Annotated in this window: 52 protein-coding genes (2 of these 52 cut by a window edge); 9 read left to right on the top strand and 43 right to left on the bottom strand. The window is 50.3% G+C overall.

Features of this window, described 5'->3' with window-relative positions:
* Positions 1-839, bottom strand: partial view of a SusC/RagA family TonB-linked outer membrane protein gene (locus DEV76_RS13580; RefSeq protein ID WP_109698454.1) — the 5' portion only. The gene continues 2,518 nt to the left of window position 1, outside the view; the window shows 839 of its 3,357 coding nt (coding positions 1-839); the start codon lies at positions 837-839; the stop codon falls past the left edge of the window.
* Positions 840-1,567: 728 nt separating this feature from the next.
* Complete coding sequence (locus DEV76_RS13575) at positions 1,568-2,605, bottom strand: LacI family DNA-binding transcriptional regulator (RefSeq protein ID WP_109698453.1); 1,038 nt, start codon at positions 2,603-2,605, stop codon at positions 1,568-1,570.
* 198 nt (positions 2,606-2,803) lie between these two features.
* On the opposite strand from DEV76_RS13575, the gene DEV76_RS13570 reads away from it, so the two are divergent.
* Complete coding sequence (locus DEV76_RS13570; RefSeq protein ID WP_109698452.1) at positions 2,804-3,682, top strand: AraC family transcriptional regulator; 879 nt, start codon at positions 2,804-2,806, stop codon at positions 3,680-3,682.
* Between the two features lie 173 nt (positions 3,683-3,855).
* On the opposite strand, the gene DEV76_RS13565 is transcribed toward DEV76_RS13570, so the two are convergent.
* The 4 genes from DEV76_RS13565 to DEV76_RS13550 all read right to left on the bottom strand — a co-directional run bounded on the left by DEV76_RS13565 (position 3,856) and on the right by DEV76_RS13550 (position 10,673).
* Positions 3,856-5,490, bottom strand: coding sequence for a SusD/RagB family nutrient-binding outer membrane lipoprotein (locus DEV76_RS13565; protein WP_109698451.1), 1,635 nt, complete (start codon positions 5,488-5,490; stop codon positions 3,856-3,858).
* Positions 5,491-5,517: 27 nt separating this feature from the next.
* Positions 5,518-8,976, bottom strand: a complete 3,459-nt coding sequence (locus DEV76_RS13560; RefSeq protein WP_109698450.1) for a SusC/RagA family TonB-linked outer membrane protein — start codon at positions 8,974-8,976, stop codon at positions 5,518-5,520.
* A gap of 4 nt (positions 8,977-8,980) precedes the next feature.
* A complete protein-coding gene (locus DEV76_RS13555) occupies positions 8,981-10,012 on the bottom strand; it encodes a FecR family protein (RefSeq protein WP_109698449.1) in 1,032 nt (343 codons plus the stop codon).
* A 76-nt stretch (positions 10,013-10,088) separates the two neighbouring features.
* Positions 10,089-10,673: an RNA polymerase sigma factor gene (locus tag DEV76_RS13550; RefSeq protein WP_109698448.1), complete on the bottom strand. Its 585-nt coding sequence runs from the start codon at positions 10,671-10,673 to the stop codon at positions 10,089-10,091.
* A gap of 247 nt (positions 10,674-10,920) precedes the next feature.
* Between DEV76_RS13550 and DEV76_RS13545 the strand changes: the two genes are divergently transcribed.
* From DEV76_RS13545 to DEV76_RS13535, 3 genes are all read left to right on the top strand, one after another.
* The gene (locus DEV76_RS13545) at positions 10,921-11,790 is read left to right on the top strand and encodes an SPFH domain-containing protein (RefSeq protein WP_109698447.1); all 870 of its coding nucleotides are present in this window, start codon (positions 10,921-10,923) and stop codon (positions 11,788-11,790) included.
* 3 nt (positions 11,791-11,793) lie between these two features.
* Positions 11,794-11,985, top strand: coding sequence for a DNA-binding protein (locus DEV76_RS13540; protein WP_109698446.1), 192 nt, complete (start codon positions 11,794-11,796; stop codon positions 11,983-11,985).
* Positions 11,986-12,557: 572 nt separating this feature from the next.
* Complete coding sequence (locus DEV76_RS13535; protein WP_109698445.1) at positions 12,558-13,118, top strand: hypothetical protein; 561 nt, start codon at positions 12,558-12,560, stop codon at positions 13,116-13,118.
* 320 nt (positions 13,119-13,438) lie between these two features.
* On the opposite strand, the gene DEV76_RS13530 is transcribed toward DEV76_RS13535, so the two are convergent.
* Complete coding sequence (locus DEV76_RS13530) at positions 13,439-15,760, bottom strand: M1 family metallopeptidase (protein WP_109698444.1); 2,322 nt, start codon at positions 15,758-15,760, stop codon at positions 13,439-13,441.
* Between the two features lie 6 nt (positions 15,761-15,766).
* The gene (locus DEV76_RS13525) at positions 15,767-16,357 is read right to left on the bottom strand and encodes a HupE/UreJ family protein (protein ID WP_109698443.1); all 591 of its coding nucleotides are present in this window, start codon (positions 16,355-16,357) and stop codon (positions 15,767-15,769) included.
* A gap of 69 nt (positions 16,358-16,426) precedes the next feature.
* Between DEV76_RS13525 and DEV76_RS13520 the strand changes: the two genes are divergently transcribed.
* Positions 16,427-16,915: a DUF6702 family protein gene (locus DEV76_RS13520; RefSeq protein WP_109698442.1), complete on the top strand. Its 489-nt coding sequence runs from the start codon at positions 16,427-16,429 to the stop codon at positions 16,913-16,915.
* 1 nt (position 16,916) lies between these two features.
* Here the strand turns inward: DEV76_RS13520 and DEV76_RS13515 are convergent, their stop codons facing one another.
* From DEV76_RS13515 to DEV76_RS13370, 30 genes are all read right to left on the bottom strand, one after another.
* Positions 16,917-18,209: a phenylacetate--CoA ligase family protein gene (locus tag DEV76_RS13515; RefSeq protein WP_109698441.1), complete on the bottom strand. Its 1,293-nt coding sequence runs from the start codon at positions 18,207-18,209 to the stop codon at positions 16,917-16,919.
* Positions 18,210-18,220: 11 nt separating this feature from the next.
* The gene (gene acpS / locus DEV76_RS13510) at positions 18,221-18,583 is read right to left on the bottom strand and encodes a holo-ACP synthase (RefSeq protein ID WP_109698440.1); all 363 of its coding nucleotides are present in this window, start codon (positions 18,581-18,583) and stop codon (positions 18,221-18,223) included.
* On the bottom strand, positions 18,580-20,256 hold the full coding sequence (locus tag DEV76_RS13505) for a C45 family autoproteolytic acyltransferase/hydolase (protein WP_109698439.1): 1,677 nt from the start codon (positions 20,254-20,256) through the stop codon (positions 18,580-18,582). The genes acpS and DEV76_RS13505 overlap by 4 nt, the downstream gene beginning before the upstream one ends.
* A 3-nt stretch (positions 20,257-20,259) precedes the next feature.
* Positions 20,260-21,768, bottom strand: a complete 1,509-nt coding sequence (locus DEV76_RS13500) for a phytoene desaturase family protein (RefSeq protein WP_109698438.1) — start codon at positions 21,766-21,768, stop codon at positions 20,260-20,262.
* On the bottom strand, positions 21,761-25,630 hold the full coding sequence (locus DEV76_RS13495; protein ID WP_109698437.1) for a trifunctional MMPL family transporter/lysophospholipid acyltransferase/class I SAM-dependent methyltransferase: 3,870 nt from the start codon (positions 25,628-25,630) through the stop codon (positions 21,761-21,763). The genes DEV76_RS13500 and DEV76_RS13495 overlap by 8 nt, the downstream gene beginning before the upstream one ends.
* A gap of 9 nt (positions 25,631-25,639) precedes the next feature.
* Entirely contained in the window at positions 25,640-26,839 is a 1,200-nt protein-coding gene (locus DEV76_RS13490) for a DUF2062 domain-containing protein (RefSeq protein WP_109698436.1), read from the bottom strand.
* Between the two features lie 2 nt (positions 26,840-26,841).
* Positions 26,842-27,204, bottom strand: coding sequence for a hotdog family protein (locus tag DEV76_RS13485; protein WP_109698435.1), 363 nt, complete (start codon positions 27,202-27,204; stop codon positions 26,842-26,844).
* Positions 27,204-27,818 carry a hypothetical protein gene (locus tag DEV76_RS13480; protein ID WP_157962880.1) on the bottom strand — a complete coding sequence of 205 codons (615 nt, stop codon included), beginning with the start codon at positions 27,816-27,818 and terminating at the stop codon, positions 27,204-27,206. The genes DEV76_RS13485 and DEV76_RS13480 overlap by 1 nt, the downstream gene beginning before the upstream one ends.
* Positions 27,805-28,437, bottom strand: a complete 633-nt coding sequence (locus DEV76_RS13475; RefSeq protein WP_109698433.1) for a LolA family protein — start codon at positions 28,435-28,437, stop codon at positions 27,805-27,807. Before DEV76_RS13475 ends, DEV76_RS13480 begins: the two co-directional genes overlap by 14 nt.
* Positions 28,430-29,203 carry a polysaccharide deacetylase family protein gene (locus DEV76_RS13470; protein ID WP_109698432.1) on the bottom strand — a complete coding sequence of 258 codons (774 nt, stop codon included), beginning with the start codon at positions 29,201-29,203 and terminating at the stop codon, positions 28,430-28,432. The genes DEV76_RS13475 and DEV76_RS13470 overlap by 8 nt, the downstream gene beginning before the upstream one ends.
* The gene (locus tag DEV76_RS13465) at positions 29,197-30,246 is read right to left on the bottom strand and encodes a beta-ketoacyl synthase chain length factor (RefSeq protein ID WP_109698431.1); all 1,050 of its coding nucleotides are present in this window, start codon (positions 30,244-30,246) and stop codon (positions 29,197-29,199) included. Before DEV76_RS13465 ends, DEV76_RS13470 begins: the two co-directional genes overlap by 7 nt.
* A gap of 62 nt (positions 30,247-30,308) precedes the next feature.
* Positions 30,309-31,505, bottom strand: coding sequence for a beta-ketoacyl-[acyl-carrier-protein] synthase family protein (locus DEV76_RS13460; protein ID WP_232826942.1), 1,197 nt, complete (start codon positions 31,503-31,505; stop codon positions 30,309-30,311).
* Complete coding sequence (locus tag DEV76_RS13455) at positions 31,502-31,765, bottom strand: phosphopantetheine-binding protein (protein ID WP_109698429.1); 264 nt, start codon at positions 31,763-31,765, stop codon at positions 31,502-31,504. Before DEV76_RS13455 ends, DEV76_RS13460 begins: the two co-directional genes overlap by 4 nt.
* 1 nt (position 31,766) lies before the next feature.
* On the bottom strand, positions 31,767-32,387 hold the full coding sequence (locus tag DEV76_RS13450; RefSeq protein WP_109698428.1) for a beta-ketoacyl synthase N-terminal-like domain-containing protein: 621 nt from the start codon (positions 32,385-32,387) through the stop codon (positions 31,767-31,769).
* Positions 32,387-33,640: an NAD(P)/FAD-dependent oxidoreductase gene (locus DEV76_RS13445; protein ID WP_109698427.1), complete on the bottom strand. Its 1,254-nt coding sequence runs from the start codon at positions 33,638-33,640 to the stop codon at positions 32,387-32,389. The genes DEV76_RS13450 and DEV76_RS13445 overlap by 1 nt, the downstream gene beginning before the upstream one ends.
* A gap of 20 nt (positions 33,641-33,660) precedes the next feature.
* Positions 33,661-34,728 carry a class I SAM-dependent methyltransferase gene (locus DEV76_RS13440; protein ID WP_109698426.1) on the bottom strand — a complete coding sequence of 356 codons (1,068 nt, stop codon included), beginning with the start codon at positions 34,726-34,728 and terminating at the stop codon, positions 33,661-33,663.
* Between the two features lie 25 nt (positions 34,729-34,753).
* The gene (locus DEV76_RS13435; protein ID WP_109698425.1) at positions 34,754-35,890 is read right to left on the bottom strand and encodes a beta-ketoacyl-[acyl-carrier-protein] synthase family protein; all 1,137 of its coding nucleotides are present in this window, start codon (positions 35,888-35,890) and stop codon (positions 34,754-34,756) included.
* Complete coding sequence (locus DEV76_RS13430; protein WP_109698424.1) at positions 35,887-36,312, bottom strand: acyl-CoA thioesterase; 426 nt, start codon at positions 36,310-36,312, stop codon at positions 35,887-35,889. Before DEV76_RS13430 ends, DEV76_RS13435 begins: the two co-directional genes overlap by 4 nt.
* Before the next feature lie 27 nt (positions 36,313-36,339).
* Positions 36,340-36,993 carry a hypothetical protein gene (locus tag DEV76_RS13425; protein ID WP_109698423.1) on the bottom strand — a complete coding sequence of 218 codons (654 nt, stop codon included), beginning with the start codon at positions 36,991-36,993 and terminating at the stop codon, positions 36,340-36,342.
* 16 nt (positions 36,994-37,009) lie between these two features.
* Entirely contained in the window at positions 37,010-37,426 is a 417-nt protein-coding gene (locus DEV76_RS13420) for a 3-hydroxyacyl-ACP dehydratase (protein WP_198652057.1), read from the bottom strand.
* Between the two features lie 10 nt (positions 37,427-37,436).
* Positions 37,437-38,318 (bottom strand): LpxL/LpxP family acyltransferase, encoded by an 882-nt coding sequence (locus tag DEV76_RS13415; RefSeq protein ID WP_109698422.1) that lies wholly within the window; start codon positions 38,316-38,318, stop codon positions 37,437-37,439.
* Positions 38,318-38,575 (bottom strand): acyl carrier protein, encoded by a 258-nt coding sequence (locus tag DEV76_RS13410; RefSeq protein ID WP_109698421.1) that lies wholly within the window; start codon positions 38,573-38,575, stop codon positions 38,318-38,320. Before DEV76_RS13410 ends, DEV76_RS13415 begins: the two co-directional genes overlap by 1 nt.
* Before the next feature lie 115 nt (positions 38,576-38,690).
* A complete protein-coding gene (locus DEV76_RS13405) occupies positions 38,691-39,911 on the bottom strand; it encodes a beta-ketoacyl-[acyl-carrier-protein] synthase family protein (protein ID WP_109698420.1) in 1,221 nt (406 codons plus the stop codon).
* Between the two features lie 81 nt (positions 39,912-39,992).
* Positions 39,993-40,721, bottom strand: a complete 729-nt coding sequence (gene fabG / locus DEV76_RS13400) for a 3-oxoacyl-ACP reductase FabG (protein ID WP_109698419.1) — start codon at positions 40,719-40,721, stop codon at positions 39,993-39,995.
* A gap of 37 nt (positions 40,722-40,758) precedes the next feature.
* Positions 40,759-42,333 (bottom strand): HAL/PAL/TAL family ammonia-lyase, encoded by a 1,575-nt coding sequence (locus tag DEV76_RS13395; protein WP_109698418.1) that lies wholly within the window; start codon positions 42,331-42,333, stop codon positions 40,759-40,761.
* A gap of 239 nt (positions 42,334-42,572) precedes the next feature.
* The gene (locus DEV76_RS13390; protein WP_109698417.1) at positions 42,573-43,859 is read right to left on the bottom strand and encodes a hemolysin family protein; all 1,287 of its coding nucleotides are present in this window, start codon (positions 43,857-43,859) and stop codon (positions 42,573-42,575) included.
* Positions 43,860-43,885: 26 nt separating this feature from the next.
* Positions 43,886-44,620: a ZIP family metal transporter gene (locus tag DEV76_RS13385; RefSeq protein ID WP_109698416.1), complete on the bottom strand. Its 735-nt coding sequence runs from the start codon at positions 44,618-44,620 to the stop codon at positions 43,886-43,888.
* Positions 44,617-45,198, bottom strand: coding sequence for a phosphatase PAP2 family protein (locus DEV76_RS13380; RefSeq protein ID WP_109698415.1), 582 nt, complete (start codon positions 45,196-45,198; stop codon positions 44,617-44,619). Before DEV76_RS13380 ends, DEV76_RS13385 begins: the two co-directional genes overlap by 4 nt.
* Positions 45,198-45,947 (bottom strand): class I SAM-dependent methyltransferase, encoded by a 750-nt coding sequence (locus tag DEV76_RS13375; RefSeq protein ID WP_109698414.1) that lies wholly within the window; start codon positions 45,945-45,947, stop codon positions 45,198-45,200. The genes DEV76_RS13380 and DEV76_RS13375 overlap by 1 nt, the downstream gene beginning before the upstream one ends.
* Positions 45,948-45,962: 15 nt before the next feature.
* Positions 45,963-47,984 (bottom strand): LTA synthase family protein, encoded by a 2,022-nt coding sequence (locus DEV76_RS13370; protein WP_109698413.1) that lies wholly within the window; start codon positions 47,982-47,984, stop codon positions 45,963-45,965.
* A 169-nt stretch (positions 47,985-48,153) separates the two neighbouring features.
* Between DEV76_RS13370 and glmM the strand changes: the two genes are divergently transcribed.
* Both glmM and DEV76_RS13360 read left to right on the top strand, forming a co-directional pair.
* Positions 48,154-49,536, top strand: coding sequence for a phosphoglucosamine mutase (glmM, locus tag DEV76_RS13365; protein WP_109698641.1), 1,383 nt, complete (start codon positions 48,154-48,156; stop codon positions 49,534-49,536).
* 122 nt (positions 49,537-49,658) lie between these two features.
* The gene (locus tag DEV76_RS13360; protein WP_109698412.1) at positions 49,659-50,786 is read left to right on the top strand and encodes a cysteine desulfurase family protein; all 1,128 of its coding nucleotides are present in this window, start codon (positions 49,659-49,661) and stop codon (positions 50,784-50,786) included.
* 99 nt (positions 50,787-50,885) lie between these two features.
* On the opposite strand, the gene DEV76_RS13355 is transcribed toward DEV76_RS13360, so the two are convergent.
* The 4 genes from DEV76_RS13355 to DEV76_RS13340 form a co-directional block, all read right to left on the bottom strand.
* Positions 50,886-51,578, bottom strand: a complete 693-nt coding sequence (locus DEV76_RS13355) for a LytR/AlgR family response regulator transcription factor (RefSeq protein ID WP_109698411.1) — start codon at positions 51,576-51,578, stop codon at positions 50,886-50,888.
* Positions 51,553-52,695, bottom strand: a complete 1,143-nt coding sequence (locus DEV76_RS13350; protein ID WP_157962879.1) for a sensor histidine kinase — start codon at positions 52,693-52,695, stop codon at positions 51,553-51,555. Before DEV76_RS13350 ends, DEV76_RS13355 begins: the two co-directional genes overlap by 26 nt.
* Positions 52,696-52,874: 179 nt before the next feature.
* On the bottom strand, positions 52,875-53,177 hold the full coding sequence (locus tag DEV76_RS13345) for a DUF4907 domain-containing protein (RefSeq protein WP_157962878.1): 303 nt from the start codon (positions 53,175-53,177) through the stop codon (positions 52,875-52,877).
* On the bottom strand, positions 53,170-54,192 hold the full coding sequence (locus tag DEV76_RS13340; RefSeq protein WP_109698408.1) for a Kelch repeat-containing protein: 1,023 nt from the start codon (positions 54,190-54,192) through the stop codon (positions 53,170-53,172). The genes DEV76_RS13345 and DEV76_RS13340 overlap by 8 nt, the downstream gene beginning before the upstream one ends.
* A gap of 259 nt (positions 54,193-54,451) precedes the next feature.
* On the opposite strand from DEV76_RS13340, the gene DEV76_RS13335 reads away from it, so the two are divergent.
* Together DEV76_RS13335 and DEV76_RS13330 are read left to right on the top strand one after the other, a co-directional pair.
* Positions 54,452-55,750 carry a DUF4270 family protein gene (locus DEV76_RS13335; RefSeq protein WP_109698407.1) on the top strand — a complete coding sequence of 433 codons (1,299 nt, stop codon included), beginning with the start codon at positions 54,452-54,454 and terminating at the stop codon, positions 55,748-55,750.
* Positions 55,747-56,973, top strand: a complete 1,227-nt coding sequence (locus tag DEV76_RS13330; protein ID WP_109698406.1) for a hypothetical protein — start codon at positions 55,747-55,749, stop codon at positions 56,971-56,973. The genes DEV76_RS13335 and DEV76_RS13330 overlap by 4 nt, the downstream gene beginning before the upstream one ends.
* Before the next feature lie 69 nt (positions 56,974-57,042).
* On the opposite strand, the gene DEV76_RS13325 is transcribed toward DEV76_RS13330, so the two are convergent.
* Positions 57,043-57,671, bottom strand: partial view of a GH1 family beta-glucosidase gene (locus DEV76_RS13325; RefSeq protein ID WP_109698405.1) — the end only. The gene runs 736 nt beyond the window's last position; the window shows 629 of its 1,365 coding nt (coding positions 737-1,365); its start codon lies off the right edge, out of view — the gene reads right to left on this strand; it ends in the stop codon at positions 57,043-57,045.

Raw genomic sequence — 57,671 nt, 5'->3', positions numbered from 1 at the left:
ATACCAGCGCCGAATTCATTCTGTGTAGCAACAGTTTTATAAACTTTATCAAAGCTTTCGGTGTGGCTGGCTCTTACACCAAGGCCTTTCTGTGCGCGGCCTTTCTTGGTGGTGATGAGCAGCACACCGTTCTGAGCCTGAGATCCGTAGAGGGCACTGGCAGCAGAACCTTTCAGGATGGTTACGCTCTCATAGTCTTCGGGGTTCAGGTTTTTGTACTGGTTACCGAAATCCTGAGAATTACCCCAGCTGTCGCCACCGGTGATACCGGGTTCCATGATCACACCGTCGATAACTACGAGCGGCTGCGCGTTGGCAGACAGTGTGGCGTTACCGCGGATACGGATGGTGGAAGAAGACATCGGGCCGGAGTTCCCCATATTCACGAATACGCCGGAAACCTTCCCGGACAAAGCATTCAAAAGATTGGAGTTGTTTGCGCGAACAAGTTCTTCGCCTTTCACTTCCGCAATGGAATAGGAGATTTTGCGGGTGGATTTCTTCTGACCGAAACCAGTAACCACAACTTCACTGAGGGCTTTGTTATCCTCTTCGAGTGAAACAGTAACGGTTGTACGGGAAGAAACATCTACTTCTTTTTTTGAATACCCCACAAAAGAGAACACCAGGGTGGCGTTGGGGTCTACTTTAATGTTGAAGTTCCCGTTCATGTCGGTAACTCCGCCATTTTTTGTTCCTTTTTCACTGACGGTCACGCCCGGGAGATAACCGCCCTTCGCGTCGTTTACCGTACCAGTGACAGTCTTCTTGGCTTGCGCATTTACTTGTTGGCACGCAACAGCCAAAAGAACTGCAATCAGTAGCAGCGATCTTTTCATTGTTCATTTTTTTGGTTAGTGTGAGTTGCTGTATAAGGTGTTACACGCTATGCAGGGGCATAAGAAGGCTTCCTGTCAATTGTTCACTGCCGGAAATAAAGTTATACTTGCATCCATGCGGGATGCGCCTGCAAAGTCAATGTCTGATTCTGGTTGTTACCTCATTAAATAAATTGAAAATAAATTTGATTCTGTTGATTTTGATTGTTCACTATTAACTGTTCACTGTATAGATTCTGTTCACAGAATACATTAATAATAACCCGATTTGTTCGTTGTTTAATTCTGTTCACTATCTGTTAAATAATGCCCGATCTGTTCTTTGTCTAGATTCTGTTCACTGAATAATTAATATTATACTCGACTGATTCGGATTTCTTACGCTCTCTCTGTCATAACGCACACAAAAATGGATGGGATTATACTATAGATCCTGGTTGAATCTGTCTCAAATGTACGCTTTTTTACATTTTCTCACTAAAACGTTTTAGCGATACATTTTTAAAAAAAGAACCTTTACGTGGGTTCTTCATGAAAGTCCAAAATGTCTGTTAGATTAATGTTGTACTATCTGTTACTGCTCAATGTCTCTTTCGACTTCACTGTTACAACTCAAACTTATATCTTTTTTCCAGAAAAACCAACAAAGACACACCAACTTTTTATGAGCTGTTAAAACTGGATAAGATCCCGATTCGCTCCAATTGGTGTGTAATTGTTACACTATCCTACTCTGCCAATACCTTTGAACGCTTTCGGCAGCTTTCCCGGCGGATAAGGGTGGCGGGTAAGACAACCTGGTTGATCTGGTTCTGTTGCTGATTTAATTCATTCATTAATACCTGCACCAGGTTATGCGCGATGTCGTGTATAGGTTGTGCCACACAGGTAATACCGGGTGTATGCAGGCGGAAAAGATCGTGATCATCGAAGCTGATCAGCGCCAGGTCTTCCCCGATTTTTAGCCCCAGATCTTTGATAGATTCGATTCCATAAACGCCCAGGTAGTTGGTGGCAAAGAAGATGGCATCCAACCCGGAAGCCCCTTTGATGAATTCCATGATCTGCTCTACTGCTTCTTCTTTAGTAGCGGAGAAAGGTATCTTTTTGATCATTTTCCGGGGAAAAGCCGCGCGGTGCGCTTTCATAGCCGCCGTAAACCCGTTAATCCGCTCCTTCATCTGTATCTGTTCGGAAGTGGTGGATACATATGCAATCTTGCGGTACCCCAGGTTCAGCAGGTACTCAGCCGCATCGTAAGCGCCCTGGAAGTTGTTCACCATTACGTAATTGGTCGGTATCTGGGGGAGATAGCGGTCCATCAGTACCATGGGCTTCCGGCTATTTTTAAGGATCTCAATTTCCTTATCAAGGTTCGGAGTCGGAGTAATGATATAGCCGTCTACCTGCCGGTATTCCAGCACTTCCAGCAGCCCGCGGGCTTTGGTGAGGTTATCTTCAGTGCTGCCATACAGCACCTTATATCCGAATTTATCTGCTTCTTCCTCCACTATTTTAGCAACGTTGGCGAAAAAATGGTTAGCGATATCTTCTACAATAAGTCCTATGGTCTTAGTTTTGCCGGTACGGAGGCCGCGTGCGAGCTGGTTGGGCTTGTACTTGAGTTTAGCAGCCAGCTTCAGGATTTTCTTACTTACCTGCTCGCTGATCCTCTTTTCCCGGGCTTTGCCGTTCAGCACGAACGACACCGTAGTTGGCGATACGCCAGCCTGTTTGGCAATATCTTTAATGGAGATCCCCTTCATATTTGGTTGTTGCGAATGCGCTCAAACGATTTAGCAATGACAAATTACACAAATTCCGTCAAAACAAAAAAGTTCAGTGAAATTGAACTAGACTAGTATTTTTTTAACCTAAATTTCATAATTTGCCAGAATAGAAATTAAAATGGCAAAAAACCTTGCCTGCTTTTTCACAGGACTTAATCATATAAGGAAGCAAATATGAAACCCATTCTCATTAAAGTGGGGGCCTTTGCCGACAATCAGATCACCATCATCGAGCGGTGCGATCCCTATTTCAACACACCATTCCATTTCCACCCGGAATGCGAGCTGGTTTATGTAACTGAAAGCCAGGGGAAGCGCATCGTGGGAGACAGCATCGAAAGCTTCGACGTAGGCGATATGGTATTCCTCGGTCCGAACATACCACACGTTTGGTACAACGACGAGGCATACCACCGCAACGACGAGTCGCTCAAAGCCCGTTCCGTCGTGATCTATTTTCCCAAAGACATCTTTGGCGACAAATTCTATGGCCTTCCGGAAACCAAAGCGCTTACCGATCTCTTCCACCGCGCCCAACGTGGTATGAAAATCATCGGCAGTACACAGGAGAAGCTGAAAGACGAGATTCTTGCCCTTCCCCGCAAAGAAGGTCTCGAACGGATCATTTCCCTGCTTGAAATCCTTAAAACACTTTCCGAGACGAAAGACTACTATTACCTTGCCTCCACCGGTTATTCGCATGCTTACAATGTGAAAGACAACCACAAGATCGACGAGGTATTCAAGTATGTCATGAACAATTTCTCGAAAGAAATTTCCCTGCAGGACGTTGCCAGCATCACCAACCTATCCCCTCAGTCGTTTTGCCGCTTCTTTAAGAACCGTACCAAAAAATCGTTTGTGCAGTTCCTGAACGAGGTACGCATCGGCCATGCCTGTAAAAGGCTTACTGAGGAAGACTGGTCTATCGCCGAAATCGCCTACAGCTGCGGGTTTAAGAACCTTTCCAATTTCAACCGCTTTTTCAAGGAAATCGTAGGAAAAACTCCGAAAGAGTACAAGAACGAACTACGTCTGAAAGAAGCACTCTGATCGCATTCTCTTTATTTACTATCCTTCCCTTACCTCCCTTCATATCCGCCCTGCCGGCGCGGCAGGCAGCTTATTGCCCGGTATAAATCTCCCAGCTAAACGTTTTAGTAAAAGAAAGGCCGGCCCAAATGGGCCGGCCGGTCATTCTTAAGATGAGCTATGTCTATTTATTGCTATGGCTTGTCCCACCAGAGGCGGGTGCCGCCGTTATCGGGGCCACCTAGTAAGGTTATTGCTTTCTGAACTCCTTTCGGGTTCGTTTCATACTCCGTATTCACGAAGTTTACGCGGCGGATGAACTCCGTTGTGGAGATTTTTCCTCCGCTGTTGTTAATCATTACCGGGAAAAGCTTCGGGTATCCGGTGCGGCGGAATTCCGTCCAGGCCTCCTGCCCTTCCGGGAACAGCGCAATCCATTTCTGGGTGATGATGCGCTCCAGGTTCTTTTCATCTGTAGCCACATCGTCCCATTTGATAGTGATTTTGCTCAGCCATGGGTTACCTGCAGGAATGTTGTTGGCAGCGTTTTTCGGATCCACATAAGGCGCAGCCGTGCTGGTATTATCCTGAATGTAATCTGCATACTTACCAGATACACCATGCTGTGCAAATGAGGTTTCCACACCTTTCTCATAGTTGGTCCTTGCATTGCCGGCGCCCGCCCATTTATTAAGGGCAGCCTCAGCTTTGAGGAACCATGCTTCTGCAGCCGTCATGAACTGGATCCTGCGGTTAGAAAGCAGGTCGGGGTTCAGTGCGGAGAAGTTTTCATATATCTCCTTTCCTGCCATGGCTACGCCCTGCCGGATGCCTTTATACTCGCCCGGGAATTCGGTGGAGGTAGCGAAGAATTTCGCGAGGCGGGGATCAGCATACCCTTTCAGGATCGATTCCATGGGAGCCGCCATCCGCGTATCTTTCCAGCCTGCGGAAATACTGAAAAGCGGGTGGTCCACCGGGGTTACGTTAATGTTGAAATCATCTTCAGTGGCGCTAAGCAGGCCAATCGGATGTGCCAGCGCAGCTTCGCCTTCCGTTTTCGCCTTACCGGGATCAGCCGCAGCTATCCGGATGGCCAGGCGCAGCCTTAAAGTATTCGCCAGTTTCGCCCATTTACCATAGTTACCGGCGTAGGGCGACAAGTCGAACTTCGTGAATGACTGTGGCGCACCGTCTGCCTGCAACTTAGCAAGGATGGTAACAGCTTCCGTCAGATCCGCGAAGAAAGCGTAATACGCATCTTTCTGGGAATCATAATCCACGCTGCCGTCAGCATTCACCTTACCGTACTTGGTGTAAATAATAGGGCCGTAAGTATCCGCAATCCGGTGCATGGTAAGCACTTTCAGAATTTTAGACCATGCATAAAAGCCCTGGTTATCTGCTTTCGTCAGGTTCTCCACATAATCGCACACGGGCATTACGGAGCTTTCGGACGAAGGTGTAAAAGAGCCGTAAGCGCAGCCCCAGAGGGTCACGTTCCAGCCATCCTGCAGATTATAGGTGTTGTTGTTATTGTTGAGGTTACCGAATGGGTTAGGCGGTGTCATGTACCCGGAGAAGATATCCGCCATAAGGTTCTGCTGTACCTGATATACCCAGGTAGGGTTGCTGACATAGATACTCCGCTGAATTTGCTTGAAGGGCTCACCAATGTGCTGGTAGTCCCATTTCAGCTCCTCTTCGGAAACACCATAGGGATTTTTGTTCAGATCTTCGAACCCCTTGGTACAGGCGACCATCGTGAGAAGGGCCGCGATGCCGGTGAGTGCTGCCGGTCTGGAAATGATATGTTTGAACGATTTCATTTTCTTTTCTTTTTTAGGTTACGGAGATCAAAGTCCCAGTTTCAGGCTTGCACCAAAGCTGCGGGTGGCAGGCAGGCCAAAGATGTCTATACCCTGCAGGCGGTTATCGCCCCCTGCTGATACTTCCGGATCAAATGGCGCATCGCGCTTCAGGAAAAACAGGTTTCTGCCGATAAGGCCGAGACGCAGATTGCGGACGATCTTGCCTTTCAGCGGCACCTGGTAACTGATGGCCAGCTCCCGCAGGCGGATCGCTGTGGCATCGTACATATACATATCACCATTACCATTACGGCCACCGATATCTTCATAGTACTGCCTTGCATCGTACAGGCCGGTGTAAGGTTTTCCGTCTTTATCGATTGCGTTCTCCAGCCTGATACCACCTGCATCACGTGCTGCTGCACTGGCTTCACTCACACCTGCCGCATCCAGTACGGATTGCGTCATGCTCATCACTTTACCACCGAAGCGGCCATCGAAGAGGAAGGTCAGGCTAAAGCCTTTGTAGTCGAGCTTATTGTTCCATCCCAGCGTAAAGTTCGGGTTGGGGCTGCCTGCATACAGGATACCGGAGTTGGTAGAATCCTGGATACGGTTATTGCTGCCCAGCACTATCTGCCCGGCGGCATTGCGTTTCACCACTGCCTGGGTGTAGATATCCCCCCACTGTCCGCCTTCTTCCACTGCGGAAGCGTACATGTTGGAACCGGGTTCGGTCAGGCGGAAGATTACCGACTTCTCCACAAGGTTAGGATCGGAGAGTTTTACCACCTTGTTCTTATTATGAGCAAGGTTGATATTGGATGTCCAGGTAAAATCGCGCGTTTTAACGGGTACGAGCGTCAGCATGGCCTCAATACCTGTGTTACGGATGTTACCAAGGTTGAGGTAGTAGAGCGAGTATTTCGAACCCGGAGGGGCCTGAATCTCTACATACTGACGGTAGTTATTGTTCTTATACCAGGTAAGATCTACCCCGATGCGGTCGTTCACGAAACGCATTTCGAGTCCGGCTTCGAAAGAGCGGTTGTCTTCCGGCTGAAGGTAAGTTTTGGGATGAGGCACCCGGTTATTAAAGCTCAGCTGCTTCACACCACCCAGAATACGGTAGTTGTAAGTGGCAGGCCGGCTGATATACGCAGGCAGGTCGTTACCCACCTTGGCATAAGAGAGGCGTAGTTTGGCGAAGCTCATCGCCTCAGGCAATTTCACCATTTCGCTGAGTACAGCGGTAAGACCGGCAGAATAATAAAAGTAACCGCTCTTCATGGTAGGGGTGTAAGCGAAGGTGCTCGACCAGTCGTTACGCCCGGTGAGATCGAGGAAGATATAATCCTTGAAACCCAGGTTTGCACTGCCGAAAAGGGCCTGCACCTGCTTACGGTCTACCCCCTGCTGCACCGTCATGGCTGCAGGATCTATGTTGGCAAGCTGAAAAATATTGGGAGAGAACAACCCGTCCAGCGGGCCTACGTTGTTATCGTTAAGCACACGGTCGCGGGTACGGAAATCCGTGATGCTGCCGCCTACGATACCGGAAAGCTTCAGGTCTTTGCTAAGCTCTTTGTTGTAACTGAAGATCAGATCGCCATACAGCTGGGTATTGAATTCTTTCTCCAGCGTGTACCGGCCGTTGCGCGCCGCCTGAGAAAGGTGGGTGCTGGCGTTGATACGCATTTCGTATTCGTCGTAAGAACGGTCGAAGTTACCGCGTGCCTGAACAGACAGCCAGCTGAGCAACTGGTACTTAATAGCGAGCGAAGCCATGCCGCGGTAGCGTTCTTCTTCCCGAACGTTACGGTTCAGGATCCAGTAAGGGTTGGCCAGAATTTCTTCTCCGGGCTGATCGAGATCGGTGTTGATGTTCCACCAGTTCTGCGTCATCATGTTCCTCTTGAGGGAGAACACTTCAAACTCGTCTTTATACTTCTGGAAATTGAGCCCGCGGGGGAACATGTAAACGCTGGTGAGCGGGTTGAAGTAAAGTCCGCTTACAGGCCTGTTGCGTGCCCCCTGTTTGATGAAGGTGATATTTGCATCGAGGGTCAGCTTGTCGTTCAGCAGCTTCAGTGTTTCGCGGAAGTTAAAGGTGTGGCGGTTAAAGCGGCTGGTGGGCATAACGCCTTTGCTGCTGGTGTTGGAATAGGAGAAATAAGACTGAGCGATTTCGTTGCCTCCGCTAACGGAAAGGCCGTTCGTCCAGGTGCCGCCGGTATTGAAGAATCCTTTCACATGGTCTGTAGCATTGGTTTTGGCGCCCCAGCTGGAAGAAAGGGGGTTACCTGAACCGGGGTCTACCGACTGGCCGTACCGGAACTGCAGTTCGGGCAACAGCATCACTTTCTCCATGGTATAATCCGAGGAGTAATCTATGCGCATTCTGCCTGCACGGCCGCGTTTGGTAGTAATTACGATCACACCGTTGGCGGCCTGGCTGCCGTATTGAGCGGCGGCCGAAGCTCCTTTCAGGATGTTGATCGTCTCGATATCGTCAGGGTTGATGTTGGAAATACCATCGCCGCCATCGCGCCCTGCACCAGATTGAATATCACCGGATTGGCCGTATGCATTTGCGGGTTGCGAGGGAGAAAAATTTGCCATAGGCACCCCGTCTATCACGTACAGCGGCTGATTTTCGCGGGTAGATTTATTGCCGCGCATAATTACGCGGGCGGTACCTCCGAGGCCGGAAGCGCTGCGGTTGATGGTAACGCCTGCAGCCTTGCCGGCAAGACTGTTGATCACGTTCGCGTCTTTTACGCGGGAGAGATCGTCGTTATTGAGTTGTTGAGTGGCGTAGGCAAGTTCTTTGGATTTACGCTGCACGCCGAGGGCGGTAACTACGATTTCATTGAGAGCCCGTGTATTTTCCTCTAAAACAATATCATATACATCGCCGCTGCCCACGGTTACTTCCTGAGCGGTAAAGCCGAGGAAGCGGAATACGAGCACATCGCCGGGGTTTGCGCTAACGGTGTAGCCGCCGTTCCCTACGGTTTGGGTGCCTTTGTTGGTGCCTTTGATCACAACGGTGACCCCGGGCAGCGGGTTACCGTTGGCGTCCTTTACCGTTCCGCGGATCTCCTTGTCCGCCCGGGCTTCTTCGCCCGCTTTGCCGGGAACAGCTATAATGCCTGTGGCAGCCTGTTCCAGGTTTACAATAATCTTATTGTTTTTTCTCGTAAATTTCAGTCCGGTTTGTTCCGTGAGCTGGTTCAGCACCTCTTCCAAAGGCAGCTTTACGCAGTTCAGGTTGATCTTCTTCCGGAGGTTCAGATCGGATTTGTCGTAATGGAAACTGAGACCTGTCTTAGCGGCAATTTCAGTAAACACCTCCTCCATGTTCTTGTTCTTGACCTGGATGGTGATACTGATGTTTCGGGTACCCTGCGACTCGGCACGAGCACTGGCGGTGTAAGGAGCCGCCAGTGCGATGGCCATCGCAAGACCTGCCAATAACACAAGGTGTAGGCATTTTTTCATACATCTAGTTTTTGCGGGTAAGGAAAATAGTGTCGTTTTTCAGTGTGTAGCTGATGTTTTTAATTTGACAAATAGTTTCAACAATCTCCTGCAGGCTCTCATCTCTGAAAGAGCCGGTATACGTCCAGTCGGCATTCCCCGTTTCATTCACCATCGTTACGTTATAACGGTTTTCAAGCTCTGTGGCAACTTCGCTGTATGAGGCGTCCCTGAACGCAAGTATGCCATGCTTCCACCCTACGATATCATCTTCTCTTTCGAAAGTAGACTTGGCGGCTTCCATCGAATTCCGGTCGATACTGAGCCGTTCGCTTGGCAACAGAATCACCGCATCCTGCTGGTTGGCCTGGCCCACTTTCACTTTACCTGTCAGCAACGCCACGGTGATGCGCTGCTCGCGGGAATAGGAGCGGATGTTAAAGGAAGTTCCCAGTGCAGTGGTGGCAACACCGTTGCAGTGAACGATGAACGGATGGCGGGGATCTTCCGCCACTTTAAAGAAAGCCTCGCCTTCTTCGAGATATATACTGCGGTCGGGACCGCTGAAACTTACAGGATAACGCAGCCGGGAGCCGGCATTGAGGTTCACCGTGGAGCCATCAGCAAGTACAATCTTTTCGGTAGCCCCTTTCGCCGTGGATAGCTCAACATACCCGTTGCGCACTACACGGTTGGTTTTAGCCACAGGAGATTGTACCGCCGTATGGACCGGGTTCTGTGGATGATCAGCAGGCGTTGGTTTGTAAAGGAAGGAAACAGCGATGGCTCCTGCCATCAGGGCGGCTGCACCGGAAATGGCCCAGGTACGCCAGCGCCGTGGCCGCATGGGAATTACAGGAGCCCCGGATGTGGCTATATGGTCCTGCAGGCGCATCTTCACATCTTCCAGCTGCTCCTGCAGAAACTCTTCCTGTATCATCGCGTTGCGGTGCCGGTTTACACTGGCAAACCACTGCTCGATGATGCGCACTTCTTCCTCGGTGCATTTACCCTGCGTATACCGTTCCAGGACTTTTCGGATCTGATCAATTTCCACGGCGATCGTTTTTTAGTTGGTGATACAGGTAAGTCGCACCGGCTAAAAAAAAGTACCATCGGAAGGAAAGATTTTTTTAAGGGAGGATGGAAAGCACTACCGCCACGGTCAGCAGATCGGTTTGCGTGTAATGCGTGCGGAGGATTTTCAGGGCTTTGGATATCTGATTCTTAACGGTTTGCTGCGAAAGCTCCAGCCTGGAGGCGATCTGCTCAATACTGAGGTTCTCGAACCTGCTGAGCATAAAGATCTCTTTCATCTTTTCCGGCAGGCGGTTGATGGCTTCAAAAACCTCGGCGGCCTTGGCCTTGTAATCGTATGTTTCGGAGATGTTATGGGGCTGTGCATCGAAATGCTCTATGAGTTGCTGCAGGTATTTGCGGTACGTCAGGTCTTTACGGTACAGGTCAATGATTTTGTGACGCACGCTCTGGTAGAGGTAAGACCGGAGCGATTGCAATACATCCAGCCGGGTGCGCTTTTCCCATAAGGTGGTAAAGAGATCCTGGAGTACATCCTTGCTGGTTTCCCCCCTGTCCGTTTTGCTGAGTATGTACAGGTACAACGGCCTGCTGTACCGGTCGTAGATAGCGTTAAACGCCGCTACGTCGCCATTGCGCAAAAGGGATAACAATTGCTCGTCTGAATAGCTTTGGTACATAAAAAATTTCGGTTGATAAAATGCGATCGATTTTGGCTTAGCTGTAATTCTTTCTATTCTTCTAACGTGTCAAATCCGGTTAACCTCTTGGGCAAAATAGTAAATCTCCCACACTTTCAAACATTTTTTCCCGCTGCATTTTTTCCCACCGCCCCTTCATGTTCTTTTTACACACCCATATGGAAATCTGAATTTAATCCCTTAGATTTGATATCAAAATGATATCACAATAAATAAACCTCGTACCATGGAAAAAGTCTCTACGCCGGTATCCGGCTACTTAGCATTCATCCTTGCCATCATCATTGTCCTGGCCGGTGGTTACTGCCTTATTGCCGGTATTCAGTCCGAAAGCAGCGGTTTCCGGATCATGGCAGCTATTTTGGGTATCGCGTTTATTTTCGTCGTTAAAGGCATCATGATCGTAAATCCCAACCATGCCCGGGTGCTCACCTTCTTCGGCAGTTATGTGGGCAGCGTGAAGCAAAACGGGCTCCTGTGGATCAATCCCCTGTACCGTTCCCAGCGCATTTCCCTCCGCGCCAATAACCTGAACGGTCAAACGCTGAAGGTGAACGATAAAATGGGGAACCCCATCGAAATTGCCGCAGTAATCGTTTGGCAGGTGAGTGATACCTATAAAGCTTTATTTGAAGTGGAAGGCTACCAGCAATATGTGCAGATACAAAGCGAAGCCGCCGTGCGCCACCTGGCTACCAGTTGCCCTTACGAGCAGATGGAAGACGAAACCGCCGAAATCACCCTGCGTGATGGCGGGGAAAAAGTGAACGAGCTGCTGGAGCAGGAGCTGAATGAGCGCCTCTTCGCTGCAGGGATCACCGTTCGCGAAGCACGTATCAGTCACCTTGCATATGCCCCTGAAATTGCCGGCGCCATGCTGCAACGCCAGCAGGCTACTGCTATAGTTGCCGCACGCTCCAAGATCGTGGAAGGTGCTGTAGGCATGGTGGAAATGGCACTGGAACAGCTTTCCCGCAAACAACTCGTAACCCTCGATGAAGAACGTAAAGCCGCCATGGTCAGCAACCTCATGGTAGTGCTCTGTGGTGAAAAATCAGCTACGCCCGTTCTCAATACAGGATCTTTATATTCGTAATCCATGGCCGAAAAAGAACAAAAGAAGTCTTTTGTACTGCGGCTCGACGGCGCCACTTATGAAGCCCTCGAGCGCTGGGCTGCCGATGAATTCCGCAGCGTAAACGGACAGCTGGAATGGATCATCGCCAAAGCCCTCCGCGATGCCGGCCGCGACAAAAAAAAGAACAAAGACAAAAAAGACGGCGCCACCTGAATACTGCGCTAACTTCCTTTTACAGGGCCTGCTCTAACAGAGCCGGCCCTACTCGTTTCTACCAATCCGATACCAACCATTCAAAAGTAGGGGAATGCAGCACACGATATAAAAGTTTGTGACGTCATTGCCTGAAACCTGGGACGAGCATGCGTAAACCCTGGGATGAAGCGACTTTTGTTCATCGAACCTCCCCCTTTCTTCATCGATCCTTCATCAAACCTTCATCCATCCTCCATCCAACCTTCATCAAACCCTTGCTGTGGCTGGACATGGATGGAGGATGGATGGAGGATGGCAGCAGGATGTCAGTAGGTATGATAAAACCGTCAACCCGTTTGACTCATCATTAATTGTTCAGTAATCCTTCAGTAATCCTTCAGTGAACCTTCAGTGATCCTTCAGTCAAACACCCTCAAACCTATACCACCACTGAAGGATCACTGAAGGATGGCAGGAGGGTGTCAGCAGGTTTGACATTACCCCAGACAAACTTTCCTTGCAACTTTTACCTCTCCCGGTCGTCTTTCCATCGACATCGCAGTTTTTTTCCATCCTAAAACTGACTATCAATGAAAAACATGATCCCTGTACTCTGCCTGCTGCTTACCGCTGCGGGAGCCGTAGCACAAGACAAGCATAACTACATCAGTTTCAGTAAACTAGTGCCCTTAACAGGTACCGAATATGTGCTTACCAGCCTCGATAATGTGGGTAAAATGGGCGTTTCCCATGGTGAGCACCTGCTTTTCATCAATACCAAAACCGGAAAGGCCAACCGGGTCGATTTTCCGAAAACCGCCTACCTCCGGGATTGGGAACAGGTAAAGCTGGATACTTTAGGCATCAACCTCATCCTCCTTACAGCCCAAACTGTAAATCTGGATAACAACAAAAGGATTGACTGGAACGATCCGGTGCAGCTGATCGTACTTTCTACTGACGGACAGAAGAAAACGCAGCTCACGGACGACAAGTTCTTCTCTTCATTCTGGACGATCCACCGGGAAACGGGCGCTATTGTGGTTACGGGGTACTACGATACCAACAACAACGGCAAACACGATAAAACTGACAAGGATGAAATCCATTTGTTTGACCTGAAGACGTTGCAACTTATTTCGAAATTGTAAACCCCTTGTTCACTGTTTACCAAAAGCAAAAAGGTGCGGTTTCCCGCACCTTTTCTATTTTAAACATTGCCTTTAAAGCAGTTTTAAGCTATATCAAGTTAAGGTGAAGATAAGATCAAGTTAACGTCCAGATAAGATGTACGGCTCTTTAAAAGGGTTTTAAGCACTTAACAAGCACTCTTCAAGCACTTAGAGAGCACTCAGCATGCACTTTCCATGCACTTTCAAGCACTCAGAGAGCACTCAGGCAGGGGCAAAAGGTTTAGGGCTAAAAAAGCCCCGGCATAACGCCGGGGCTGATAGAATATCTTTTATTCCTGTTATTGCCGTACTGCCTGCTGCATGGGGTTACCTCCGGTAGAAGTACCGCGCGCAGCGCGCTCTGCCTTAAACAGTTCGAACCGCGAAGGCGTGGCCTGGCGGGGCCAGCTGTTATTACTTTCCTCGATATCAGCAGTTTCGCGGTAAGGATCGAGCCGGATGGCCACCACCTGCTTATCTTTTGCAAATACTTTGGTCACCTGCTGCTCGTCGTGCCGCCAGATGTATGCGGAAATTCTGTCCACTTCCTTTGTACCATCGGCAAAAGTCCATTCTACGATAATAGGCATAACGTTACCCCCGATATTTTTGAAGGTTACTTCGTAAAAGTTCTTTTTGCTTTCGAAGAGCCGCTTTTCCTCCGGGGAAAGGGAGGCCTGCAATTGCTGGTATGCGGCAGCCTGGCCGGGTGTAACGGCGTAGCGGTCCCATTTGCTGTAGAAGTCCTGCAGACTGGTATCCTGATCCACCACATACTTTACCCCCTGTTCTTTATTCCGGGTTTGAGCAATATGTGTGTTTTCATGGTTCGCGGCATCTTCTGCAGCTTTATTGCTTACGGCAGGGTCTTTCGTATCCATCCGGTACCATTTTACACTGTCAATGGCAATATCTACGGGTTCGGTGCCGAAGAACCATCCGCGCCAGAACCAGTCCAGGTCTACAGCAGAGGCATCTTCCATTGTACGGAAGAAATCTGCGGGAGTGGGGTGTTTAAAGGCCCAGCGGCGGGCGTATTCACGGAAAGCGTAATCGAACAGCTCGCGGCCCATAACGGTTTCGCGGAGGATGTTCAGCGCTGTGGCAGGCTTGGCATAAGCGTTGGGGCCAAACATGATGATGTTCTCGGAATTGCTCATCACAGGCTCCAGCTTATCTTTCGGCATGCTCATGTACTCCACGATGTGGTGTGCAGGACCACGGCGGGAAGGGAATTTGCTGTCCCACTCCTGCTCTGCCATGAACTGGCAGAAGGTGTTCAGCCCTTCATCCATCCAGGTCCACTGCCTTTCGTCGGAGTTCACGATCATGGGGAAGAAGTTGTGGCCCACTTCATGGATGATCACACCGATCATCCCGTTCTTGGTGGATTCACTGTAGGTGCCATCTGCTTCCGCACGGCCGTAGTTGAAACAGATCATAGGGTACTCCATACCGTTGGCTGCTTCTACGGAAATAGCGGCGGGATAGGGGTACGGGATTGTATGATTTGAATAGGAACGCAGCGTATGCGCTACTACTTTGGTGGAATAACGGCGGTAAAGCGGATAGGCTTCGGGGCCGTAGTAGCTCATGGCCATTACGTGCTTCCCTTCAATATCCACGCCCATACCGTCCCACACGATCCTGCGGGATGCCACCCATGCGAAGTCGCGTACGTTGGTGGCTTCGTATATCCATGTTTTCTTACGGTCAGATTTGCTTTTCATGGCGGACTGAACCTCGGCGAGGGTCACTATTTCGAGGGGCTCCTTCGCTTTCTGGGCCTGCTGCCAGCGTTGGAACTGTGCAGGGGTCAGCATTTCCTTATAGTTGCGGCATTCACCGGTAGCACCTACCACATGATCTGCCGGAACGGTCATTTTCACTTTGAAGTTGCCGAAAGTGAGGGCAAACTCGCCGCGGCCGGTAAACTGTTTGTTCTGCCAGCCCTGGAAGTCTGAATACACGGCCAGGCGGGGGTACCACTGTGCCATGGTATACAGATCATTGCCATCGGCCGGAAAATGCTCATATCCGCCCCTTCCGCCGAGCGTCATGCGATTGGGGATCTTATACCACCAATCCACTTTGAAGACGATTTTGGCGCCCGGAGCCAGCGTTTGTGGCACCTCAATGCGCATCATGGTCTGGTTGATGGTATATTGAAGCGGTTTGCCAGCGGCATCCGTCACTTTCGTGATATTTACACCATGCCCCTGCTCCATGCCCAGCAGGCGGTTAATAGCCCCGCTGCTCATTTTATCCTTCATGGTGCTGCCGTCGAAGCTGTTGTTGTCGCTTTTCGGGTCGTGCTCATTCTCATCCAGCTGCAGCCAGATGTAGGTGAGCGGGTCGGGAGAATTATTGTAGTAGGTAACGGTTTCCGAGCCCGTCAGCTTCCTGGCCACCTCGTCCAGCTCAGCGGTAATGTCATAATCCGCCCGCTGCTGCCAGTATTTAGGCCCGGGAACCCCGGAAGCGGAACGGTACATGTTGGGATCAGTGAGCAGGTAGCCCAGCTGTTCGAAGCGGTTACCGTGGTTAGAGCCGGGGTTTTGCGCCAGGGTCACCAGCGGGGCCGCTACCAGGATACTTCCTAAAATGGAGCGAAGTTTCATCTCGATTTATTTTTCCAGTAAAATGCCAATTCTTTCTATGCTCATCACAAATGCTACACCGAATATCGCGGCAGACAAAAAGATAGTCCAGTCGCGGCGGGATACTTTCCCGATCTGAATGATCAGCTGGGAAAGGATGAGTATGATGGTTACGATAATCAGTTGCCCGAATTCCAGCCCCAGGTTAAATGCCAGCAACGGCTGCACGATGTCGGATTGTGTGCCGAGCATACTGCGGAGGTAATTGGAAAAGCCCAGTCCGTGAATGAGGCCGAAAAACAGCGCCAGGAAATAATTCCATTGCACACGCCCCGGCTCTTTCCCTCCCCTGAGTGCATTTCCCAGCGCAGTGATCACAATGGTCACGGGAATCAGAAACTCAATCAGGTCAGTAGAAACACGTACAATATTGAGAACGCTCAGCGCCAGTGTGATGGAATGCCCCACCGTAAAAGCCGTCACAAGGATCAGTACTTTCTTCCAGTCGTTCATCAGATACACTGCACAAAGCGCCATGATAAACAAAATGTGGTCGTATCCTCCAAGATCAGCGATATGTTGCCAGCCTTCTTCGAAATACATGCTGAACTCCTGCATGGCATAGATTTTTGTGTAACTTCGTAATGATAATCAGTTGACGGTAAATATCAAAATTTTTTAGGGCCGATGGGAGTATTGCTTTTTAAATGGTGGCTGCCTGCGTTCATCAGCGCAGTACATCCTTTTTACATGAGTGTCACGGAAGTAAGGTATAATGCTCCCCGTAAGTCTCTGGAAGTCAGCTGCCGCATCTTCTCCGACGATCTGGAGAATGCCCTGAAAAAGCGTTCGGGACAGCCGCTGGATATCATTAAACCGAAAGACCGTACCGCGGCAGACTCCCTCGTAGCCCGCTACCTCCGCCAGCACCTGTTCCTGACGGCCGACGGCAAACCGTTATCTCTCCGCTATATGGGATATGAAATTTCGGAAGATGCAACCTGGTGTTTTCTTGAATGCACACCGCTGGCTCCCTTCCGCAAACTGGATATCAGAAACGATATCCTGTATGCCGAGCATGAAACACAGAGCCACATGATTCATGTGATCGTGAATGACCGCCGGCAGAGTACCAAGCTGGACAACCCCGCTTCCGCAACAGCTTTCACCTTCTGATCTATTTCCTGTTATCAATAAACTTGACGGGCTTGCGGCTGCCTTCCGGCATCTGCATCCGCATGATTTCCTGCATGGCACAGTAACGTACCTGCGGTATTACACGGAGCTTGGCCTGGAGATAAGACTTGATCCTGCGGTCGCCGTCTTCCGACTCTTCGCGGGGGTGGAGGTGCAGGAGTATTTCATCCGTACCGATTTCGTTGGAGAACACTTCCACTACAAACTCTTTCACATCTTCCATATCGCTCAGCAGGTCGTATAATGCAGGCGGATATAATGTGGTGCCTTTATACTTGATCATCTGCTTCCTCCGGCCGATAACCGGGGAAAGGCGGAGCGTTTGCCGCCCGCAGCTGCAGGGTGTTGCATCATACTGGCAAATGTCACCTGTCTTATAACGCAGCAGGGGCATGGCTTCCACCCCCAGTGTAGTGATGGTCACTTCACCGGGAGCGCCTGGAGGCACAGGACGGTCCTGCTCATCGAGCAGTTCCACGATCAATAGTTCGGGATGATGGTGCCCTCCCCTGCCCTGGCGGCATTCGGTGAAGGCGGTTTGCATCTCCGTGGATGCGTATGTGGAGAAGAGGTCTATTTTCCATTTATCCGTGATCTTCTTACCCAGCACGTTGTAAGAGAAATCCGTATTGCGGATGTTTTCCCCGATGCAGACGGCTTTCTTAATGGAAGAAGCATTGATATCAATACCATGCTCTTCCGCGAAAGCGATGAGTTTAAGGATAAACGAAGGCACGGCAACGATCACGGTAGGCTCTATACGTTTGATGTTTTCCCATTGCAGGGAAGGCACGCCCGGCCCCACACGCAGCACGCCTGCACCCAGCTTGCGGATACCGTTGTAGTACGCCATTCCGGCCATAAATTGCCGGTCGAGGGTGAGCATGAGCTGGTAAATATCTTCATCAGTACCACCGGCACAGCTGAAAGAAATGAACTCATTATAGCTGAGGCGGTTAAGATCTTTATCTGTTAACGGAATTATCACAGGGCGGCCCAGGGTACCGGAGGTGGAGGTATATTCCGCAATCTTGCTTTTATCCACGCAGAGAAAATCCCAGTTGCGCTGCTGCAGATCTTCTTTGGAAACAGTGGGCAGGCCGGCCAGATCGTCGAGGGAGCGGATGGCATCGGTATCGATATTGTGCGTGGCGAACCATTCCCGGTAAAAGGGGGAAAACTGGCGGAGATAGCCCACCAGGTGCTGAAGCTCCTTGTGCTGAAACTGCCGGATGGCGGCGGGCGACTGCAATTCTATGTCTGGTATGTACATAAATCTGACTGTTAAAGGATGACCACGGTGGCCATGGCTATGGTTTTCACATGCGAAAGCGACAGCAATACCTGCATGCCTTCCATGAGCGGTGCGGCGTTGCCGATGAGGAACAGCTCAGGTTTGCCGGCCTCGTTATTCCGCACTTCTATTTCGTTGAAATTGATACCACTACCACCCCATCCCGTACCCAGTGCCTTCAGGAAGGCTTCCTTGGCAGCAAAGCGGGCGGCGTAGCTTTCGTATTTACCGGCCTGTTTTTCACAATACGCGATCTCGAGTGGTGTAAACACCAGCTCGCGGAAGCCCTGATTCTTTCCGATCTTGTCCGCAATGCGGTCTACTTCCACTATATCTGTTCCGAGGCCTGTCATTTGAGTTTATTGCATTGTTCAATCTGGCGCAGGATATGCTCCTTTTCAGGAACGGTGGCTATCTCTTTCGTGAGCGCCTGCTGGTAATATTGCTTCGCTTCGCTGAACTGCTTCCGTTTAAACAGGTAATCTCCTGCCAGCACCCATGCGTGATAATAGTTTGGATTATCAGCAGTGATGCGCTTCACATCAATTTCCTCCCCATCCATAACAGCGAGTTTCAGGCGGCGGAAGTCCGTGAATTTACGATAGTTGTCTGTAAGCAGGAAGGAATCGCGGGGGATGATAGTACTGCTGTCGCAGATTTCATGATCAGACGAGAGGCCTTTCATGGCGAAAACCTTATTGAGATCATATGCCACGAACTCCCCGAGTTGCCAGGGGGCTGCGGATATCCAGACTTTCAGTTCTTTTGGTTTGAAGACGATGGCATGATGGGCGATCAGTTGATTGAGGGCTTTCTCATTCCCCATCCCGATATCGGCATCATTCAGCCCGCGCTGATCGCGGAGGATAGATACTGTTTTGGCCACACTGTTCTTCCCGTTCCTTGCCAGCAGTTCCTGCAGGCGTTTGTAACGGTAAGGCGAAGCGCTGCCGGCAAGTTGCTCCCTGTTGGCTTCGGAGGCCCCGAGTGACTGGCTCTGGAAATGGTTAGCGCAGGATATCTCGTTGCCACGGGGATCGTAGAGAGCAAGACTGTCGGGTGTTTTCTCGATAATAGCCGCCCGGTTGTCTGCCGCGGAACCGATGAGGAACGATTCGCTAACGAACATTTTTCTTCTGGCAGCAATAGCATATGCTTCCTGAATATTACCTGCATACTGCAGTATTTCCCGCGCCACCAGCGATACCGGTGTGGCTGAACCCGAAGGAAGCTCACTTTTGGCAGCGTTAATGGTTACGGTCAACCCTTTCATATTCATCCCGGAAACCACGCCGGTAAATCCGCCCCAGGTTACCATCATAAAGGGATGGCCCTGCTCCGGGCGGTAAAAGGCTACAATCTTGTCTTCCGCGAATTTATCTCCTACATAAAAATCGAAGTTCCGGCCAATAATGAGGGAGCTGTCTTCCGACCGGTCGTTCCAGGTACCGAAAGAGGTACATCCCACCAGCGCCAGGTTCTGCAATGCGTGCCCGATGTCGTGCGCGGCATGGTAGTTCATGATACGCTGGTAATTGGTGCCGATGAATCCATAGTTTGGCGAGGCTGAGAAGGAAACACCGTAGATCTCTTCCTTATATTCTTCCGGGACGTGCTTGTCCATATTCCGGTTGAACCAGCCGATGAGGTATTTCAGGAAATGCTGGTACGAACGGGAAGGGATCATCTTCCCTATTTGCTCCACGAAATGATCTTCCTGGCGCTGTACCAGTTCTTCCGCTAGTTTTCCATATACCACCCCTCTTTCGAAAGGCTTGCCTTCCACATACATTTCATACAGCCCGCTTTTACTTTTGCGGAACCAGTTGTTGCCAAGTGTATACGCCGATGAATCCAGCTGCTTCCGTTGCCATTGCAGGCTGCTCTGATCCGCTACAGCTGGCGGCTGCATGCGCGCCACACTCCAGAGGTAAATAAATAAACCTGCAAACAGCAGCACAAAGAATCCAACTATATATAGCAGGATTCGCCCTATTCTCCTCCAGATGCTCTTCTTCTTTGCCATTGTTTACGCCTCGTTTATCTCGTGCAAAAGTTTTTCCATATCCAGTAATTCCCCGCAGGTAAGCAGAGCAGTCATAGTAACACCCAGGATGCCGTGCAGGTTAAGGTTCTGCCCGGTAAGGAACAGGTTATTCAGTTTTGTGCGGGCGCTGATGAAAGTACGCAGCGGATCGTTGCAGTCTTTCAGCACACCATACATCGATCCGTCTGAAGTACCGATGTAATCACGGAAAGAAAGTGGGGTAGCCACTGTATAGCTCTGGATACACTGCCGGAGTACGGGGAAGCGGCGCTCCACCACATCCAGCAATCTTTCCGCCTTCTCTTTCTTGAATGCTTCATAATCCGCACCGCGCGATGATTCATTCAATACTGTATTAAACGTATCCTTCCAGGGCTCCAGCTCGCTGATGTTCATATATGCGAGAATTGAGAGTCCGTTAGCAAAACGCTGGTCTTTCGTATCCGGAGTGATGAACATAGAGTAGTTGTATGGCCACGATTCACTGGTATAGTCGTGCCCGCACCATACATCATCCACATCATGATAATAGAAATTGTAGTTCATGTGCGGGAAGTAACCCGGCTTCAGCACAGCGTTAACCATCAGCGCACCATTTCCATTTTCCAGATTCTTGATGCGGCTGCGGTATGCCTGCCGGATTACATCACTCTCCAGCATATCCAGCGTATTGGCCGGGTGGATGTTGGAGATATAATTCTTCCCGGAATATCTTTCTCCATCGGCAGTTTCCACGTATTGCACTTCGTGCCCTTCGGCAACGATGCGCTTCACCTCTTTATGTTTCAGCAGGGTGCCGCCGTTTTCCATGATTACGCGGGTGAGCCATTTCCCGATCTGTGAACCGCCGTTCAGGCATTTCCACGAGCTTTCGATATAGCTGTTCAATACGAGGGCATGTACATACATGGGTGTTTTACCCCGCACGCCGGCGTAGAGCGAACTATTGGCAGCCAGCACCTGTGTGAGCTTGCGGTTACTGCTCAGCCCGTCTATAAAGGCGGCGGCATCCATCCCCAATACACTTTCCTTCTCCCCGAATTCGCCCATCCGCAGGTTATATAGCGGGAATTTGGCACAGATGTTCCGCAGCATGTCACAATACTCGCGCAGTGCTTTTTCTTCGCCGGGGAAGTCCTGCAACAGGTTTTGCACAAAGCCTTCGTAGCCCTGCGCCATTTTATACTCTTTAGGATCGTCCGCGAAAGCGATACGATCGAAGCAATCCATGTCCAGCCGTTTCAGCTTCAGTTTATCCATGATACCGAGGTACTGGAATACCTGGTAAAGGTTCTGTCCCGGCTCCAGTCCGCCCACATAATGCACGCCTGAGTCGAAGATGGTTTTATCGCGGCTGAAAGTTTGCAGGCATCCGCCCAGCTGTTTATTTTTTTCAAGCACCAGCACACGGAAGCCATTCTTGCTGAGGATCGCTCCGCAAACCAGGCCACCAAGACCGCTTCCGGCTATGACTACATCGTAGTTATGCATTCGCTTCACACTTTCTGATGATGAAAACAACATTGGAGGTAAATTTCGTCTGATCGATCCGTTCCATGGTACCGCCATGGCTTTCCACAGTTTGGCGCAGGGTAGCGGATGAAAAGAAGGATAAGGGATGATTGGCAGTTTTATTGAACCCGAGCAGGCGCGTGCTGAATAATTCGGTCAGCTTTGTACCACGGTGTTTCTTTTCCATTGCGGAGTCGCCATCGCGCACGATGATGATGCCACCGGGCCGGATTTTGTCCATACACCTGCGGATGAGATCCGCCTGCTGATCCGGCTGCAGATAGTGCAGTACATCCAGCATCACGTAGGCGTCTTTTTCCGGAATTTCGTATTGTGTGATATCGGCCGCGCGGAACTGTACCTGTTCGTTACGGATGTAGCTATGTTGCGCCACGGCAATTTTATCTGCGTCATAATCTACCCCGAGCATATTGCGACCCGGTGCTACAAAATGAAGCATATAACTCATAAATCCGTATCCGCAGCCAATGTCCATGATATCTCCTTTTTCAGGCAACACCCGGTGGAAATCTTCGTAATTGCGCTCCATCTTAGTTTTGATGCGCATATACCATTCCAGCACGGGGCCTTTGTAAATATACTGATAGATGAGCTGTTCGCGGTAATAGGCTGGTGTTTCGATAGATTCGGCCAGCTGGCGGTATGCTTCGCGGAAATACCGGCTAACTGATTTGGTGCGGGCAGCATACCCCTCCCCCCATGCAGGATCCCCATACTTAATGCGTGGGAGTATCTGCATTGTCATGGTACCGTCTTTCAACAGGAAATCTCCTTTAGACATGCAATAGGCAGTTCCATGGATCACAGCAGGTATAATATCGAGCTTCAGTTCTTCCGCCAGGTAAAACGCGCCCTTGTGGAAGCGTTTGATACTCGTATCCTTCGAGCGCGTGCCTTCGGGGTACACTACAATGGAATAACCATGCTCCACACGGTTACGCAGGTGATCAATACCCTCCTCCGCACCTTCCGCAACGGGATAGTAATCCGCCATTTTCACGACCTGCCCGAACACAGGGGAATTGTATACCCATTGGTTCGTAAGCAGCACCACATTCGGATGCATGGACGTAGACATGAGGATATCGAGGAACGATTGATGGTTGCTGATGATGACGGCAGGCTTTATAAAATCCTCCTTCGCTTCATTCATCGTCACCTTCTTCGTATTCCCCATTACATGCAGAACACTCCATGTACATTTCGAAAGCAGTTTATGATATATCTTTTTACCCTTTTCTTTATTGAACGGATTCCATCTGATAATGATGGTTCCGATCATCGTAAGCACCAATGCGCCAAACGCGAAGTAGATGAAAGAAAACATTGACTTCGACCAGCTCCAGAGCGTCCACGGCGGGCGCTGATTTTTACTGACGCGGTTCGTAATCAGGAAATTGAAGAAGAAAGGAATGAGAACCTGTGAAGTAACCACTACGCATAAGATACCTATCACGGCAATCAGTGCAATAGATTTCAGGGAAGGATGCTGTGCGAAGATGAGTACGCCCAGCCCCAATATGGTAGTTATAGCAGAGAAAAATATGGATGATTTGAAAGACGGAAGATGTTTGCTGCCGGTTTTATACTCCTGCAGCAGTCCATCCATGGTAAAGATGCTGTAATCATCCCCTAAACCGAATATGAAGGTGGAAAGGATGATATTAACGATATTAAATGGTATCCCAAACATCCCCATAATCCCCAGTATCCATACCCAGCTGATAGCCATGGGAATGAACGTGATCAGTGCCAGTTCTATTCGTCCGTAAGACAACAGGAGGGCAAAGAATACAAGTGCAGAAGTCATCCAGGCGATTGTATTGAACTCATCCCGGATGATGACGGCCAGCCGGTTGGCTGTGTATTGCTTATCAATTACCGCTGTACCGGGCAATGCATCGAGTGCTGCATATACTTCTTCCTTACGTGAGGGGTCTACTTTTAAAATACCTGACAGCGAAGCGCTTCCGTTTTGCAGTGTTACAAAGTCGCTGACAGCAGGGAGGTCCATCAGGGGTGAGGTTTCGGGAGTGGTAACGGAATACTCCTGAGAGATCAGTTCCTGGAACCTGCTGAATGCTTCCGGTTTGAAGCCGTATTTCGCTCCTTCCTGCCTTAATGATGTCATGACGGAGGTTATGGCTTGCGGTGTCCAGTATTGTTTCCAGCGATCGATGCGTTCTTTTTGCTCAGCTTCGGAGAGTAGCAGTCCGCCCGGCCCGCTTGCCTTCTTCAGCGCACCACCAGCCAGGAGCCTGCTTAACGCAGTATCTGCCGCCGCACGCCTTTCGAGGGCCTCGTTAAGACTGGCGCCTTCGGAAAGCATGTACACTGTTTGCGCGGTATAATCATTGAGGCGGTTGAGCTTTGCTTCTGCTTCCTTCAGTTTGCCGGGCATGAAGTTCATCTTCATCATATCGCTCTCGAAACGGACGCGCTGTGCTGTGAAGAAGAAAACTACGGTAAGCGCCAGTATCCCGTATACCAGCCATTTATTGCGCTCGGGACGCCACCCGGAAAGACGGTCGATGATATTATGCTTAACATGCACATCCTTCGCAGGCGCCTTGCCCAATACGATAAAATGCGGGAGAATGATAAGCGAAAACAGGGACGCTCCAATGAGGCTGAAGGCAGCAAAAAGACCAACGTCCTGCAACATGGGCGATTTCACAAATTGCAGGCAGAAGAAGCCGCCAACTGTTGTGAAGCTGCCCACCGTCATGGGCATGGCAAGATCTTTCAGTACAAGTCGGATGTCTGGCAGATGCCGGTAATGGTTGAAAACGTGAAGAGAATAATTCACCGCTACTCCCAATACCACACAGCCCGCACCCAGTGCAATCACTGAAATGCCACCCTGTATCCACCAAACCATTGCGAGGGAGAAAAGCCCCCCGAACACCACAGGCATCATTACCAGCAGTGGTGCACGCTTCCGCCGGAAAAATACGGCGATAAGTACGATGAGCAACAGTACGGTAATGCCCTGAGTGAGCATCGTGTCCTGCCGGAGCTGCACTGCATTCCCCACTGCCACGGCCGTTGCCCCGAAGTAAGTGATTGAAGCGGAAGGGTTGGCAGTGGAAACGGAATCTATCAGCACATCCAGCTCACCGAGGAACCGCTTATTGATGTCAGTTTTATTGGGACTATTTTTCGGAGTAATGAGAACCAGGATATTGCGCTGGTCTTTGCTCATGAGGTAGCCGTCGTAGAGCGTCCAGGCGTCATCGGCCTGGAGCTGTTGCAGCTTCTTCATCCCGATCCAGGTAATACCCAGCGGGTCTGCGGCAATGGACTTCTTCAATACCATGCCCGCCGGAGAGATCAGGGTATTGTAATTCGATTCCATGGTACCGGCCACACGGGCAGGCATCACAAGTGAATCCAGTGTTTTGTAATCTTTTTCTTCTAGGAACAAAGGCAGGTTGGCCTGAACCCGGCCCAGCAGGCTGAACAGGAGCGTATCTTCCATTTTGCCTGTTACCGTAGTGATGTACTGGCCAATAGCCGGTTGTTGCAGCCCGGTGTAAAGTTGTTCCGCGGCGAGGGTAAGACTGTCGGGATTGGCGGTTGCGGTACTGTCTTTCTGCGAAATGATCACCGCCAGTTTATCCGCGAATTTGGAATTGCGGAGGAACTGGTTGAGACGGTCGATCTTGGGATCCTGCGGCAGGATACGCGTAATATCTTCTTCCAGCTTCACTTTTGAGGCAAAGAAGCCGGCTGATAAAAAAAGGAAAGCCGTAAACAGCCAGAGCAGCCATTTACGGGCGTTAAAGAAATTGTAGATCGATATAAAAAAGGTGCCCATGAATCATTTTTAGGTTTGCGCCGCGGCCCGCTTTCGCCGGAATACCGATAACGCTGCATAGGTAACGAGTCCTGCTACCAGCCCCGCTACCCCGGCCAGCGTAATACTGCCCGTTATGTATTGAAAAAGATGCTGTTGCACATCTTCGAACGTAATGTTTTTACTGAAAATCAGCCAGGTAGTGTCTTCCGCCACAAAAAAGCGCCCCATAAACATACTCCCCAGCAGTATGAAGGGGATCATAGGCGGGATACTGATGTTGGATGAGATAAGCACCAGGGCTTTATTCAGCCGCAGCAAAGCGGCGATCACCACGGCAATAAGCATCTGAAAGCCCCATACCGGGAAAATCCCCATAAACACGCCAAACCCTACCGAGGCAGCCTTTCTCCCATTGCTTTCACCGGCAGCCAGCAATTGCTCCCGCCAGATGTACCGCAACCCGTCTTTCGAAAAAATGAACCGTAAGAAATTGCGGGGGTGTATATACAAAAACGCGATCGTTACTAATACTGTATTCAGCACGCTGATCCGGGAAAAATCGCGGAATGGCCTGAAATGCGAAACCCGTTCTTCTGCAGGAGGATAATACACGCCCACCGGCTCCCATCCTATCCGGATACCCTTCCAGCTGCTGCGTACCAGTACTTCGATCTCAAACTCATACTTCGTACAGGCAAAACGCATCCCTTTCATAGCAAAAAGCGGATACAGCCGGTACCCCGACTGCGTATCGGGCCCTTTCAGCCCGGTTTCCACGTAAAACCAGAAATTGGAAAACTTGTTGGCAAAGGTGTTTTTCCCGGGCATGTTTTCCTGGTGCAGGTTACGCGCACCAATGAGAATAGCCGGATCGCTGCGGTCGGCCTTTTCAAGGAAAGTGATGAGGTCGCTGGCGTAATGCTGTCCGTCTGCATCCATGGTGATAGCGAAATCATAACCCTGTTCAGTAGCATACCGGAATCCCCGCCGCAGCGCGATGCCTTTGCCGCGATTGGGCAGGTAAGACAATACGTTTACCTGCGGGAATTGCTCCAGCACGGCAGCAGTATGGTCAGTAGACCCGTCGTTCACTACAATCACCTGTTGCGTGTACTTCAGCACCTGTTCCAGCACGGCCCCGAGAGTGCCTGCGTTGTTGTAGGTGGGTATCAGCACGCAAACATTGCGTTCCCTGAACTGTAAATCGTATGTGCCTTGCTGCTCCATTATTACTTAAACCGTCCCTGAAACTTCAGGAAAGTGGTGCCTTCATGTTTGATGACCGCTGTCGTTTTATATCCTCCTTCTTCCACCGTATAACTGATTTCCACGGTCACCTGCGGGTTAACGCGGGGGTCGATCATATTGAGGAACTTCATATTGCCCACTTTTTCCACCATCAGTTTTTTCCCGATGGAAGCGGAAAGCAGCTCCTGAATGGTTTGCATCTGGCACACACCCGGCACCACAGGCTGTCCGGGGAAATGGCCTTCAAAAATTGGATGCGCTCCGTTCCACTCAATCTGTGTGTGAACGGATTGTTCTGCAGGCTGTTCCTGCGAAACCACGGTATAAAATTTTCCTGCTAACATTATTTTTCTACGCGTTGTAATGAAATGTTGAATTTGACGGCATGATGCCTGATATCGATACTATCCGGCACGCCATTACGGTATGCCCGGAGTGTGGCTTCCACCACAGGCTTGCGGCGAGATCCATTTTCCACACGCACCAGTTCCGTACATGCCTCATCTGTGATATAATAAATCTTCCCTTTCGGCAGGCTGAATGCGGTATAACGGAGTCCGTTCCAGGTGTATGTGACTGCCGTTGCAGGATCGCGGCGCATGAGCACCATATCAAAATCCTTCCGCAGCGTTTTTACCACTGCTTTCTTATCCATTTTCGGCAACATGTAATGCTTAATGAACTCTCCGCCTTTGGTAAACTCGAAATCGAAGAACTTCATTCCCATTTCACTCATAAACAACACCCGCATGCTTCCGTTATCCATTGGCCTGAAATACAATAGTCCGGATAAATGGTGCTGCAGAACATCCACCTGGGTGCTATACAAAACCGGGGAATCTATCTGCGGCCGAAACCGTTGCAGACAGGCTCCCGCATCGCCTTCCGTGCGCTGCAGCCCTTTGTAGGCCGAACTGCAGGACGCGAGGCCCAGCAGCAGCAAGCTATTTAACAGCAAACATCTCATCCGGAATAGCGGCGTTCAGTTCTTTTTTAGTGAATATCATTTCAGTACGGTCACCAGAGGCTTCGTGCATTACTATCTTCGTTACACCAAGGTCTTTCTTATCTACCAGCAGCTCGATAGTGGAAAAGAATTCCTTCATGCTTTTGGCAACTGGCGTCAGCTGCAGCAGGTATTGCTTATCGCTTTCCAGTACTTTAGCCGTAAAATCCCTGTTGTTCAGCACATTCCCCTGCACACAATCGGCCGTTATGCGGCTGATCTGTTCAAACAGCTTATTACCGCCGGTAGAAATGCTTTTATCGGAACGGGAATCTTTGATACGAACATTCTTCCCGTTAATAATCATGAGATAGTAGGTGGGCGACTGGTACTCCATCCGCACACGGTTATCTTTCTTAAACCAGAATTTACCTTTGCTGGTGATCTTGTCAGACAACAGGCTGAGATGCTTCTCCTGCACAAAATCACTTTTGATCGACTGTGTCTGCTGGGCAGTCCGCGCAAATTGTTGTTTAAACTGCTCCAGGTTGGAGACCGGTTTAAACCCGTTTTGTGCAACAGCCTGCAAAGCAAGGCAACACGCCGCGATCATAATTATCCATCTACGCATAAGCCGGAATATTTAATAGTTCATCCAATCGCCTGATGGCAAACCCGTCTCTTTTCAACTGCTTGATCAGGGCGGGTAAAATCTTCACTGTGGCCGCGCAGGTATCATGGAACAGGAAAATGTCTCCCGCTTCGATCTTCTTTGTTACACGCTCGAACAGCTTGTCTTCGTCTTTGATAACGGTATCAAACGAGCGGATGCTCCAACCCACGGCAATCAGTTTACTTTTCCTGATCGCACGGGCGAGCATGGGATTGGTAACCCCATACGGAGGGCGGAATAGTTTTGGTTGCAGGCCCGTTGCGGATTTAATAGCCTCATTAGCTTTTGTCAGATCGGTACGCATGGCAGAAGAATGCTGCAGGTCAAACATCGGGCTGTGGGAAAAACTATGGTTACCCACCAGGTGCCCTTCCGCCGTGATCCTTTTCATGATGCCAGGCTCCTGTTCCACGCGGTGGCCTATGCAAAAAAATGCAGCCTTTACGTCGAACTGTGCGAGGATATCCAGGATCTGGGGAGTAAATGAAGTAACCGGCCCGTCGTCGAAAGAAAGTGAGACCGATTTATCAGTACTCTTTCCTTTACTGTGGGTACGTACGAAGTAATTAGACCTGACATTAACTGCACCCCATGCTGCGAATCCGGTTGCAATGATAACGGGTAACAGCACCATCCAGAGGGGTGTTGCTTCCCATCCGCCATATACCGCAATGATGACGCCAAGAGCGGCCACTGCGCCTGCTATGACTAAAAGCCTCAGCATTTCTCCAATAAGATGAGTGAGTGATGTTTTGCGTGATGATGATTCCAGATAAGGATGCGCTCCGGTTGCACCGGGGGCTGGCCTTTCACCATTGCTTCTTCAGGAATACTTCCACGCCGGAGGCTTCCGGCAGCCAACCATACGCCAAAAGCTGCGGCAGTAGGATATTCTCCGCAGAAATGCTTGAATGCGGCAACAGGGGTGTTACTGAACATGGATTGCTCCACAGTCTCGTAATACCGGTCGTTTGTGGTATCTCCATTGCGCCCGGTGAGCAGGAGGCTCACATCGGCAGGCTGAAGACCGTTGCGCTGCAGGAACGCACGAATGTGTTCCGCAGTTTCCGCTTCACTGGCAGGCCGGTACAGCATGTCTACCGCGGTCAGTTGTGCGATGGAATGCTCTCCTTTGCCGGCAGACAGTACAAAAAATGCCGCGCCCTCCCCTGCCATGGTGCCCTGCGATTGTGATTGGAGCAACTCTGAAGTATGGGCGTTTTTATACAGGCCGAAGCGGCGTAATATAGTATGTGAATAATCCGTGATCTCATCAGTAGCACCGGCAAGGATGTTACGTGAAGGATCTTCAGCCAGCAGCAGCAAACTATCCTGCAGGGCGTTCTCCAATGAGAATGCCCCGTGAACGAAAGTATTATTGTAAGCGTGGCATCCCAGCAGCAATGCGATCTGCCCGGCTACGGTATTGTGTGTGCTTTGAATGAAAGCAGTGGGGGTGAGCATATCTTCCTGCTGGGTAACGAGCTTCTGCAGGAAAACGCCTGTATCAGCGAGGCATCCGTAAGCGGTACCCATGATGATTGCATCGGGATTTTTGATCCCCGCGCTTTCGAGGCTCATGTGGGAAGCCGCAACGCCCATTTTAATGGCACGGCCCATCCGGCGGATCTGTTTGATATCGATCCACTGTTTATAATCCGGGTCGGCCACGGGCAGGCGGTCGCCTTCGTAATTCCGGACTTCGCCCGGAAAAACGTTGCTATCCTGTGCAGATACGCACCCTGCTCCTTGTATGAATGCTTTCATCCGTTATTTCTTAGTTGACATTTTTGCCGGTAAGGAACTCCGCATATGCTTCGTTTCATATGTTATTCCTTTGAAAAAACCAGGCTGGAACAATTACCACCGAACCCGAACGAGTTAGACATCACGTTCCGCAGATTGTTGCCTCTTGAAAATGCAGTAACAGGCGAAAAGGCCAGCTCACGCATCTGAACTGAGAAATTGGCGTTGGGATAAATGATACCATCGCGAAGGGCCAGCGCAGAAAATACTGCTTCTATACCTCCGCTGGCTCCCAGTGTGTGCCCGGTGAAGCTCTTGGTAGAGCTTGCGGGCGGCACCCCGCCAGCAAACAATCTTGAAATAGCCAGACCTTCCGAGCTGTCATTATTCTGCGTTCCGGTACCATGCAGGTTGATGTAACCGATATCTTCAGGCTGTAATCCGCCCATTTCCAGTGCGGCTTTCATAGCCATGAAATTACCAATCCCGTCGGGCGATGAAGCCGTCTGATGATAGGCATCGTTGGCATTGGCGAATCCTGAAAGGCGGCACCATGGTCTAATTTCCTTCGCCACGGCGTCTGACACCAGTACCACATAACCGGCGCCTTCGCCCAGGTTTAGTCCGGTACGGGTATCATCGAATGGGCGGCATTGCTGCTGATCGAGGATCATGAGGGTATTGAAACCATTGAGCGTAAAGCGCGTCAATGCGTCTGTGCCTCCGGCTATCACCACATCCAGCATCCCGGCACGGATCATACGGGCACCATACATGAGTGCATTAGCACCTGAAGAACAGGCCGTGCTGATGGTGGATACATGATGACGTACCCCCATGGCATCGGCTACCAGTTCCGTTACTGCGCCACACTCATGATGCACTACCTGCCGCAGCTTCCCTTTGGAGGAGCCTGTAAGGAAGGCTTCCATGAATTCCTCCGTTTTATCCATACCGCCAACGGTGTTGGCAGAAACGAAGCCTGTACGGTATTGCCTGATATCTCCCAAACCAGAGGCTTCCCAGGCTTCCTGCGCGGCAATACGGCTGAGGAGGGCTGTACGGCTCCAGTGTGCAGGCATTCCGGCGATAGCCGCCAGTTCATCGTTACCGGCTTTCACTTCCACCACAGGAAATGTTTGAGCATGCGCAGAATGCAGGTGCTGCATATACGCCATGCCCGGCTGCATCGCTTCAAATGAAGCCACGCACTCTCCCAGGTTCCGGCCGATGCCGGAAATGACGCCGCCGCCTGCTATCCATACGCTTCCCGTCATCATGCCTGCTTCGCTTTCTCTGCGGTGATGTATTCTGCCATGGTACGGATGGAATAGAAAATATTCGGTCCGTCTTCAGGCTTGGCAATGCGGATGTTATGATACTGCTGCAGCAAAACAATCAGCTCCAATGCATCAATGCTGTCGAGCCCAAGGCCTTCTTTGAAAAGGGGCTGGTCATCACCAATGTCTTCAGGTTTCACTTCCTGCAAATTCAACTGTTGAATGATCTGTACTTTCAGATCCTGCATCAACTTTTCCATATTATCTGTACAATTTTTCTGCTGTTTCCGCGCTGTATGGCAATGCCATGCCTCGCGGGGCTGTTTCCATCAGGTAAAATGCCGCTTCGTGGCTGGCGTGATACTGTTCTACCCATCCGCAAACAACGGCTTTTACGGCACCGCTTTCCAGCAGTTGCGCCGCATAACCGGTTACAAATGGTATATCGAACCGCTCTGCTACGAAAAAGGCATTCTCACCTTTAAACTTGTGTCGGATGCTGATCTCTCCAATTACGATATTGGGGAGCGTGTATACAAACAACGCCGGACTGGCAATCTCCTGCACAGTGTCGAAATACTTCTCGTCCGTATCCAGGCTGCTGCTTGCATTGGCGAGTATTACGCCGGTATCTTCGGGAGTATATTGATCCATGGGCATATCCTGCAGGAGTATTTCCGTAGCCGCCCATCCCAGCTTCGACAGCAGGTCCATTTTATGGAACTTGGGATATTGTCCGCTAAACCGGTCGTACAGCCCGCGGAGGAAGTCCTGCAGGTCGGCCTGAGGCACTTCATGCGCGTATACGGGTTGCCCGTTCCTATCCACCGAATGATGGCGGATAATACATGTTGCGTTGATATATATGCCCTGCTGGCTCATTAGTTGCCGGATCCCCCGTTTAATTTTTCCGTAAGATCAATCAGCCGGGCCAGCCTTTTCAGCTCAGTCTCATGCTGTTTCACGTAGGGGTTCGATTGATCCCACACATATCCTGCCAAAACGGAACATATCTGCTGTTTGATCAGGGGATCGGGATTTTTGGAGAAGAAGATAGTATCGAGCGTACCTTCGTACCAGGCCATTACATAGGAACGGAATACGTTCACGCCCTGCATGGTAGGCTCCATATAGTCCTTCTGCCAGTCAACGTTCTCCCCCTGTAGTTTGCGGATCACCAGTTTAGCTGCCGTTTGGGCAGAAACTGTGGCCAGTGTAACGCCGGAAGAGAAAATCGGGTCCAGGAACTCGGTCACGTTACCGGTGAGCACAAATCCTTCGCCATAGAATTTATCGGTGGTTGCACTCCAGGCTTCCAGTTTACGTGGTTCGAAAACCAACTCCACATCTTTGAAGCGCTCGGCAGTGTAAGGTTCTGAGGCCAGCATGGCGCGGAACATTTCTTCAGGCGTTCCGGAGAAGCGGTCGTGGAAGGAAGGCTCACCCACAAACCCTACGGAAGTTACTCCGGTTGAGAAGGGGATGATCCAGATCCATACGCCTTTCTCATGCACAACTGCAGTGATGCGGTTAGGTTCGTCGGCCATAGAACGGCGAACGTCATTCGTATGGGCGAATAATGCTTTGCGGGGTTGTAAAACAGATTCTTTCTCGAGGTTAAACAGTTTGGGGATCACACGGCCATAGCCGCTGCCGTCAACTATAAAGCGGGCTTCGATTTGTTTCTTGTTTCCGTTCACATCTTCTACTGTGGTAACGGAATCGGAGCCGTTAAAAACGATGCCGGTTACGGTGGTCTCATATTCCACCGGAACGCCCATCTTCTCTACTGTCTGGGCCAGGGTATGGTCGAAATCGGCACGGGTTACCTGCCATGTCCATTGCCATCCGGCGGTGTGCTGATCTGCAAAGGTGAAGTCGCAAATTTTGCCCTGTTTGACAAACTTTGCTCCAAATTTCTTCTGGAAACCTTTTTCAGAAATGGCGTCAATGAAGCCGGCTTCTGTAAGTGCATCCATGCATCGGGGTAAAAGGCTCTCGCCAATAACAAAACGGGGGAACTTCAGTTTTTCTACAATCTTTACTGAATAGCCGGCCTTGTTGATTATGGATGCGGCTACCGTACCGGAGGGACCGGCGCCAATCACTAATACATCCACCTTTTCAGTTTGCATATGGAAGGGTTTTTAATTGCTTATGCTTTCACGCAGCGCAGCAGCGTATAACTGAGCCCTACGTTATTGTTTTCCATCACCACTTCCATACCGGCTGCACGGATACAGGCATAAAACTCGTCTGTATGGTACATCTGGCTGTTGCCGTTGGCGATGGCGGTAAAGTAAAGCGACGTTTGCTGGAGGCAGAACGCGGCAGATTTAAATTGCTGTTTGTTCCAGAAAGGCTCGAGGATATACACACTTCCGCCATCGTTAAGTGCTTCGCGGCAACGGCGGAGGATGCTGATGATCTGCTCTTCTGAGAAGCAATCCAGGAACTGGCTCATCCAGATCACATCGAAGCCTTTCGCGAACGGGAGGCTTTCATCAAGAATATTCGTTTCGAAGAAGGATACACGGTCCTGCAGGCCTGCTGCTTCAATATTCTGGCGCGCCACATTTACCTGCACGGGCAGATCCATGATGGTCACGTGTACATCCGGATCATAGTTTGCGCATGCCATGGACCATTTACCGGTATTACCACCAATATCGAGCAGCTTCCTGGGCTTATGCTCGAATACGATGGGAAGCACGCTGGGGAAAGCGAGGTCGGAATAGTAGTGATCGAAGTTGAACCAGCTGGTGCGGGCAGGTTCGGGCAGGATGGAAAGACCCTGGTAAATTGTTTCCCAAGGGCCCAGTTCCTGTAATCCCGCCGGACGCCCTTCTTCCAGGCTGTCCTGCAGGTGATACATGGCCTTATAGCACACATCGTGCGAGAAGTCCATATTGATACGGGTAAGAGGATCGTTGAGGATGAAGAAACCGGTTTTGGTGAGCGTGTAACGTTTTTCGTTAACGAGCAGCATATCCAAGCCGAGGCCAGCTTCCAGCAAAACGCGGAGGGAGTAGCGCGACAGTTTAACATGCTCGAGGATTTCCTCGATGGTGGCTCCCTGCATGCCTGTGTCGGATACGGCTTTGAGGACGCCCATATCTCTCAGCGCCTTGGAGGCCTGGAAAGCGATGGGTGCAAAAGCCAGCCAGAGGGCCTGCTCCTTCGCCTGTAATGCGGTTTTCGTTTCCTTCGTAAAAAAGTTCATGCGTGATCTGCTTGTTTTAATTCGTTTACAATGTCACTTTGCTAAACACCATAGCAGCATTGCATCCCCCGAAACCTGATGTGGTTTTGAGAAAATGCTGCATAGGGCGTTTTTCCAAATGACTGCTCACCATCAATGGATGGCTGATTCCGGATGATTCAAAGCCGGCGGTTGGTAACACTACACCATGTTTCATGGCATAAATACCGGCAACTGTCTCAATAAGACCGGCCGCACCAAGAGTATGACCATAATTGCCTTTAAGACTGTTAACCGGTACCTGCAGCAATCCCGAAAGATGGAAAGCATTGGCTTCCATTTCATCGTTGTACAGCGTGGCGGTACCGTGCGCCGAAACGAACCCAATATCCGCGGGCTCCAGGCGGCTCCGGCGCATAGCGGAAGTGAGTGCAGAAGCCAGTTCCGCACCCGTCCTCGATGGACCGGAAATATGATTGGCATCGTTACTGGAAGCGCCTTCGCCCAGGAGGACGGATTCACCTTCCGGCAACAATGTTGTATCCTTTGTTAAGACGACCGTTGCGGCACCTTCCCCTAAAGTCACTCCTTTACGTGCAGCATCGAAAGGGCGGCAGGGCTCGTCGGAAACGGCCTGGAACGACTGGAAGCCCGACAACACGAAGCGCGTGAGCTCATCGGCTCCGCAAACAACGGCATGGTCGTATTGCCCGGCACGGATGAGGCGCTGGGCGATCAGAATGGCAAGGAGGCCTGAAATACAGGCATTGCTTACCACAATAGGTTTAGCCGCTGCCCCAACTATCCCGGCAATGCGGGCAGCGGTAGCATGCAGCAGCATGGAAGCGTCTGCAGAACCGGCTTTACCCTGCTCCAGCAAGGCAATATTGCCTTTGGTGGTAGACAGGATGAAAGCAGTACGCGAATCGCCAATGGGCACTTTCGTACGTGAGAGTGCATCAGAAATACTCAGGCACAACAGCTGTTCGAACCGGGTATTCCCTTCCAGCCCTGCTGCAAGTACAGGCTGCCGGAGCAGCTCATCGGGCATGGCAGAAGCGTAGAAACCTCCGGGCTGGCGGCGGATACCGCTTTCTCCGGCAAGTAGCCGCTCAAAGTTAGCCGGTGCAGTAAGCCCCAGGGGTGATACAATGTTCTCAGCAGCAACATATACCTTCGTCATGACAGCCCCCACTCTTTTTTCCATTCCGCGAAAAACAACGGAACGGTCAGTTGCAGGATATCGGCTTCCTTGTCGAGGAATACCTGCACAGAAGCACCCGTGCAAACCACTTCGCGGGTTTCGGCGTTGTATAATGTGTATTCAAAACGGATCTTCGCAGCATCGGTGGGCACATAACGTGTTTCCACCAGCACACGGTCGCCGTAGCGCAATGGCCGTTTGTAATTGCATTCCACATTCACCACAGGAACTGTGAATCCCTGTGCGAAAATGTCGAGATAACGCAACCTGTATTTCGCGCCGAAGGCTTCCCTGCCATCTTCGAAATACCGGATGTAATTGCCGTGCCACACTATGCCCAACGGGTCTGCTTCATTAAACCGGACAAGCACTTCCGCCTTTTCGCTCAATACAGGTTGCATGTATAAGTTTAAAAATTGTCATCTAAATTATCCGCCGTAGCTGGATTTCCATTCCTTGTACTTGTCTTTCTCGATGTCGTCAAGGATGGATTTCACGCCGGAAAGGTACATATTCGCATAGCCGAATGCCATGCCGAATTTACCTCCCATCTTACCAGTCATACGCTCGGTGAAAAGTACTTTCTTCGCTTTCATGTCCACCAGGGTTACATAAGCGGAAAGTTCCTTCTTGGTTTTGTTTATACCTTCCACGAACCAAACGATGCCAATGCCTGTTTTACCGTTGAAATCGAACCCTTTAACGAGGGTGGTGATATCTTCAGGTTTCAGGTGCTGGTAATCGTCAGAGTTGTCGGACAGCAGGTTGTCTGCATCAATTTTGGTGGTTCTTTTATTAACCGGTCCAATATCAGTGCTTACTTCGCTGCGGCGGAAAGCTTTTGCCACGTCGAATTTTTTGTATTCGTTTACCACTTTCTGGTTCACTTCTACAAAGTTTTTGTCCACAATTTGATCTGCCTTGGCGGCTGCATCCCCAACAATGCGGGTTTTGGTCCAGTCGAGGCCGATCCAGGTTAATTTTACTTCAGGATCAAATACGTCTTTGCTGCTTTGGGCAATTGCCGAAGATGCGCTTAGGGCGAAAGCGATCAGGGGCAATGCGAGATTTTTCAGTTTCATGGTAACTCTTGTTTTTTTATTTATTGGCTATGAAGATTTTCATATCACATTTCGCCAGGGTACGACCGTTCAGCTGAACGGAACCTTGTACCACAGTGGCGTTGAAGAGTTCATGGGTAATAAGGATTTCTGTCTGTAAAGTAGCTCCCGCCGGCGGGAGTTCGAGTATTTCTAAATTTTGAATTGCTCCGATAAAGCCGAGCGGTACAGGTACATTGTCTCTTTTTGCAAGAAACCCTACTCTGGCCGCTGCGGTTTGTGCTATGTTTTCCACGAGCCCGGGTGCCATAAGCGTGCCATTTTCCACAAACACGTTATCCGCCGCCACATCAAGCTCGGTGCGGATGTTCTTTTCTCCCGCTTCTACGAGTCTGCTGATCATAACGATCGGCGGGCGCTGGGGGATGTATTCGGTAATATCTTCCTGATGCATATGCGTATTGTCAGTCTTTTGACCAGAAATCATAATAATTGAACCATTGCAGCGGATACTTCCGCACTATTTCTTCCATGACGCCTACAAAATCTTCCATTGCCTGGCCCATTCCACCCTGCTTTGCTGCGGGGTACACTTTGGGATCAGTGGCATAGAGATGATAGTGCTTAGCGGTTTCCTTGAACGCGAACACAAACGAAACAGGCACCCTGAAAGTGGATGCCAACAGAAAAGGCCCAACGGGGAAGCGTGCCGCTTCTCCCAAAAATACTTTCTCTGCAGTTTTGTTACCGGCCAGAAACCTGTCTGCATGCATGCAAACCAGCTCCTGCTTGTTCAGCGCGTCATTAATGGCGTAAATATGCGATAAATCGTCCTTCAATACAATGACATTCACATGCCTCCCGCCCGTTACACCTTCCAGGTAACTTTTGATTCTTTCATGTTCCCCGTCGAACATCACAATGTTAATCCGTGTGTTCAGCCGGGTAAAAAGATGTCCTGCCACTTCCCAGTTGCCCAGATGCGCGCTGAGCAGAATACCGCCCTTACCACTGTGGACCATCCCGTGAAGCCGTTCCTCGCCATCAAAATCGAAGCTGAAACGGTTGGGGATTCCGGCCATTACGACCACTTTGTCTATCAACGTCTGACCGAAAATATAAATATTCCGGTAAACCGAGGTTAAAGCACGCCACCGGCTGTATCCCATCTTATAACGAAAAAACCGGTACATAGACCGGGTAGTGCTATAGGAGAACAGGCAGTAATAGATTGCAACAAATACCAACAGGAAATAAGCCGGGCCAACGCCTCCGTAACGCATTACGCCAATGAAGATCCGGTATCCTAGCTTATTTCCTTTGGATTTACCCTGCCATGATGGCATTATACCAGTTCTTTTTGTTTAACACGTTCAATAACATAATCATAAAAGTCCTGGAAGCTAACAATGCCCTGAAAATCTTCCGGCTTTACTTTAAAGCCAAAGTTGTTCTCAATGGCTACTACCAGGTCAATATAGTCCAGGCTGTCCAATTCCAGCGTGGCCTTCAGTTCGGCCTCGGGGGTAATGCTTTCGGGGGAAACTTCGAATTCTTCCGCCAGAAAAGCATTGGTTTTTTGAATGATCTCCTTGATTTCCATAAACTTAAGTGTTCCAGATATAGGTTAGTAGCTGTCTTAATGCATCCCTGGGTTCGCATAAGGGCTGCGGGACAAAATTATAGAAAAACCGTCCAACAGTGGCCAGATGTATGAATTATTCCCATTTCCTGACAATGAGAGAGGAATTTGTTCCCCCAAAGCCAAAGGAATTAGACAAAAATATATTAAAGTTCTTATTAAGCGTATTCGTTACGATGTTCAGTTTCGCTGAATCTTCATCGGGATTTTCAAAGTTGATGTTAGGGGCCATAAATCCGTGCTGCATCATAAGCATGGAGTAAACGATCTCACTTGCACCCGCCATCCAGCACTCATGCCCTGTCATTCCCTTGGTAGAGCTTACAGGGGTATTGCATCCGCCAAATACGGAATGGATGGCTCTTGCTTCGCTGGCATCACCTGCGGGGGTGGATGTAGCGTGTGCGTTGATATATCCTATGTCTTTCGGCTGAATCCCGGCTTCGCGGAGTGCCATTTCCAGACTGCGGGTTGGACCTTCCACACTGGGATTGCTGATATGTGCACCATTACTGGAAAAACCATAACCTATCACCTCTCCCAGAATAGTGGCTCCACGGCGCCGGGCTGATTCCAGGCTTTCCAGGATCACGGTGGCTGCTCCCCCGCTTGGCACCAGGCCGTCGCGGTCGCGGTCGAAAGGGCGGGATGCCTTTGCGGGATCACTTTCCCTTACGGAAAACGCGGCAATAGCATCAAAATTACCCATGGCGTACAGGTTGATTTCCTGGGCTCCTCCACAAATTACGGCATCCTGCATACCCGAGCGGATGAACATATAGCCCAGTCCGATGGCATGAGAGCCGCTTGCGCAGGCTGCACTCACACTGAAATTCACACCTTTAAGGCGGAAAATGGTGGCGAGGTTCATATTCACGGTAGAGTTCATGGTCTGGAAAACAGAACCTGAGCCTACGAGCATGGTATCTTTTTTCTCACGGATAATATCAGTGGCTTCTACAACAGGCTTAGCGGAGCTGTCGTTTCCGAACAGGAGCCCTACTTCCCGTGAGTCGAGGAAATCCTGGTCCATTTTGGCCATTGCCAGTGCTTCACGGGTACTCATATAGGCATATTCGGCCTGTTCAGGCATCATAAGCCGGGCGCGGCGGTCCAGCATACCTTTCAGCTCCGGCCTGTCTACCCACCCGGTAAGCCCCGACCGGTACCCGAAAGCCTTACGCTCCGGATCCAGCACGATGCCGGAACGCCCCTGAAAAAGGGAGTCCTTTACCGCCTCAAGGTTTTTACCGAGACAGGAATAAATACCTATACCTGTGATCACTACTCTGTTCATGCGCTGTGTTGAGTTATAATCCCGGAACCCGCGGGGGCTCCTTTTGCTTTACTGTTGTTATGCTGCTTTTAGATACCCTGATCAGGAATAAAGGCCGCCATTGATGTTCAGCACTTCTCCCGTGATGTACGAAGCTCCTTTCGAAGAAAGGAAAGCCACTGCTTCCGCCACTTCTTCGGCAGTGCCGAAGCGTTGCATGGGCACCATGGCAGACAGCTCCTTTTCGGGCAACCCCTCTGTCATGTCCGTCCGGATGAAACCGGGCGCCACGGCATTAACGGTCACATTCCGTTTGGCTACTTCCTGTGCCAGGGCTTTGGTAGCCCCTATCAGGCCAGCCTTGGCGGCACTGTAATTAACCTGGCCGGGCGTTCCTTTCAGACCGGAAAGCGATACCATGTTCACGATACGGCCGTAACGTTTCAGCAGCATACCTGTAAGCACCTGCTTGGTGACATAGAAAAATCCGTCCAGACTTGCATCCAGCACGCTTTTCCATTTTTCAGTCGACATCTGGAAAAGCATCATATCTTCCCGGATACCGGCGTTATTCACCAGCACTTCAATCTGTTTGTCTCTATTGGCTTCGATCCAGGCGCCGAGCACAGTATTCACTTCGCTCTCGTTCCCTACGTCAAATTTGAGCAGGGTACCGTCTGTACCTTTCTGGCGCACGGCTTCGAGGGTTTCCTCTGCCGCGGCCGTATTACCTTTATAATTGATGAGGATGTGGTATCCCTGCTCAGCCAGTTTGATGCATACCGCCCTGCCGATACCCCGGGAACCTCCTGTAATCAATGCGCATTTCATCCGTAGTGTTGTTTCTTATGCTTGTATTCCTGAATAATTACTGAACGGAAGATTTCTTCCTTTTCTCTGCCGCAGGCTCTGCCACCACCGGTTCGTGCCGCATGAGGTAAGCCTTAATGCGCTGCACGTCCGCATAGCGGGGAGCGTCGTCAATAAATTTAGGGAAAATCGCCCTGATGTCCTGATAGATCTTGGAGGTAAAGGCCCCGAGACGGTCCTGGCAGTTGAGGAAGTCTACCGCCTGAAGCAAAGTCATCACCTGTACCGTCAGTACTTCAAAGGTGTTTTCAATTACTTTATACGTCAGCTGTGCCGCATTACAGCCCATGCTCACAATATCCTGGTTGTCATTGTTGTTCGGGATACTGTGCAGGTACATGGGATAGCTAAGCGTCTGATTCTCAGCAACAGTAGAGGTGGCGGTAAACTGAACGCCCTGCATGCCAAAGTTGAAGCCCAGCTTGCCAAGGTTCATAAACGGCGGGAACTTGTGGTTCAGCTTATCGTTCATGAGGTAGTTTAACTGGCGTTCGCTGAGCATGGATAATTTGGTAATGGCGATCTTCAGCTTATCCATTTCCAGGGAAATATAATCGCCGTGGAAATTTCCTCCGTGGTAAACGTTTTGCTGGCGGTGGTCTACCACCGGGTTATCGCTCACAGAGTTCAATTCCCCTACAATGATGGTTTCGGCCTGTACGAGGATATCGTATATAGGGCCGAGGATCTGGGGAACACAGCGCAGGGAATAATATTCCTGCACTTTATCCTTGAATATTTCTTCTTCCAGTTCTTTATAGAAGTGATCGGGCCTGTGGCGGATCATTTTGCTGCCGGTGAGCATGCCGCGCATCATTTCCGCTACTTTATTCTGACCGTTGTGGCGTTTTACGATGTTGAGCTCGTAGCTGAGGTGGTCATCGAATGCTTCCACTACTTCATTGATCATGGCGCTGAGTGAGCAGCTCCAGAGCAGCAGTTTACGGGCTTCGATGAGGTTCACCAGGGCGATGCCCGTCATGGCCGAGGTACCGTTTATGAGTGCAAGTCCTTCACGGATACGCACCTTCAGCGGCTGAAGCCCCAGCTGTTCAAATACATCGGATGCCAGCCTGATTTCATCTTCAAACAAAACATTCCCTTCCCCGATAAGTGCATGTGCCAGGTGAGCGAGCTGAACGAGGTCACCACTCGCGCCTACGCCGCCATGCTCGTATATACAGGGGTAAACGTTGTTATTGATGAGGTCGCGCAGGAGATATACCAGGTCAGTATGAACACCTGAAAAGCCCTGCATGAATGAACTCAGCCGGGCAATCATCAGTGCCTTGGTGTGAATGGGTGCCAGGCATTTGCCAGCTCCCGAGCTATGACTGCGGATGAGGTTATATTGCAGCTGAAACGTGTCTTTTTCCGGTATCCGGTACTGGGCCATAGGGCCAAAACCGGTATTGATACCATAAATGAGCTTTTTCTCGGAAAATATTTTCAGAAACTCGAAGTTGTCATTCACATGCTGTACGGCTGTTTCTTCGAGCACCAACTCTTCCCCCTCAAACAAGACCCTTTGCACTTCTTCTAAAGAAAGCACCTTACTTCCTAGTACAACCATTATATTAGATTAAATTATTTGTTTATGTAAAAAAGTGCTCAAAATTAAGATAAAGATGTTTTTTTCCTAATATCCAATCTTTCATTTTTTTACTTTCGTGCAGGGGTTACTATACTCCTTTGGCATTCAACTAGTTGCAATAATGTTACAAGGATGTAGGCTTCCTGTCGCGATTGGTTCCGGTCTGGCTATTTCATCCCGAAATGCCATTAGCCACGGCATTTCGGGATGTAAAGTTATTACTCTTCTTCAATATTCGCAGGGGGGGTCACCAATATTTTGTCAATACGGTGTGCATCCATGTCGATGATTTCGAAGGTAAATTTGCGCCATTCCAGCTTTTCGCCGGTTTGGGGGATATGTTCGAGGTGGTGGAGAATAAAGCCGGCAAGGGTATCGAACTCCTGTTCGAACTCGGCCATCTGGTCTTGCATATCGAATTCTGAGAGAAAATCGTAGAATGGTATCTGAGCATCAACAAGATAGCTCCCGTCTTCCCTTAAAATCATATTATAATCGTCCTGCCCGGTTTCCGGCATATCGCCTACGATAGCTTCCAGGATGTCGTTCAGGGTAATCATACCAAGGAAAGTACCGTATTCATCCACGATAAATGCGGCATGAATCTGGGTTTCCTTGAACTTTTCCAGCACCTGGTAGGCAGTATTGTTTTCGGGGATGAAGAGGGGCTTCCTCATGATTTCCTTCAGTACAACAACATTACCGGCGGCATATAAATCCTTGATAGTAAGGATGCCACGGATATTATCGATCTGTCCTTCGCACACGGGGTATACGGAGTGCGGGGCCTGTTTGATCTTCCTTTTATAGCTTTCCACATCCTCATTTACATCCAGCCACACAATATCGGTACGGTGGGTCATGAGGGAAGTAATGTTGCGGTCACCCAGGTGGAACACCCTTTCGATGATTTCCTGCTCGGTTTCCTCAATAGCTCCCGAAGAAGTGCCTTCGCTGATGATGGCCTTAATTTCTTCTTCCGTAACGTTATTGTCGGATGAGCGCTTCAGCCCTATCACCTTTACAAGGAAGGTGGTAGACCTGCTCAGGAGCCATACAAATGGAAAGGTGAGGCGGGAAATGAAGTACATGGGCCTGGCCACGATCTTCGCAATTGCTTCGGGATTAGCGAGCCCGATCCTTTTGGGGAGCAGCTCTCCCAGTACGAGGGTGAAATATGTTACGCCGATTACGATGATGGCTGTGGCGATACCATTACTGTAGGCTGCCAGCGAGGGCATCTGCATCACGAAACCTTTCACGTCTTCCTTCAGCTGTTCACCGGAGTATAAACCGGTCAAAATACCGATCAGCGTAATGCCGATCTGTACGGTAGACAAAAATGTGTCCGGATTGTTGGACAGCTTGAGGGCTGCCCTGGCTTTTTCGTCCCCCTGCTTGGCTGCGTTTTCTAAACGCACTTTCCTTGCGGATACCAAGGCTATCTCCGCCATAGAGAAGATACCGTTGAGCAAAATGAGGACGAGGATAATGACGACTTCCATAATTTATAAAGCCTAAAAATAATTAATTATTCAAATATCAGTGTAACAAATGCCAAACCCAGCCCAATTGCGATGGCCAGCACTTTTTTCCCACTCAGTTCATGGTGTTTGGTTCCGCTTTCGTAGAAGATGGTCGTGGAAATATGCAGGAACGCGCCAATAACCAGCGCCACAATGTAAATGAGGGAATGGGTAATAGCCTCTGACTCAGCACCCAGCCAGCTGGCAAGCATGGCAGAAAGCGGAGTAACGAGCGAGAATATGATGAGTATCCGCCAAAGCTTCGCGCGCGACTGCCCCGCATGCATCATCACAGTGATGAGCGTGAGGGATTCAGGCACTTTATGCGCCATGACTCCCAGCATAAGGGAAGGAAGGGCAGATTTGTCTTCAAAATTGAACCCAAGGGGGATACCTTCCATAAAGGCATGGATCGACAAGCCTACCAGCAGCGGGGTTACCGCTATATGATGATGGCCGTGTGCCTGAGGCAGATGGGTATGCCCGTGCTCCATGCCATGGCTTAGCTGCTGGAGGAACACCTGGAGGAAAAAGCCGATCACAATGTATATACCGGCAGAATGCCCCAGCTCGTGGTACACTTCAGGCAGCAGGTGCATGATCGTAACACCAAACAGGAACGCCCCGGTAAATGCCAGCAGATAGATGGGCAATCCGGGATTAATCCTTTTAAAGATCACAGGGATCATACCGCCGGCAATGGTAGCGGCCAGGATGAGTATGAGATAAGCTATGTTCATGTTGTTTTTTCAGGTAATGGCTCCAGTCCCACCCTTCTGAGGAAGAACCCTCCGCTGAGAGAGCCCGCCAGCATACCAAGCAGCGCCCCGCCCAGAATGTCGGTCGGGTAATGAACGCCCACGTACACCTGCGCGTAGCAGATAACGGCAGCCCAAACGAAAAGGAGCCAGGCCCAACGGCGGATGTAAGGCCGCAGGGTTATAAATGAAAACGTGGCCAGCCCGAAATGGTTGGCCGCGTGAGAAGATGTAAAACTTCCGCTTTGCGGATAATACCCTACCATCACCCGTACATAAGGGGCAATATGCGGATCGTTCCCCGGCCTTAGTCTGCCCACTGCAGATTTAAGGAAACCGCTTGCCTGGTCGCAAAGGGCAAAGGTCACGATAAAAAACACGATCCACCAGAATCCGCGCCAGCCCCAGTTATAGGTTACAAAAACCATCAGGAACAGGTACAGGGGCGCCCAGAGATAAGGTTCCCGCATCCAGGGCAGCCAGCTGTCCAGGAAAGGGGTCGCCCATTTACTGTTGATTGTGAAAAACAGGGTTAAATCCCAGGTGAGCAATGTTCCCATCAGGATAGCGGTTTTTGGGCGATAAGGACCATCCGCGGGGACTGCACCTCATCGAAAGTATTGAAATGATAATCCCCGAAAACATCGGTGATCTCCAGCTTCTGCAATGCAAACATCTCCCTGAAATCAGCAAGCGTGAAGGCGGAAACACGCTCAGCAAAAGTAGTCCTGAACAGCTTCTTACGATCCAGGATACGGATTTCCTTCAGGAATTTTCCGCCAGACACTTCCCGGTGAATATCGAACACCACATCATCTTTTTCCTTTATCTCATTGGGCACCAGGTGCGATTCAACAAAGGGGCTGTTCAGGTAGTCCAGTACCAGTCTCCCCCCCGGCTTCAGGCTGTTAGCCAGTGTGCGCAGGGCATTATCGTTCTCATGACGGGTTTCGAAATAACCGAAACTGGTAAAGAAATTGAAAACGACATCGAAGTAGTTAATACGGAAGGGCAACCGCATATCGTGCTGGAAAAAGCTCAGGTGCTCGTTCTCCAGCTTCCGCGCTGCCGCTATGCTCTCCTCGGAAAGGTCGATACCGGTAACGTTGAACCCCTTGTCTGCCAGGTACTTCGCATGCCTTCCGCGGCCACAGGCCACATCCAGCATCAGTGCGCCGGGTTCCGGCCGCAGGTAACCTACCAGCTTGTCTATAAAAGCAGATGCTTCCCGCTCATCCCGGTTGTTGTACAACAGGTGATAATACGGTGAATTAAACCAGTCTTTAAACCATTGTTTCGGCACTTCCATTTCGCTACAGGCGTATTATTTCGGTTTTTTATTGTTGAACATCAAATATCGGGAGCTTTCGTAAAACCCGCGGGTTAATTTATCCAGTTTCTCCGCAATTTCCGGCTGTTGTGTACTGATATCGGCCATGGGGTTCACTTCCAGGTCATATAAGCGCATTTTCCCGCTTTCTACCCCTATTTCACAAAAGTATTTGCGCCCCATTAGACCATAATAGTTCTCTCCCCGGTTATAAGTCACGAAAGCATAGCGCTCCCCGGCAAAGGTAGTATCCAGCATATCCACGCCCATGGTGTAGTTCGTATAGTCTACTCCGGCCATTCTGGCCACCGTGGGATAAACATCCAGCAGGCTCGTCATACTGCTTACACGCTTAGGCGCCACCAGTTTGGGTGCCCATATAATACAGGGTACATGATCCACGAAGGTTCCCATCTCATATTCCGGCAACGGCATGTGTTTGAACGGATTCAGGCGCGCCGAATGGTCACCAAAGAACACGAAAATAGTATTATCGAGATATCCTGACTTCTCTGCCAGCTCCATCAGGTAACCCACATTGTAATCGAGGTAGCGCATGGCATTCAGCTGATCTACCGACAGCCAGCCGGCTGCCTTGAAAGCGGCTTTATCTACTTCTTTCTCCGTTATTTTCTTAAAATCGCCTTTCCCGGATGTAGTGGTATACGGTTCATGATTGTCTGCCGTTTGCAGGAATGCCACAAAGGGCTTGCCTTCCTGATGGGCTTTCCTGAAAATCTCGTCCGACTCGCTGATGAGATCAAAATCAGAAACACCCCATACATCAGCCTTCGGTGCTTTGAAATAGCCTTCTTCGAAGATCTGGATACCTTCCACGTTATTGGTAAAAACGGCGCGGATGTTGGCCCAGTTGGTATTCCCTCCGAGGAGGTAAAATTTCTCATAGCCTGCAAACTGATCCATGATCACACGCTGATCCACGATGCCGGGGTGGCGGGAAGCGGTTTTGAACTTGCAGATATCAGGCAATCCCGTGGTAACGCCGAACACGGTTCGGGCGGTACTCATGGCGGGTACATAAAAGTTGTCGAAAAAGAGCCCTTCATCTGCCAGCTTTTGCAGATTGGGGGTGGCTTTAACAGGGTTATTGAACATTGATGTCATGGCCGCTCCGCCCGATTCGAGCATTACGATGATGACATTGGGCCGTTTGGCCACCGTATTGCCTTTAATGGAACGTGCGTAGCTAAGGTTGACGGAATCAGGCTGGTCAACCCCGAGGTAACCCGCGATGGGCGTATAATACTTCCGGGTGAGGCCTGCATCAAACGTATCGTCTTTCACCGAAAAGTTGGCGAAGAAATATGTAACGGGATTGAGACTGAGTGAGGTGATACCATTATCGCGTGTAAACATGGCCTGGCTCCAGCGCAGGGGGAAGTAGGCTATATTGCCGTAAATACCGGCTCCGAAGGCGATAACGAGGAAAACAACCCATGCGGCAAAAGCCTTGGGCCGTACGGGCACTCCTTCCTGCTGGGCAAAGTGGCGGAAAATGGCGCGGTAGCTCCAGATAACGAAAGCAAGGAACAGCAATATGCCAATAGCGCTTTTGATGACGGGATAGCTCTCCCACAGCATACGGGCATTGGTACCGCGTTCCCCATCAGCGAGGAACCTGGTAACTGACGGTTCTATACGGATGCCGAGGTAGCTGTAATGCCCCAGATCGGTCACATAAAAGAAGGTCAGAAACACATATAACACAAAGAAATAGGCGAAATGAAGCCTGCGGAGCCATCCCGGGCCGAATAACCGGTCGCGCGCAATCAAAGCAGCCAGGGCGATGGGGGCCATGCAGATGAGGGCCAGGCGCATGTCGAATTTAAGGCCGAGGTGCCAGGCACGGGCAATAACCCCGCTTTCCCTGACAGTGGTGGTGAAGAAGAAAAAGAAGAAGATCAGGCGCCACGCCACGAGGAAACCGAACAGGTACAGTGTTTGGGTAAAAATATACCGGATGTATCTGGGTATCCGCGACCAAAGCTGCATCATCTTAGTATCTTATTATTCGCTAAAGTTATATTCCCGTAAAATTTTATACGTAGCGGCAAATATACACTAAATGCGGCAACATCCCGGGAGGCTTTCGGGACCTGACAAATTAGCGGAGCCGATAAGTACGGAATCGATTATATTTGCCATCCTAAAAAAATCCAATAAAGTGGCACTGATTAAATCAATTTCGGGAATTCGCGGCACCATAGGCGGCAAGCCCGGCGAAGGACTTTCCCCAGTAGACGTGGTGAAGTTCACCGCGGCTTACGGCACGTGGCTGCTGAAGCAGAACGCGGAGAACAGGAAAGTGGTGATCGGAAGAGACGGCCGGATTTCCGGGGAAATGGTAAAGCAACTGGTTGTTTCCACCCTCAACGGCCTCGGCATTGACGTAGTGGACCTGGATCTCAGCACCACCCCCACCGTAGAAATCGCCGTTCCCCTCGAACAGGCAGCCGGCGGCATTATTCTTACCGCCAGCCACAACCCCCGCGAATGGAATGCGCTGAAGCTTCTCAACAGTAAAGGCGAGTTTATCTCAGGTGCCGACGGCGCCGAATTGCTCGACATCGCTGCGCGTGAAGATTTCACCTTTGCAGACGTAAATAAGCTCGGATCGTACCGGAAAGACGATTCCTATCTCCAGAAACACATCGACCTGGTGGTGAATTACCCCCTTGTAGACCGGGAAGCCATCGCTGCTGCTAACTTTAAAGTAGTGGTTGATGCCGTGAACTCCACCGGCGCCATCTTTGTACCCGCCCTTCTGAAGGCGCTGGGTGTAAACGAAGTAACCGTTCTGTTCGATGATGTTTCCGGCAAATTCGCCCATAACCCCGAGCCCCTGCCGGAAAACCTCACCGCTCTGAGCAATGAGGTGGATAAAAGCCAGGCAGACTTCGGTATTGCAGTAGATCCTGATGTGGACCGCCTTTGCTTTGTATGTGAAGATGGCAGCATGTTTGGCGAAGAATATACCCTTGTGGCAGTGTCCGACTATGTACTGAAACACCGTAAGGGAAACACCGTATCCAACATGAGTTCCACCCAGGCACTGAAGGATATCACCCTTAAAAACGGCGGGGAATACCATCCTTCTGCTGTTGGAGAAGTGAACGTGGTGAACAAAATGAAAGCTGTAAATGCCGTGATCGGCGGAGAAGGCAACGGTGGTATCATCGTTCCTGACCTGCACTACGGCCGCGACGCCCTCATCGGCATCGGCCTGTTCCTGAGCCACCTGGCCCAGAGCAAAAAGACCATGAAAGCACTCCGTAACTCATACCCCGACTATTTCATCAGCAAAAACAAGATCGAGCTGGACAAAGGCATCGACGTGAAGGAGATCTTTGAAAAGATCAAGGGTAAGTACAAAAACCAGCCCCTGAACACGGAAGACGGGTTGAAAATCGAGTTCGATAAGGACTGGGTACACCTGCGTACTTCCAACACTGAGCCTATTATCCGCATCTACGCGGAAAGCCAGAATGAGACCACGGCCGACAATATTGCCCGTAAAATCATGCAGGATATTAAGGAATTCATATAATTCCTATAGACTTACATATGGATGGACGGATGGCGGAATTAACTGCCATCCGTTTTTCTTTGTCCCTAATTCCTTAATTTTGTGGCACTTTTTTAATCAAAAACCACCAAACCCGCACGACCTTGGAAAGAATTTATTTCGACAATGCCGCCACCACGGCACTCGACCCGGCAGTTTTGGACACCATGCTGCCGTATATGACAGAAAAGTTCGGCAATCCGTCCTCCATTTATTCATACGGCCGTGAGTCGCGGCTGGGTATCGAAAACGCAAGGAAATCCGTTGCGAAGATCCTGAACGCGCATCCCGGGGAGATATTTTTCACCTCCGGCGGTACGGAAAGCACCAATACAGCAGTTAACGCGGCCATCCGCGATCTGGGATGCCGTCACATCATCAGCTCCCCCATCGAGCACCATGCCACCCTCCACACCGTAGAGCACGTTTATTGCCGGGAAGAGATCCGTCTCTCCTGGGTAAAGCTGCTCCCCAACGGGCATGTTGATCTGGAAGACCTGCGCCGCCTCCTCGCTGAAAGCAAGGAGCGTACCCTCGTATCCCTGATGCATGCCAATAACGAGATCGGTAACCTGCTCGATATCCATGCTGTTGGTAACCTCTGTAAGGAGTTCGATGCCATTTTCCATTCCGACACTGTACAAACTGTTGGCCACTACCCTTTCGACCTTCGCAACACGCCTGTTCACTTCATCAATGGGGCAGGCCACAAGTTTCATGGTCCTAAAGGCGTTGGTATCCTGTACATCAATGAGAATGTGAAAATCCAGCCCTACCTCATGGGCGGCTCTCAGGAGCGTAATATGCGCGCCGGTACCGAAAACCTGTATGGTATCGTAGGCTTTGCCAAAGCGCTGGAAATGGCCACTCAAAACCATGAACAACACAGCAAATACATCAATGACCTGCGGTTGTACATGGCAGAACAGCTGGAAAAACACATCCCCGGTACAGGATTCAATGGTGACCTCCATGGCCGCAGCCTTTACACGGTGCTGAACGTGTCTTTCCCTAAAACAGAGAAAAGCGAAATGCTCCTGTTCAACCTCGATATCAATGGCATCTGTGCTTCCGGCGGCAGCGCATGCACTTCCGGTGCAGACGCAGGCTCTCACGTAATCCGCGCCCTCAGCAGCGATCCCAACCGCATCGCGGTACGCTTCTCCTTCGCTCACACCAACACGAAAGAAGAAGTAGACGCAGTAGTAAGCAAACTGAAAGAACTGATCTAAGTTCAAACTCCGATATCAAAAAAGAGTCCGGTGAAAGTTTCACCGGACTCTTTTTATTTACATCATGCTGAAGTAAAAATCAGGTCTATGCCGTCAACGCTAAGAATACCTTGTAATCACATCATAAAACTTATCCCGGTAACCTTCACTAATGGGGATCGACTGGTTGGCGATCATCACCGTATTGCGTTCCACGGAATTGATTTTATTCATTGCCACGAGGTAGGACCGGTGCACACGCATAAACTTATCCTTCGGCAACCGCGACTCAAAGGATTTGAGACTTTTCAGCGTCAGTATGGGCTGACTGGCCGTGTAGATCTTAATGTAATCTTTCAGGGCCTCGATGTATAAAATGTCTTCAAGGTTTATTTTGATGATGCGGTATTCGGTTTTGACGAAGATATAATCCGTGTCGGAAGATTTTGGAGAAGTGATGGAACGGTATTCCTCCGCCTTAGTGACTGCTTTGATGAAACGTTCAAAGGGAATGGGTTTCAGGAGGTAGTCCACCACGTCGAGGTTGTACCCGTCGAGCGCATATTCCTCATAAGCCGTAGTGAAAATTACCATGGGCGGCCGCTTCAGTGATTTCAGGAACTGAATACCGGTGATATCCGGCATTTTGATGTCCAGAAATATAAGATCCACCGGTTCTTCCTGCAGGTACTTCAATGCCTGCGAAGCATTTGTAAAGGCCATGAGCTCCATCCGGAATGGCGCTTTTGCAGCGAAATCGGAGATTATCTCCAGGGCCAGCGGCTCGTCATCCAACGCAATGCACTTCATCATGTTTCAAAGCAATTTTTAAGTCTGCAATAAATTCGTTCGCTTGCTCTCTGATTGTGATCGTATGTGCATCTTTATACATCAGTTCCAGCCGCTTCAGGGTATTCCCCAGTCCAACCCCTCCTTTCTCCGCTACCCGCTTCGACAGCAGCCTGTTCCGGACGCTCAGGTGCAGCGCCCCGTCCGTCGAAATATCCAGCACCACATGTATCCATGCCGGCTCTTCATAACTCACGCCGTGCTTAAACGCATTCTCTACAAAAGGTATCAGCAGCATAGGGGCTATCTTCAACCCGGCAGCTTCGCCGGTAACCTGGACCTCTACCGGAATGTGGCTAGCCAGGCGCAGGCGCTGCATATCTATATAATCTTCCAGATACCGTATTTCGTTTGTTAACTGCACCTTGTCTTCGTTGCTTTGGTATATCATATACCGCAGGATGTTCGACAGCTTTACCAATGCATCTTTTGTTTCAGGGCTTTGCCGGTGTGCAAGGGAATACACGGTATTCAAACTGTTAAACAGGAAATGAGGATTGATCTGCGACCGCAGGAAACGTAACTCAGCATTGAGGTTCGCTACTTTCAGCACTTCCTTCTGCTGCTCGCTCTTAAACCATTCGAGGGCTATTTTAATAAACCCGCCCATGAAAAGCATCAGCAATGTAAACGTGACAGACTTGCGGAAGATATCCTGGAACATGAACATCCCGAACGTTCTCCCTCCCCGCATTCCGCGTATCATACCCCGCGGCGGAGGCATCAGTGTATCACTCACATAGTGAACCGGAAAAGCAGGCCCTGCCTGGTCGGCCAACTGTACAGCCGGCACCGCATGAATGGTTACAGCCATGGCTCCCGCCCTGTGGGAAGTCATCATAAACGGACTGTCGCTTCGCGCCATCATCAGCTGCATAAACTTATACTCAACCAATGCCTGCTGCATTCCGATCCCTGCCAGCAGCAGCACCACCAGGCCGATGTATATGCCAATGCGCTGCCGCGTGAAGAAACGCGGAATCAATACGTAATAATTCAAATAAAACAGTCCGACGATGAACAGCGTGTTCACTCCTTCCTTCCAGTAGAACAATTGATGATCTACCCGGATGCGATACATAAAAAATGGAAAAAGGAACAGCAACACCCAAACCGCTATATGCAAAAAGATTACGACGAGCCGGTTACTTAATATTTTCCTCCAACTGATCATAGGTGTGAAGCCGCGGTAAACTTACATCACATTAGTCTTAACCAAGTGTTAAAACAGGTTTCCGGAGTCTTAAGCAAGTGTTAAAATTACCATGTTAATTGCAGGCTGTCGATCTCGTGCAAACTCAGTGAAGGTATGCTGCCACCTTTGAGCTTTTGCAGTACGAGCGTTCCGGTGCGGCGGGCGTCTGATTGCGTACGGAAGGGATGAAAGCCCGGTATGGCTGGAATATGCGCCTGGTAAATCATAGGACGGCCTTTGAAAGAAATGCGATAGGCCCATCCGGAAGACGACTGTTCTGTAACCAGCCGGTACGGCTGCTCCCGGCACGATGACTGGGAGCAGGCCGCGGCCAGTATGAGCAGTAATGCGATGGACTGCTTAATCATTTTCGTTGTAGGTAGCATTGGGCTCAAAAACAAATATATCATCCAGCTGAAGGCTGCCGGTGCGGCCGGAAGCTACGTGGCCTTTCCCACCCAGTACAAAAGACACTGCACTGTATCGTGCAGTACCTTCGAAATCCCGCACTTTCGTCCAGCGGTCGGTTACACCATCGTATTCCCATGTGGCTTTGCTGATACCGTTACCTGTCCCGGTTACCACATAGGCTTTATTATTGACGGAAAATGCAACAGCCTGGCTGGTTACGATGCTGTACTCGTCATCAAATGTTTCATCAGTTACGTTGGCTATTTTGTTTTTCTGCGTCCAGTTATCGGTGGCCGCATCATATACCCACATGTCATTCTTCAGTTCACTGTTATTGGTTCCGGTGGCGATGTATGCGTTTTGCCCCAGTACAAAAGCAACGGCTTCTGTGCGTTTGCTGCCTCCGAAGCTTTGACGGGTAAGCCATTTATCGGATGCGGGATCGTACATCCAGACGTCTTTCGTTCCGCTGCCATCACTACCGGTGGCCACATAACCTTTACCCTGCAGGGTGAAGCTTACAGCATCGCGGCGGGCGAGGTTAATGGAGGGGTCCGGGCCTATGAGGGATGCTTTCTTTGACCAGTTGCCCGTTTCAGGACTGTAGCTCCAGAAATCATTGAGGCGCACTTTACCATCGAATCCGGTACCGATGTAAGCGTGCTTATCGATCACGAAAGCGGTGGCACTGCTGCGGGCGGCGGCGGCAGCAGGTAGTGAGGCCGCCTGGCTCCATCCATTGGCAGGATTGTATTTCCAGAAATCGCGCAGCTGTTTTTCGCCGTCGAACCCTGTACCTACATAAGCCGTGTCTCCTATAACAAACGAGACTGCTTCGGAACGTGGTGAGGCCGACATCTCTGGCAGCTCTTTCCAGTTTCCGTTGTTCTCATCTTCCGAGTCGTCGCTTTTAGAACATGCCGACAACACTACGGCCGCCAGCATCCATCCGAATAGTTTTCCTTTCTGCATACAAATAGTTGTTTTAACCCGGTCAAAATTATCCGGCGAAATGTTACAGGTACTTTAAAATAGACGGAACTGCCGCCTCATCGGATGGATCCCGTGTTTTCATCTGCCAGTCTGCCGGTTTTATCTTTCAGTACCACAATGCCGTTATCCGGACTGTTTCAGGCATTGGACGGCAGATTTAAGGAAGTGATCGACAAAATAACCGCAGCCGCATATTCCCCCGCCGGCCGTGCGCACCGGTGATTAACATTGCGGCGATATGAAATGGAAACTAATTGCGATGGCCGCATTCACGGGGATTGCAGCATGCGACAAAAGCGGTTTTACTTATGAGGACGCAGCTCCCGGCGGCAACGTCCACTACTCACTCATCGATACCGTAGGCATCGAGATGCGGACCATACAGCTCGATTCCGTACCCGCTTCCGCAACGGGTTACCTTATGATCGGAGGTTACAATGATCCGGAAACCGGCCGTACCGATGTGGCCTCCAACTTCCGCATCGCACGCCCTAATTCTTTTCCGGAACTGGATGAGCGTGCGGTATTCGATTCCATCGAACTCATTCTCCGGCCGGATACTTATTCCTATGGCGATACCCTGCCTGATCAGGAATGGACTGTTTACCAGCTGGCACGCCCCCTCGAACTGGATGAAGACCAGGAGGAGTTCTTCACTCACCAGGTTTACCCTGTTCTCCCCACCCCCATGGCGCGGGAAGCGCTTTCCATCCTGCCACGCAGCGGTGAAAAAATCCACCTCCGCCTGCGTAACGATTTCGGCAGCACACTGATGGAAAAGATCCGTATCAAATCGGAAGACGTTTCTACCGACATCCTCTTCCTCGATTACATGAAAGGCCTTCAGCTGAAAGCCACCCGCGGTTCGGCGATATTCCGCATACCGGCTACAGACAGTTCTGTGGTGATGCGCCTGCATTATCACATCGCTACGTCAGAGATCGAGGAACATACCATCGACTTCCCCCTCAGCAATCCGGCTTTACAATACAACGAAGTGCATGTTGACAGGAGTAACACCCCGCTGGCCGGCCTCGTCACCGGTCCTGCGGGCCTCCTGAGTACCGATGCAGGGCACCGTGCATGGATGCAATCCATCACAGGCACTGTTATCCGGCTCGATTTCCCTTCCCTCCCGGGACTGAAAGAACTGGGGAAATACGGCCGTGTTATGCAGGCGGAACTGGTGCTCACTCCTGTTGGCGGTACCTATCCGCTATATGCTTTGCCTGAACGTGTAACGCTATGCCCTGTGGATAAAAACCAGGTTGTGCTGGATACACTTGCCACCACATCGGGCTATCAATACGGTAACCTCGCTATTGACCTGTTGTATCCTGAAAAAACGCGGTACACCTACGATGTGACCACTTATTGTCAGGCCATGGTTGCTGCCGGTACGGCAGATTACCGCGGGCTGCTGGTGATACCCTCTGCGGGAGATTATTACTCCCGGTTGAACCGCCTGGTGCTGGGAAATACGAAATATGAAGGATACCGGGCTTATTTGAAGATCTATTACCTGTTATACCAATGATGCGCATTTATATCACACTTTCCATAGTACTATTGACAACAAGCCGTGTTGCCGCACAGAAAGGGGTTAATTCCCTCTACTCTGCATTCGGCATAGGTGACATCGAAGAACGCGATTACAGCCGGAATTTCGGTGTAGGGAGCGCAGGCATCGCACGGCCTTCGGGGCAGTTCCTCAATGAACTCAACCCTGCATCTTACAGCGCCATGCCCATGCAGATGTTTTATTTCGAAGCCAGCATGGCAGGCAAATCCGTTCAATACAACAGCAGCAACAATACCCAGTCTGCCGGAGATATCGGCTTTAAACGGTTCGCCATCGGGTTTAAAGTACACGAACGCTGGGGTATCAGTGCGGGACTAATGCCTTACAGCCGGGTAGATTACAAAATGCTCAATACCACCGCCATCGAAGGCACCACGGAAAATGTACGCAATGCAGTGGAAGGCAGCGGCGGACTGAACCGCTTCTATATCAGCAACGCCGTACGTATCACGAAGAATTTCAGTGCCGGGCTTTCGTCAGGCGTTGTATTCGGACCTATAACAACGGTAGACAGTCTCGCGAACGACGCAGTACACACGTCCCGCAATCAAAACTACCGCAACCTCAATTTTACGGCAGGCTTACAATACCAGGGTAAAATCGGCGAGTGGCAACTCGGAGCAGGAGCCACTTACCGTTTTGCCACTACGCTTAGCGGCAAAGGCGACTTCTCCATCCGGTCGTCCGACGAAACTATTCTGTACCAGGAGAAAAGCACCAGTGCTGAATACAGGCTGCCTTCCCAGCTGGGCTTAGGCCTGTCTGCCACCAGCGGTAACATCACCTGGCTGGCCGATTACCGGTTGCAAAAATGGGAAGGACTCAATGCAGGCAAAGCGGATTTCAAATATCAGAACTCCGAACGTTATTCAGGAGGATTGGAATACATGTTTAAGCGGATGGATTATTACGGCCGCGAAACAGAAGGCATAGCCATACAGGCAGGCGCTGCATTCCATAAAGGTTATATAGCAGTGAAAGAGCAGCCACTGGAAGATTTCAGTATTTCTGCCGGCGTATCCATCCCTACCAGAACGGGGCACCTGCGATACTACCTGGGCCTTGAAGGCGGTCAGCGTGGACGTTCAGCCAAAGGACTTGTACAGGAAAACTATTTCAACGTTGTGCTGCATTTATCGTTGCGCGACAACTGGTTCTATAAACGTAAAGAATTGTAAAACGCTCCGGCGGGTAATCAGGCAAACCACTCTTAAACCTTTATACGGCAACCCCAAAAATTCGGTTTGCTATTGCCCGCCGGAGATTTGCTCCTTACCTTCCAGCCAATCCCCGAACCAGCGGCCCGACGATTTGATGGTACGCTGTTGTGTTTCAAAATCCACATGTACCAAACCGAAGCGGGCATTATACCCTTCCGCCCATTCGAAGTTATCCGTGAGCGTCCAGGCGAAATAGCCGGTGAGAGGTACGCCCGATTGCTTTGCCAGCAGGGCGGCACGCAGGTATTCTTCATACCATGCAATGCGGGCCGGGTCGTGGATCTTCCCATTGTCATGCACATCGGGAAAAGCGGCACCGCCTTCAGTAATGATGATCTCCTTTACTCCGGGATATGCAGCAAACTGCTGCAGTATACTGTACAAGCCATTTCCGCTTATCTCCCAGCCCAGGGCAGTAGTGGGCACCTTGCGATGGCGGGCTTTCACTTCCGTGGCGTTGAGATAAGGCATAAAGGCATTGTAACGCACCACCAGCGGAAAGTAATTCTGAATACCTATGAAGTCGAAATCAAAAGGCAGCAGGTCCCAGTCGCGCCACAAGGCATAACGACGCTCTATACGCGCCAGCAGGGGGAACACCTCCGAGGGGTATCCCATCCCCAATGCAGGCTCAATAAACAAGCGGTTAAACAAAG

Origin of the sequence: Chitinophaga deserti (genome assembly GCF_003149455.1) — a bacterium.
GTDB classification, from domain to species: Bacteria; Bacteroidota; Bacteroidia; order Chitinophagales; family Chitinophagaceae; genus Chitinophaga; species Chitinophaga deserti.
This window is presented reverse-complemented; position numbering and strand designations above follow the sequence as displayed.

Coding starts and splice junctions, on each gene's coding strand:
- DEV76_RS13575 (WP_109698453.1), bottom strand. CDS start 2,605: ATGAAGGGGATCTCCATTAAAGATATTGCCAAACAGGCTGGCGTATCG.
- DEV76_RS13570 (WP_109698452.1), top strand. CDS start 2,804: ATGAAACCCATTCTCATTAAAGTGGGGGCCTTTGCCGACAATCAGATC.
- DEV76_RS13565 (WP_109698451.1), bottom strand. CDS start 5,490: ATGAAATCGTTCAAACATATCATTTCCAGACCGGCAGCACTCACCGGC.
- DEV76_RS13560 (WP_109698450.1), bottom strand. CDS start 8,976: ATGAAAAAATGCCTACACCTTGTGTTATTGGCAGGTCTTGCGATGGCC.
- DEV76_RS13550 (WP_109698448.1), bottom strand. CDS start 10,673: ATGTACCAAAGCTATTCAGACGAGCAATTGTTATCCCTTTTGCGCAAT.
- DEV76_RS13545 (WP_109698447.1), top strand. CDS start 10,921: ATGGAAAAAGTCTCTACGCCGGTATCCGGCTACTTAGCATTCATCCTT.
- DEV76_RS13540 (WP_109698446.1), top strand. CDS start 11,794: ATGGCCGAAAAAGAACAAAAGAAGTCTTTTGTACTGCGGCTCGACGGC.
- DEV76_RS13535 (WP_109698445.1), top strand. CDS start 12,558: ATGAAAAACATGATCCCTGTACTCTGCCTGCTGCTTACCGCTGCGGGA.
- DEV76_RS13530 (WP_109698444.1), bottom strand. CDS start 15,760: ATGAAACTTCGCTCCATTTTAGGAAGTATCCTGGTAGCGGCCCCGCTG.
- DEV76_RS13525 (WP_109698443.1), bottom strand. CDS start 16,357: ATGCAGGAGTTCAGCATGTATTTCGAAGAAGGCTGGCAACATATCGCT.
- DEV76_RS13520 (WP_109698442.1), top strand. CDS start 16,427: ATGGGAGTATTGCTTTTTAAATGGTGGCTGCCTGCGTTCATCAGCGCA.
- DEV76_RS13515 (WP_109698441.1), bottom strand. CDS start 18,209: ATGTACATACCAGACATAGAATTGCAGTCGCCCGCCGCCATCCGGCAG.
- acpS (WP_109698440.1), bottom strand. CDS start 18,583: ATGACAGGCCTCGGAACAGATATAGTGGAAGTAGACCGCATTGCGGAC.
- DEV76_RS13505 (WP_109698439.1), bottom strand. CDS start 20,256: ATGGCAAAGAAGAAGAGCATCTGGAGGAGAATAGGGCGAATCCTGCTA.
- DEV76_RS13500 (WP_109698438.1), bottom strand. CDS start 21,768: ATGCATAACTACGATGTAGTCATAGCCGGAAGCGGTCTTGGTGGCCTG.
- DEV76_RS13495 (WP_109698437.1), bottom strand. CDS start 25,630: ATGGGCACCTTTTTTATATCGATCTACAATTTCTTTAACGCCCGTAAA.
- DEV76_RS13490 (WP_109698436.1), bottom strand. CDS start 26,839: ATGGAGCAGCAAGGCACATACGATTTACAGTTCAGGGAACGCAATGTT.
- DEV76_RS13485 (WP_109698435.1), bottom strand. CDS start 27,204: ATGTTAGCAGGAAAATTTTATACCGTGGTTTCGCAGGAACAGCCTGCA.
- DEV76_RS13475 (WP_109698433.1), bottom strand. CDS start 28,437: ATGCGTAGATGGATAATTATGATCGCGGCGTGTTGCCTTGCTTTGCAG.
- DEV76_RS13470 (WP_109698432.1), bottom strand. CDS start 29,203: ATGCTGAGGCTTTTAGTCATAGCAGGCGCAGTGGCCGCTCTTGGCGTC.
- DEV76_RS13465 (WP_109698431.1), bottom strand. CDS start 30,246: ATGAAAGCATTCATACAAGGAGCAGGGTGCGTATCTGCACAGGATAGC.
- DEV76_RS13460 (WP_232826942.1), bottom strand. CDS start 31,505: ATGATGACGGGAAGCGTATGGATAGCAGGCGGCGGCGTCATTTCCGGC.
- DEV76_RS13455 (WP_109698429.1), bottom strand. CDS start 31,765: ATGGAAAAGTTGATGCAGGATCTGAAAGTACAGATCATTCAACAGTTG.
- DEV76_RS13450 (WP_109698428.1), bottom strand. CDS start 32,387: ATGAGCCAGCAGGGCATATATATCAACGCAACATGTATTATCCGCCAT.
- DEV76_RS13445 (WP_109698427.1), bottom strand. CDS start 33,640: ATGCAAACTGAAAAGGTGGATGTATTAGTGATTGGCGCCGGTCCCTCC.
- DEV76_RS13440 (WP_109698426.1), bottom strand. CDS start 34,728: ATGAACTTTTTTACGAAGGAAACGAAAACCGCATTACAGGCGAAGGAG.
- DEV76_RS13435 (WP_109698425.1), bottom strand. CDS start 35,890: ATGACGAAGGTATATGTTGCTGCTGAGAACATTGTATCACCCCTGGGG.
- DEV76_RS13430 (WP_109698424.1), bottom strand. CDS start 36,312: ATGCAACCTGTATTGAGCGAAAAGGCGGAAGTGCTTGTCCGGTTTAAT.
- DEV76_RS13425 (WP_109698423.1), bottom strand. CDS start 36,993: ATGAAACTGAAAAATCTCGCATTGCCCCTGATCGCTTTCGCCCTAAGC.
- DEV76_RS13420 (WP_198652057.1), bottom strand. CDS start 37,426: ATGCATCAGGAAGATATTACCGAATACATCCCCCAGCGCCCGCCGATC.
- DEV76_RS13415 (WP_109698422.1), bottom strand. CDS start 38,318: ATGCCATCATGGCAGGGTAAATCCAAAGGAAATAAGCTAGGATACCGG.
- DEV76_RS13410 (WP_109698421.1), bottom strand. CDS start 38,575: ATGGAAATCAAGGAGATCATTCAAAAAACCAATGCTTTTCTGGCGGAA.
- DEV76_RS13405 (WP_109698420.1), bottom strand. CDS start 39,911: ATGAACAGAGTAGTGATCACAGGTATAGGTATTTATTCCTGTCTCGGT.
- fabG (WP_109698419.1), bottom strand. CDS start 40,721: ATGAAATGCGCATTGATTACAGGAGGTTCCCGGGGTATCGGCAGGGCG.
- DEV76_RS13395 (WP_109698418.1), bottom strand. CDS start 42,333: ATGGTTGTACTAGGAAGTAAGGTGCTTTCTTTAGAAGAAGTGCAAAGG.
- DEV76_RS13390 (WP_109698417.1), bottom strand. CDS start 43,859: ATGGAAGTCGTCATTATCCTCGTCCTCATTTTGCTCAACGGTATCTTC.
- DEV76_RS13385 (WP_109698416.1), bottom strand. CDS start 44,620: ATGAACATAGCTTATCTCATACTCATCCTGGCCGCTACCATTGCCGGC.
- DEV76_RS13380 (WP_109698415.1), bottom strand. CDS start 45,198: ATGGGAACATTGCTCACCTGGGATTTAACCCTGTTTTTCACAATCAAC.
- DEV76_RS13375 (WP_109698414.1), bottom strand. CDS start 45,947: ATGGAAGTGCCGAAACAATGGTTTAAAGACTGGTTTAATTCACCGTAT.
- DEV76_RS13370 (WP_109698413.1), bottom strand. CDS start 47,984: ATGATGCAGCTTTGGTCGCGGATACCCAGATACATCCGGTATATTTTT.
- DEV76_RS13355 (WP_109698411.1), bottom strand. CDS start 51,578: ATGATGAAGTGCATTGCGTTGGATGACGAGCCGCTGGCCCTGGAGATA.
- DEV76_RS13350 (WP_157962879.1), bottom strand. CDS start 52,695: ATGTATCGCATCCGGGTAGATCATCAATTGTTCTACTGGAAGGAAGGA.
- DEV76_RS13345 (WP_157962878.1), bottom strand. CDS start 53,177: ATGATTAAGCAGTCCATCGCATTACTGCTCATACTGGCCGCGGCCTGC.
- DEV76_RS13340 (WP_109698408.1), bottom strand. CDS start 54,192: ATGCAGAAAGGAAAACTATTCGGATGGATGCTGGCGGCCGTAGTGTTG.
- DEV76_RS13335 (WP_109698407.1), top strand. CDS start 54,452: ATGAAATGGAAACTAATTGCGATGGCCGCATTCACGGGGATTGCAGCA.
- DEV76_RS13330 (WP_109698406.1), top strand. CDS start 55,747: ATGATGCGCATTTATATCACACTTTCCATAGTACTATTGACAACAAGC.